Genomic DNA, 56,790 nt, shown 5'->3' on the forward strand with positions numbered 1-56,790 from the left:
CAAAGAAACAAGACTGCTTGCGTCCACTATGTGGTTCCCAAACAACAAACCCGTTGCTTGAGGAACAAAACCACAACCAAATAACAACACCACAGATGTTGTAACCACAGATTTCCCCCACCCCCGACACACGGGGCCGTGGCGGAGCAAGGGTTACGGCGGTCATAGCGTGGGGGAAACGCCCGGTCCCATCCCGAACCCGGAAGCTAAGACCCACAGCGCCGATGGTACTGCACCCGGGAGGGTGTGGGAGAGTAGGTCACCGCCGGAACACCATTCAGGTCGAGGACCCCAACCACCAGGTTGGGGTCCTCCCGCATTTAAACCCCCTTTAGGCCGCTTTCGAGTCCAGGCCTGAATCTGAAGTGGGGAAGAGGCCACAACCGCCGTCGAACACCAGCTGCCCGTCACCCAACTGCCCGCCAGCCGGAGGCCGCGGACACAAGTGCCGCAGGAGGTTGTGAGACTTCCCACCGCGGGCCCCGTTGGCGCGATGCCGTTAGCCGGGGGCGGGTTGCTCGCCTAGAATTGGGGGAGATGTACGGACTTCGAAGCGCTTGATTTCGGGTTGCGTAGGAAACGAAACACGGAACAGAGCGGCTGCGATTGCGCCAGTGGTCAGCTCGCAACAGGAGGATTCCAGCATGGCTGAGCACAATGATGGCAACCGCGGCGGCAAGGCCCACGGCAACTCTGGCGGACGCAGTTCCGGTGGAGCCCCTTTCCGCGGCACCAGCAACTCCGGCGGCGATCCCCGCGGATTCCGTTCCAGGGAAGACCGCGACCGTAAGCCGTACGGTGATCGTGCTCCGCGCGAAGGCGGGGATCAGCGCGGCTTCGGAAACAGCGAGCGTAAGCCCTACAGCGGTGGCGGTGAGCGTAAGCCCTATGGTGACCGTGCTCCCCGTGAGGGCGGTGGCCAGCGCAGCTTCGGTGGCGACAGCCGCCCGTCCTATGGCGACCGTAAGCCCTACAGCGGCGGTGGCGATCGGGACCGCAAGCCCTATGGTGACCGTGCCCCACGTGAAGGTGGAGAGCAGCGCGGCTTCGGCGGCGGCGAGCGTAAGCCGTATGCCGGCGGTGAGCGTAAGCCGCATGGTGACCGTGCCCCGCGTGAGAGCGGGGGCCAGCGCAGCTTCGGTGGCGATAGCCGCCCGTCCTATGGTGACCGCAAGCCGTACAGCGGTGGCGGTGACCGGAAGCCGTATGGTGATCGGGCTCCCCGTGCAGGCGGAGAGCAGCGCAGCTTCGGTGGCGACAGCCGTCCGTCCTATGGTGACCGTAAGCCGTACAGCGGTGGCGGTGACCGGAAGCCGTATGGTGATCGGGCTCCCCGTGAAGGTGGCGGCCAGCGCAGCTTCGGTGGCGGTGAACGTCCGTCCTATGGTGACCGTAAGCCGTACAGCGGCGGCGGCGACCGGGATCGTAAGCCCTATGGTGATCGTGCTCCGCGTGAGGGCGGGGGCCAGCGCAGCTTCGGTGGCGGCGGCGACCGTGACCGCAAGCCGTACGGCAGCGGCGAGAACCGCAAGCCCTTCGGCACCCGCGAGGATCGTCCCGCACGGGGCTTCGACCGTGGTGACTCAGGCCCGCGCCAGTACGGGCGCGACCGCCCCGAGGATCGTCCGGTTCGCGTGCCCAATGCCCGCGATCTCCGCAGCGCCAACCGCCCGGACCGGGAACGTTCACCCCAGATCGACGAGGACGTCACGGGCAAGGAACTTGACCGCGCCACGCAGCACCAGATCAAGACCCTCGAAGGCACCAGCGCCGAATGGGTGGCCCGCCACCTCGTCATGGCGGGTCGGCTCCTGGACGAGGAACCTGAGCTTGCCTTCCAGCATGCCCTGGCAGCCAGCCGCCGCGGCGGACGCCTCGCGTCCGTCCGCGAAGCTGTCGGCCTGACGGCCTACGCAGCCGGCCACTACGGTGAAGCGCTCCGGGAATTCCGGACCTACCGCCGGATCAGCGGCTCCAACATGCACCTGCCGGTGATGGCCGACTGCGAGCGGGGCCTTGGCCGCCCGGACCGTGCCCTGGACATGGCCCGGTCCGACGAAGCCAAGGATCTCGACGCCCCCGGCAAGGTGGAATTGGCTATCGTCGCAGCCGGGGCCCGCACCGACCTCGGGCAGCTCGACGCCGCGGTTTCCGAACTGGAAATCGCGCAGCTGGACATCAACCGGGCCTTTTCCTACAGCCCCAGGCTGTTCCGTGCCTACGCTGACGCACTCACGGCAGCCGGACGCGCAGCCGAAGCCGCCAAGTGGCAACGCCAGGCCACTGTGGCAGAAAACGCGCTGGGCCTTGGGGCTGACGAGGAACCCGACATCATCGATCTCGGCTGGGACGAGGAAGAAGAAGCCCGCGAGGAGGAACGGCAGCGCCGCCTCCGGGCGCAGGAGCATGCCGACACGCACGCCGGAACCGAAGAGCGCGCCCCGCGCGCCGCCGCTGCCGCGGCAGAAGCCACCGGCGCCGCAGCCGGAGTGGCCGGCTTGAACGCGGGCGATCAGCCCGCCAGCGACGACAATGCCGACGACGCCGAAGCCGACTACTTCGAGTCTGACGACGCCGAATCCGACCAGGACTCAGTGGAAACCGACGTGCTCGACGAAGCCGACGACGAGGCTGACGACGAAGCCGATGATGAAGCGGCCCTGGAACCGAACGCTGACGCGGACCAGGAACTCCTGGACGACTCAGAGCCTGCCCGGCATGAACGTGTGGAGGACTAGTCGCATGACGGGTACCGCCTTGATCTCCACCTTTGATGCCCTGCTCTCCGACCTCGACGGCGTTGTCTATGCCGGCCCCAACGCCATCCCCGGGGCCGTCGAGTCGCTGCGCCGGCTGGCAGGGGTCGGCGTCGGGCTGGGCTACGTCACCAACAACGCCTCCCGTTCTCCGGCGCAGGTGGCCCAACACCTGCGCGATCTCGGCGCCCCCGCCGAAGACCACCAGGTGGTGAGTTCCTCGCAGGCGGCGGCAGCGCTGCTGGCGTCGCTGCTGCCGGCCGGAGCGCACGTGCTGATCACGGGCAGTGTCGCACTGGCCCAGGAAATTGAACTGGTTGGCCTGGTCCCTGTCCGCGGCGCGGAGGATGACCCCGTCGCCGTCGTGCAGGGCTTCAGCCCGGAACTTGGGTGGAAAGACCTCGCCGAGGCGTCGTACGTCGTCGCCGGCGGCGCCCTCTGGGTGGCCACCAACACGGACTGGTCCATTCCCCAGGCGCGCGGAATCGCCCCCGGCAACGGGACGCTCGTCGCGGCCGTGGCGGCCGCGACCGGCAAGACCCCGGTCGTGGCAGGCAAACCCGAAGCCCCGCTGTTCCACACGGCCGCCAAGCGGCTGGCGGCGGACCGGCCGCTGGTCGTCGGTGACCGCCTGGACACCGACATCCTGGGCGGCAACAACGCCGGTTTCGCCACCGTCGCTGTGCTGACCGGAGTGGACACCAGGGAATCGATCCTCGCCGCACGGTCTGTGGAACGCCCCGATTTCCTCATCCATGACCTGACCGGCCTGTACGCGCCATACCCCGCCGTAGAGCACGACGCCGGGCGGTTCCGCAGCGGCACGGCCTCTGCGATCGTGCGGGGGCAGTCCGTCCACATCAGCGGCGACCCCGCCGACCTCGATTCGTGGCGTGCCGCCTGCTCGGCCTGGTGGGCCGCGAACCCCGAGACGACCAGCGCACTGGCTCCGGTCCTCGAGTGGTCCGATCACTAGGCTGGACACATGAGCGAGCTACACCCGGGACTAGACCAAGCCCCACACCAACAGCCGGCTGGGGCGCCGGCCCCTGCGTCCGACGTCGCGTGGCCTGAGCTGCCGTCCGAACAGTTCCCGGCGGACCTGCGCGGGCATGCGGCACCAGAACATGCGGCACCCGGACAACAAGCCGGAGAGCGGCAGGCAGCAGTCCTGGACCCGGCCGTCAACGCCGTGCTGGACCTCCTCGGGGCCGTGCGGCAGACGCCCGTGTCCGGGCACGGCGAAGTCTATGCCGGCATGCACGATGCCCTGCTGGAGGCCCTGAACGAAGACGTGGCCGGCCACGCCGGCGTCGCGCGCCGTATCCACGCCGCGGGGGACGGGGGATCGTGAGCAGGCTGGACCAGGCGCTCGTCAGCCGGGGGCTCGCCAGGTCCCGGACCCATGCCGCCCGGCTGATTTCCGAGGGCAAGGTGAGCTCCGGCGGCGAAGTCCTCGCCAAGGCGTCACTGCAGGTGGCGGATGACGCCGCGCTGGACGTCACGGCCTCGGCCGAGGACGGCTACGTCAGCCGCGCCGGGCACAAGCTGGCCGGCGCGCTGGATGCCTTTCCCGCCATCGACGTCGCAGGCAAACGGTGCCTCGACGCCGGTGCCTCCACCGGCGGGTTCACGGATGTGCTGCTTCGGCGCGGTGCCGCCCACGTGGTGGCCGTCGACGTGGGGCACGGCCAGCTGGTGCCGGAAATCCGGAATGACCCCAGGGTTTCCGTACACGAAGGACTCAACGTCCGTTACATGGCGCCCGCGGAAATCGGCGGGCCGGCTGCGCTGACGGTGGCTGACCTGTCCTTCATCTCGCTGACGCTCGTGGTGTCGCCACTCGCGGCCTGCACCGCACCCGGCGGCGACCTCGTCCTCATGGTCAAACCACAATTCGAAATCGGCAAGGACCGGCTGGGCCGGACCGGCGTGGTCACCTCGGAACGCGAACGCCGGCTCGCCGTGGGCAAAGTGGCTGCCGCTGCCGTGGACGCGGGCCTGGCCCTGTCAGGCCTCGCCCAAAGCCCGCTGCCGGGCCAGGACGGCAATGTCGAATACTTCCTGTGGATAAAACGCGCGATGTCGGAAGTCCCGCCTAAGATCGAGGAGCGGGACGCAGCCGTTGCTGCGTTGCTCGGAACAATCTGGCCGAACCACTAGTACCACCAGAAGGCGGAACCTGATGAGCAGGCGTGTCCTGATCCTGGCCCACACAGGGCGCGAGGAGTCCCTCAAGGCTGCCTGGGAAGCGTGTGCCCTGCTGCACGAATCCGGCCTGGTCCCCGTGCTGCAAGAGAACGAGCTTGGCGACATGGTCCGCTTCTTCGGCCGGCTCGACCACCCGGTCGAGGTCCTTCACGACCACGTGAAGCTGCCCGAGGTGGAACTGGTCATGGTGCTCGGCGGGGACGGCACCATCCTCCGGGCCGCCGAGCTGGTCCGCGAAGTCGACGTGCCGCTGCTCGGAGTGAACCTCGGCCACGTGGGGTTCCTGGCCGAGAGCGAACGGGCCGACCTCGCCCAGACCGTCGAGTGGATCGCCAGCCGTGACTACACGGTGGAGGAGCGCATGACGATCGACGTCCAGGTCTGGGTCCGCGGACAGAAGATCTGGCACACCTGGGCCCTGAACGAGGCCGCGATCGAAAAAGGCAACCGGGAACGGATGCTGGAGGTGGTCACCGAAGTCGACGAACGCCCCCTGACCTCATTCGGCTGCGACGGCGTGGTTTTGGCCACGCCAACCGGCTCCACGGCCTACGCGTTTTCCGCCGGCGGTCCCGTGGTGTGGCCCGAGGTCGAGGCCCTCCTGATCGTGCCGATCAGCGCCCATGCCCTCTTCGCGAAGCCGCTCGTGGTCTCGCCCCGGTCCAGGCTCGCGGTCGAGATCCTGAACCGCACCGATGCCCAGGGCGTCCTCTGGTGCGACGGCCGCCGCTCGGTGGATCTGCCGCCCGGCGCGCGCGTCGAAGTGACCCGCTCCGCGACGCCCGTCCGGCTGGCCAGGACACACCAGACCCCCTTCTCGGGCAGGCTCGTGCGCAAGTTCCAGCTCCCCATCCAGGGCTGGCGCGGCCCCGTGCCCCAAACCCGGGCCATCCACACCGGCCCCCTCCCGATCATCCGCACGCCCCGTCCCATGCCGCCGCTGCCCTCGCCGCGCCACGAGGGAACTGCTGACGGGCCCGACCCCTCGACTGCGAAGTGAACCATGCTTGAAGAACTGCGTATCCGCGACCTCGGCGTCATCACCGACGCCACCCTGCCGCTGGGCCCGGGCCTCAGCGTGGTGACCGGTGAAACCGGCGCCGGCAAGACCATGGTGGTCACCGCCGTCGGGCTGCTCCTCGGCGCCAGGTCCGACGCCGGCGCCGTCCGCAGCGGCGCGAAGAGCGCCTCGGCCGAGGCCGTGCTGAAGCTCGACGCGGGCCACGCTGCCGTCGCGCGGTCCCGGGAAGCCGGGGCCGAGGTGGAGGAGTTCGACGGCGGTGTGGAACTGCTGCTTGCCCGCAGCGTCGGAGCCGACGGCCGCAGCCGCGCCTATCTGGGCGGACGTGCCGCGCCGGTCGGGGTGCTGGCCGAAATTGGCGAAACCCTCGTGGTGGTGCACGGACAGTCAGACCAGATCCGGCTCAAAAGCCCAGTGGCGCAGCGCGGCGCCCTGGACAAGTTCGCGGGCGAGAGCCTTGCGGCCGCACTTGCCGCCTATCAGGACCTCCACACCCACTGGCATGCCAGCCAGGGCGAACTGGACTCCCTGCGCAGTGCCGCGCGTGAACGCCTCCGCGAGGCCGAGTCGCTGCAGGTTGCCCTGGCCGAGATCGACGCCGTGGACCCGCAGCCGGGGGAGGATGATGCCCTCAAGGCCGAGGCCGTGAAACTGGCCAACGTCGAGGAACTGCGGATCGCGGCCAGCACCGCCCACCAGGCGCTCATCGCCGAGGACTTCGGTGAAGAAGCCGACGCCACCACCCTCGTGGACGCTGCCAAACGCACCCTGGAGCACGTAGCCGAACACGACGAGGAGCTGGGCTCTGCCGCGGCACGGCTGGCCGAGGTCGGTTTCCTGCTCAACGACATTGCCGCGGAACTCGCCAGCTACCAGGCCGCCCTTGACACGGAGGGCCCGGAACGGCTCGCCGAAATCGAAGACCGCCGGGCCGCGTTGGCCAAGCTGGTCCGCAAGTACGCGCCGAGCATCGACGAAGTGCTGGTCTGGGCCGCGGAGGCCCGGGCCCGGCACGAGGAACTTCAGGACGACTCCACCCGGATCGAATCGCTGGACGCCGAGGTCGCCCGGGCCGAAACCGAGCTCCGCAAGAAGGCCGCCGCGATCAGCAAGGCCCGGACGAAGGCAGCCAAGGACCTCTCCGCGCGGGTCAGCGCCGAGCTCACGGCGCTGGCCATGGCAGATGCCACCCTGGTCATCAACGTGGAGCCCACAGGCCAGCTGGGACCGTTCGGGGCCGATGAGATCTCCTTCCTGCTGCAGCCGCACTCCGGCGCTCCGGCCCGGCCGCTGGGCAAAGGCGCCTCGGGCGGCGAACTCTCCCGCGTCATGCTCGCCATCGAGGTGGTGCTGGCCGCCGTCGACCCTGTCCCGACGTTTGTCTTCGACGAGGTCGACGCCGGCGTCGGCGGCCGTGCCGCCGTCGAGATCGGGCGCCGGCTGGCGATGCTGGCCCAGCACGTCCAGGTCCTCGTAGTGACCCACCTGCCGCAGGTGGCCGCGTTCGCGAACCAGCACATCAGGGTCACCAAGACCTCCGTGCGGGGCGCTGACGGCGCTACTGCCACCGGCTTCACCTCCAGCGACGTGCAGTTGCTGGACGAGGCCGAGCGCGTCCGCGAGTTGGCCCGCATGCTGGCCGGCCAAGAGGACTCCGAATCAGCACAGGCCCACGCCCAGGAGCTGCTGGACGACGCCAAACTCCTCCCGCAGAGCTAGGCGGCCCGGAGGGACCTCCGCAAGGAATCCCGCAAGGACCGCTGCTAGGACAACAATCACATCGGGATCCCGCCAAGGAACCCGTGGAAGGCCGAATTGATGATAAGCTCAAACCCCGTGGTGCAGCGATCAAACTCTCGTGTAAATTCCCGGTTTCCGGGCTCGTCCAAGACGACCAAACACATCTTCGTCACCGGTGGTGTAGCGTCCTCGCTCGGTAAGGGACTGACGGCTTCGAGCCTCGGCCACCTCCTGCGGGCACGCGGTTTGTCTGTAACAATGCAAAAGCTCGATCCCTATTTGAATGTGGATCCGGGCACGATGAACCCCTTCCAGCACGGCGAAGTCTTCGTCACTGACGACGGCGCCGAAACGGACCTGGACATCGGCCACTACGAGCGCTTCCTCGATGAAAACCTTGAAGGATCGGCCAACGTCACAACCGGCCAGGTCTACTCGACCGTCATCGCGAAGGAACGCCGCGGCGAATACCTCGGCGACACCGTCCAGGTCATCCCGCACATCACCGATGAGATCAAGCGGCGCATGCGGCTTCCCGCCGAGGGCAAGAACGCCCCCGACGTCATCATCACCGAAATCGGCGGCACGGTGGGCGACATCGAGTCCCAGCCGTTCCTCGAATCCGCCCGCCAGGTCCGCCAGGACATCGGCCGCGGAAATGTGTTCTTCCTCCACGTGTCCCTCGTGCCGTACATCGGCCCGTCGCAGGAGCTGAAGACCAAGCCGACGCAGCACTCCGTTGCCGCGCTGCGCTCCATCGGCATTCAGCCCGAGGCAATCGTGATCCGTTCGGACCGCGAGGTCCCGCAGCCGATGCGCGACAAGATCGGCCGCATGTGCGACGTCGACATCGACGCCGTGATCGGCTGCCCGGACGCACCGAGCATCTACGACATCCCGAAGACCCTGCACTCCCAGGGCCTGGATTCGTACATCGTCCGCGCCCTGGACCTGCCGTTCAAGGATGTGGACTGGACCAGCTGGGACAAGCTGCTCGACGCCGTCCACAACCCGAAGCACGAAGTTGAGATCGCGCTCGTGGGCAAGTACATCGACCTGCCGGACGCCTACCTGTCGGTCACGGAGGCCCTGCGTGCCGGCGGCTTCGCCAACGACACCAAGGTCAAGATCCGCTGGGTCCCCTCGGACGAATGCGAAACCCGCGAAGGCGCCGTGCAGTCCCTGGCCGGCGTCGACGCCATCTGCGTTCCGGGCGGCTTCGGCATCCGCGGCCTGGAAGGCAAACTGGGCGCCCTGAAGTACGCCCGCGAAACCAAGCTCCCCGTCCTCGGCCTGTGCCTGGGCCTGCAGTGCATGGTGATCGAGTACGCCCGCAACGTGGTCGGCCTCGAGGGAGCATCCTCGTCCGAGTTCGAGCCGGACTCCAAGTACCCCGTCATCGCCACGATGGAAGAGCAGCTGGACATCGTTGACGGCAAGGGCGACCTCGGCGGCACCATGCGCCTGGGCCTGTACGAAGCCAAGCTCGACGAAGGCTCCGTCGTCGCCGAGACCTACGGCGCCACGAAGGTCAGCGAACGGCACCGCCACCGCTACGAGGTCAACAACAAGTACCGCGACCAGATCGCCGCCAAGGGTCTGTCGTTCTCCGGAACGTCGCCCGATGGCAAGCTGGTCGAGTTCGTGGAACTTCCCCGCGACGTCCACCCGTACTACGTGGCCACGCAGGCGCACCCCGAGCTCAGCTCGCGGCCCACGCGCCCGCACCCGCTGTTCGCGGGCCTGATCGAGGCTGCCCTAGGGCACCAGCGGGCCGCCAACGGCGCGCCCGCTGCAAGCAGCAGCGCCAAGGCCGATGCCCCGGCACCCGCGCCCAAGCCTTCGTCGGCAGCAGTGTCCAAGTAATTTCCAACTGAATCAAAGGACGGCGCGATGCCCGGTATGTCTGAGACCCCCAATGCTGCACGGCAGGTTTCGGATGAGCCGAGCCCGCGCCGTCTTTTGTCATCCCGGAAGGTGTACGAAGGCAGGATCTGGGACGTCGTCAGCGACAGCTTCCAGCTCAACGACGACGGCGACACCCTGGTCCGGGACTACATCGACCATCCCGGCGCGGTGGCGGTTCTCCCGATGAACGACGACGGCGACGTGCTGCTGCTCCGGCAGTACCGGCACCCCGTCGGCATGGACCTCTGGGAGATCCCCGCCGGGCTGCTTGACGTCGAAGGGGAGGACTTCGTCGTCGGGGCCGCCCGCGAACTGGCCGAGGAAGCGGACCTCGTCGCGGACCGCTGGAACGTGCTGGCCGACTTCTTCAACTCCCCGGGCTCCTCCAGCGAGGCCATCCGCATCTACCTGGCCCGCGGCCTGAGCGAGGTGCCCGGACATGAGCGGCACGTCCGCACCGACGAGGAAGCCGAAATCGAACTGCACTGGACCCCGCTGGACGAGGCCGTGCAGGCGGTCCTTGACGGCCGCCTGCACAACCCGTCCGCCGTCGTCGGCGTCCTGGCCGCTGCCGCCGCCCGCGCGGGCAACTTCGAGAGCCTCCGCCCGGCCGACGCGCCCTGGCCCGCCCATCCCAGCCAGCGCCGCTAGTGGAACCGCTGATTGCCGAGCCGCCGGCTCCTGTTCACCATCCGGCCCCGGCGCAGGCAGCTGCCCCCGGGCGCCCGCCCGCCCGGCCGTTGACGGCGATCGACCGCGCAATCACTGATTACCTGCAGCACATGGGCGTGGAGCGGGGCCTCGCGGCCAACACCCTCTCCGCCTACCGGCGGGACCTGGCCCGCTACGCCAGGCATCTGGCCCACGCCGGCCGGGAACGCCCGGCCGAGATCACCCGGCACGACGTCACCGGCTTCGTTCAGGCGCTCTCCGACGGGTCCGACGGCGGCTCGGCCCTGGGCATCCGTTCGGCGGCCCGGACGGTGGTGGCCGTGCGCGGACTCCACAAGTTCTGGGCCCTCGAAGGCGTCACGTCCACCGACCCGGCCAACGACGTCCACCCGCCCATGCCCGGCAAGCGGCTGCCCAAGGCCATCAGCGTCGACGAGGTCACCCGGATCCTGGAGGCGGCCGGTACGGATACGGCAACCGGCCTGCGCGACCGCGCGCTGCTCGAGTTCCTTTATTCCACCGGTGCCCGCATCAGCGAAGCCGTGGGCCTGGATGTTGACGACATCTCCCTGCACACCGCCGGCGAGTCAGATGGAAGCGACGGGCCCGCGATCGTCAGGCTCTTCGGCAAAGGCTCCAAGGAACGCCTCGTCCCGCTTGGGTCCTATGGGGCACGCGCCCTGGACGCCTACCTCGTCCGCGGCCGGCCCCTGCTGGCCGCCAAAGGCAAGGGCACCCCTGCCCTGTTCCTCAACGCCCGCGGCGGCAGGATCAGCCGGCAAAGCGCCTGGACCATTTTGAAGGCGGCGGCGGACAAGGCCCACATCACCAAAGACGTTTCGCCGCACACGCTGCGGCACTCCTTCGCCACCCACCTGCTCGAAGGCGGCGCCGATGTCCGGGTGGTCCAGGAACTGCTGGGGCACGCCTCGGTGACCACCACGCAGGTCTACACCCAGGTGACGGCCGATACGCTGCGGGAGATCTACGCCGCCGCGCACCCGCGCGCCCTGGGCTAAGGGACAGTCCGCCGGTTCCGGCACAGTGCGCCGGCTCCTGCAAACTTTTTTGCCGGTCCGTGTAAGAAAACACCAATCACGGGACACTTACACATCAGGAAGAAGTCATCCGATGTCCGGGGGAACCACCATGTTGGCTGCCAAAGAGCAAGCATTCATTGATCTGCACACTCAGCACTCCGCGCGGGTATACCGCTACATTGCCTGCCGTATCAGTGACCGGCACCGCGCCGAGGAACTGGCTGCGGACGTCTTCAGAATTGCCTGGGAAAAGGAGCTCGCCGAACCGCCCGGCATTGGCTGGCTGTTGGCGACGGCCCGGAATGTGATCGGCAACGAATACAAGGGCCGCCGTCGCCGCCAGGAACTTATCGAACGGCTCAAAGATGAGGTCCGCCACCAAGTCCCCGAGCCGAACGATGAAGAACGGGCCGCCGTGGCAGAGGTGCTGGTTCAGCTCAGGGGAGCGGGACCGCGAGGTCCTCATGCTCAGCTACTGGGACGAGCTGACCATCGCTGAACTGGCGCAGACGCTGGGATGTTCTTCTTCCGCTGCAGCGGTTCGCCTGCACCGTGCACGCCGGGCGTTCGCGAAAACTGCCCCTTCACATCTGATGACCGAACGGAAGGACTAGCCATGGACCGCATCGAACAGCTCATGAAGGATGCGAAACCTCGGGTGGGAGCGCCGGGAGCAGAGCCCGGAAGCGACCCTGCCCGCTCGATCGTATTTTCCACGGATCCGAATATCGTCCGTTTGGCAGGGCGCACTCCGGCACGACGCAATGCCGTGCGGGCTGCGGCCGCGACTGTGCTGGCCGCTGCGGCCGTCGTTGGCGCGGTGGTTGTCGGCGGCAATCTGATGCCGCAGCCAGCACCCGGGCCGGCCCGGACGGGCATCCCGGCGCCGTCGGTCTCCGCCAGCCCGTCGCCGTCGTCCCCAACCCCGTCCACTGCCTCACCGGCCGCATCGTCCCCCACAGCCAGTGCCGCAGCCGGAGCCTTGAGCACCGGCGGCGTCGACTGCACCATGGCGAACGTCGACCAGCAGCGCAATGACCAGCAACGGGCAATCCAACCGATTCCCGCCGCAGAGCAGGCTTACTACACGGTGCTGGGCTGTGCCGATGGCTGGCTCGCGTATTCCATCTCGGATGAAGGGGTCCGGGCGCTCGGGCTCGACGGCGGCAATGCGTGGTATCAGATTGCCAAATTGCAGAACGGGCGTTTCCTCTGCGACTTCCGGCAGGAATGGTCCAGCGTTTTCACCTGGAAGTTCCAGGCTTTGAACAATGATGTCTCGCAAAACGGGCAGCAAATCACACCGCAGCAGGCCATGGACAAGGAATTCGCGGACAAGGGGATACCCGTCGAACTGAGGCCGCAGCTTGTCGGCGACGGTCCGGCCGCCGGATAGCGCCGGCAGCCTGCTCCAGCTATAGGGTTGAGCACATGAAGCTCACGCCAGTCACTCTCTGCTTCCCGCTCCGTGATGCTGGGACCGGCACCGAGGTGCTGCTGGGCCTGAAGAGGACCGGCTTCGGCATCGGCAAAATCGTGGGCATCGGCGGCCACGTGGAGCCGGGGGAGAGCGACGCCGAGGCAGTGGTCCGTGAGGTCTGGGAAGAGGCCGGCATCGTGGTGCTCCAAGAGGACCTGGCCCACGCCGGCATCGTCGAGTTCATCTTTCCCGCCAGACCCGACTGGAACATGTCGTGCCGGCTCTTCACCACCCGGCGGTGGGAAGGCGAACCCGCCGAGAGCCCGGAAATTACGCCCGAGTGGTTCGACGCAGCGTTCTTGCCACTCGAGCGGATGTGGCAGGATGCGGGGCACTGGCTGCCCCCGGCACTGGCAGGCGAAACGATCGACGTCGTCGTGGTCCTCAACGAGGACAACGAGACCGTCGCGTCGGTCCGGATCCCGCGGCGCTGAAGTCCGCGCGCAAACAGCACGGGCCGGCCACCTGTTGACAGGTGGCCGGCCCGTGCCGGCTGTCCGGTCCCGCGCGTCCCGCAGGAAGCCCTGCTAAGCCAGGTGCCGTTCCTCGACGCCGTTGTACTCGCTCAGCGGCCGGATCAGGGAGTTCGAATCCAGCTGCTCCATGATGTGCGCCGTCCAGCCCGTGATGCGGCTGGCGACGAACAGCGGAGTGAAGGTGGCGGTGTCGAAGCCCATGAGGTGGTACGTGGGTCCGGTCGGGTAGTCGAGGTTCGGTTTGATCCCCTTCGCCTCATCCATCGCCGTTTCGAGCCCGTTGTACAGGCCCAGCAGCTCCGGCCGGCCGTAGTGCGCGATCATCTTGTCCAGGGCGGCCTTCATGGTGGGCACCCGGGAGTCGCCGTGCTTGTAGACGCGGTGGCCGAAGCCCATGACCTTCTTCTTGTGGGCCAGGGCGTCCTCCATCCAGGCCTTGGCCCGGACGTGGGCGTCCTCCAGTGATTCCTCCGGCCGGATGCCGATCTCGTCAAAGGTGTGCATGACGGCCTCGTTGGCCCCGCCGTGCAGCGAGCCTTTGAGGGCGCCGATGGCGCCGGTCACGGCCGAGTGCAGGTCCGAGAGCGTGGACGTGATCACGCGGGCCGTGAAAGTGGAGGCATTGAAGGAGTGCTCGGCGTACAAGATCATGGAGACATTGAATGCGTCGACTACTTCGGGGACGGCTTCCTCACCAAACGTCATCCAGAGGAAGTTGGCGTCGTAACCCAGGTCATCGCGGGGTTCCACCACGGCCTGGCCGCGCCGGCGCCGCTGGTCGTAGGCCACCACGGCCGGCATTGCCGCGAACAGATCGATGGCCTTGGCCAGGTTGGCTTCGCGCGAGGCGTCCTCGGCGAGGGGGTGCCGGGCCCCCAACACCGAGGTGGCAGTCCGGCAGACATCCATGGGGTGCGCGGTGGTGGGCAGCGCGTCAATCACCTGTTTGACGACCGGATCCAGGGCACGCCCGGCGCGTTCGGCGGCGGTGAACTCCGCGAGCTGCTCCGCGTTGGGCAGCTCGCCGTTCCAGAGCAGGTACGCGACTTCCTCGAAGCTGCACTTGGCAGCCAGTTCCTGGACAGGGTAGCCGCGGTACAGCAGCGAGTTCGTGTCCGGGTTGACCTTGGAGACCGCGGTGTAGTCCACCACGACGCCGGCGAGGCCCTTTTTAATATCCTGTTCAGCCATGCTGAAACTCCTTTGTTCCTAACGCCTGTATACCGGCACGTGCCGGAGGTTCTGTGCGGGGCTTACTTGCCGGGGATCTGGAAATTAAAGACTCCGGTATCGAAACGGTTGTAAGCCTCGTAATCAACGAGATCGTACAAACGCGCACGGGTCAGCATGCTTCCAACCTGTGCCTCCTGGGTTCCGTCGGCCTTAATCGATTCCAGAGTACGCTCCGCAGCGCCCATGGCACTACGGAGCAGCGTCACGGGGTAAATGACCATATTGACGCCGACGCCGGCCAGCTCCTCCACGGTGAACAGGGCACTCTGGCCGAATTCGGTCATGTTGGCCAGGATCGGGACGTCGACGGCGTCGCGGATGGCCTGGAATTCGGCCAGGTCCTTCATCGCCTCGGGAAAGATCGCGTCCGCGCCGGCTTCCACGAGCGCTTTGGCGCGCTCCTGGGCGGCCTCGATCCCGTCCGTGGCGCGGATGTCGGTCCGGGCCATGATCAGGAAGTTCGGGTCGCGGCGGGCGTCGGCCGCGGCCCGGATCCGCTTGGTGGCGGTCTCCAGGTCCACGACGTTCTTCCCGTCGAGGTGGCCGCAGCGCTTGGGGTTGAACTGGTCCTCGATGTGGCAGCCGGCCAGGCCGGCGTTCTCGAGTTCCTGGACCGACCGGGCCACGTTCATAGGCTCGCCGAAGCCGGTGTCGGCGTCGACGATTGCCGGCAGGTCCGTCATCCGGGCGATTTGCCCGGCGCGGGTGGCCACCTCCGTCAGGGTGGTCAGCCCGATGTCCGGCAGGCCCAGGTCATTGGCGAGGACGGCGCCGGAAATGTACACCCCGGCGAAGCCCTTTTCCTCGATCAGCCGCGCAGAGAGCGGGTTGAACGCGCCGGGGAACTGGGCGATGGTGCCGGAGGCGAGGAGTTCGCGGAACCGGATCCGCTTCTGTTCCGGTGTGACCTTCGAATACAACATTTAGAAGAGTCCCTTCGGGGCGCCGGCGAGGTCGATCACGCCGTCGGCGGCCTGGATGTTCAGCTGGTCCAGCTCGCCGGCGGCGAGCTCGGGGAGCCGCGCGGCGGCGGCAAGGAAGCGCTCGATCTCCTCATCGGCCACCAGGCCGGCGGCGAGGGTGCGGAACTTGTTGACGTACTGCTCCCGGGCGAACGGCCGGGCGCCCAGCGGGTGGGCGTCGGCGACGGCGATCGACTCGGTGATGACCGTGCCGTCCTTGAGCGTGATCTCCACGGTGCCGCCGAAGGCCTTCTCGGCGATGTCCAGGGAGTGGTAGCGCCGGGTCCATTCCGGGTCCTCGACCGTGGTGACCTTGTGCCAGAGTTCCACGGTGTCGGGGCGGGCGGCGCGTTCCGGGGCGTAGGAGTCCACGTGGTGCCAGGTGCCGTCCTGCAGGGCGACGGTGAAAATGTACGGGATCGAGTGGTCCAGCGTCTCGCGGCTGGCCGTGGGATCGTACTTCTGCGGGTCGTTGGCGCCGGAGCCGATCACGTAGTGCGTGTGGTGGCTGGTCTTGATCAGCACGGACTCGACGTTGGCCGGGTCAGTGACCTCGGGGTGTTCGCCGTTGAGCTTGCGGGCGAGGTCGATCCACGCCTGGGCCTGGTATTCGGCCGAGTGCTCCTTGGTGTAGGTGTCCATGATGGCGCGCTTGGCCTCGCCGGGCGTCGGCAGCGGCACCATGTAGGAGGCATCCGGGCCGTCCAGCATCCAGGCGATGACGCCGTCTTCGCCCTCGTAGATCGGCACGGGGGAGGTCTGGCCGCGCATCGCCCGGTCCGCGGATTCGACGGCCATCTTGCCGGCGAACGCGGGGGCGTGCGCCTTCCAGGTGGAGATCTCGCCCTTGCGGGACTGCCGGGTGGCGGTGGTGGTGTGCAGCGCCTGGCCGACGGACTGGAAGATGGTCTCGACGTCGAGGCCCAGCAGTGTGCCGATGCCGGCGGCGGCGGACGGGCCGAGGTGGGCCACGTGGTCGATCTTGTGCTTGTGCAGGCAGATGGCCTTGACCAGGTTGACCTGGATCTCGTAGCCGGTGGCGATCCCGCGGACCAGGTCCCGGCCGCTGGAGCCGACGTGCTGGGCGACGGCCAGAATCGGAGGGATGTTGTCACCCGGGTGCGAGTAATCCGCGGCCAGGAAGGTGTCGTGGTAATCGAGTTCACGGACCGCGACGCCGTTGGCCCAGGCGGCCCATTCGGGGGAGACGCGTTCCTCGATGCCAAAGACCTTGGAGCCCTTGCCGCCGGTGCTGGGGCCGTGGGTGAGGGCCTGGGCGCGGGCCGCGACGATCGGGGCGCGGTTCAGCGACGCGATCGCCACCGACGCGTTGTCGATGATCCGGTTGATCACCATGTCGGTGACCTCATCGGTGACCTCCACGGGATCCGCGGCGACCTTGGCGATCTTGTAGGCGAGCTGGTCCTCGCGGCCCAGGTTTTCTTCGCTCTTGTAAACGCGGACGTGGTGTTCCTTAACCATGGTGCTCCCTTTGCTGAGGTGTATGGGTGGCTTTGACGTGCGAAAGACTGCGGTGCAGGTGAAGCGTGGTGGCGGCCTCGGCCAGGCGCGGGTTCCCGGCTGCGATCGCCTCGGCGATGGCCGCGTGCTCGGTGGCCGCGGCCGTGAGCCGGGCGGCATCGTCGGCGGCCAGGCGCCGGACGCGCACGAGGTGGACGCGGAGGCTGCGCATGGCCTGGACGAGGTAGGCGTTGGAGATGGCGGCGTCGATGGCCGCGTCCAGCCGTCCGACCAGCCCGTAGTAGTCGTGCAGGGCCGGATCCTGCCCGCCGATGAGTTCCGGCGCCTGGAGCAGTTCGCGCCGCAGCGCATCGAACGTTGCGGGGTCGCCGCGCTCGGCGGCCAGGGCGGCGGCCCTGCCTTCGAGGGTTTCGCGCAGTTCGAACAATTCGTCGATGTCGTCCAGGGAAATGTCGGTGACGACGACGCCGCGCCCGCCCGCCGTCGTCGTCAGCCCTTCGGCCGTGAGCCGGCTCAGGGCCTCCCGCAGCGGGGTGCGGGAGATGCCGAGGCGCGCCGACTGTTCCACCTCCGCGAGCACGGTTCCGGGCAGGAGGCGCCATTCGATGATGTCGTCGCGCAGGGCCGCGTAGGCCTTGTCGCTGGCGCGCATCCTGCCTCCTTCGGTGGTGGCTTTGTCGGGGTGGAACACCAATAGTGTATACACGCAACACTGCTTTGCCCAGTAATTTGCGGTTGCAGCGGAGAAATGGCTGAGTTCTGTATACATAAGCCTTGTTTCGCCGGTCTGCCCCGGTTTACCATGGCTGCATCACAACGTCGTGGACAGGATGTACGTCATGGTCACCAAGAGCTACCGGGCCGCCTACGAACGGAGCCTGGAACATCCCGCAGAGTTCTGGCTGGAGGCCGCGCGCGGGATCTCCTGGCAGACGCCTCCGCGGAAGGCCCTTGATGCTGGCCGGGCGCCGCTCTACGACTGGTTTCCGGACGGGGTCCTGAACACGTCGTACAACGCCCTCGACCGGCACGTCGCCCAGGGCCGGGGCGAGCAGGACGCCCTGGTCTACGACTCTGCGATGTTGGGCACCCGGCAGAGCTACACCTATGCGGAACTGACCGACCTCGTGGCCCGGTTCGCCGGTGTCCTGCGCCGCAGCGGCGTCGGCAAGGGCGACCGTGTGGTGATCTACATGCCGATGATCCCCGAGGCGGCGATCGCGATGCTCGCCACCGCCCGGCTCGGCGCCGTGCACTCGGTCGTCTTCGGCGGGTTCGCCCCCAAGGAACTCGCCGCCCGCATCCGCGACGCGGCCCCGGCGGCGGTGGTGACGGCGTCCGGCGGCATCGAGCCGTCGCGCCGGATTGAATACCTGCCCGCCGTCGCCGAGGCCCTCGGCATCGCCGGCGCCCCGGACACGCCCGTCCTGGTCAAGGCAAGGGAGGGCTTCGGTTCGTCTGTTTCCTCCATGGCGGCCGGGCACCCCGGGTGGCTCGACTGGGACGCCGAGATGGCTTCCGCCGTGGCGGCCGCGCCGGTGGACGTCGCGGCGACGGACCCGCTGTACATCCTCTACACCTCGGGCACCACCGGCTCGCCCAAGGGCGTGGTGCGGGACAACGGCGGCCACGCCGTGGCCCTGAAATGGACGATGGAAAACCTCTACGACGTCGGCCCCGGCGACGTCATGTGGACCGCCTCGGATGTCGGCTGGGTGGTGGGCCACTCCTACATTGTGTACGGGCCGCTGCTGGCCGGTGCCACCACCGTGCTGTACGAAGGCAAGCCGGTGGGCACGCCCGACGCCGGCGCCTTCTGGCGGGTCATCCAGGACCACAAGGTCAACGTGCTGTTCACGGCGCCGACCGCGCTGCGGGCCATCCGCAAGGCCGATCCGGAGGGCCGGCTCCTGGACAAGTACGATATTTCCAGCCTGCGCACCCTGTTCGCGGCCGGCGAGCGGCTGGACACCGACACGTTCCACTGGGCCTCCCGGGTGCTCGGAGTTCCGGTGGTCGATCACTGGTGGCAGACGGAGACGGGCTGGGCCATCTGCGCCAACCCCCGCGGCCTCGGCGGACTGCCGATCAAGGCCGGCTCGCCGAGTGTCCCGATGCCCGGCTTCCGGCTCAACATCGTCGACGGCGCGGGCGGGGACGTCGAGGCCGGCACGGAAGGCAACATCGTCCTGGGCCTGCCGCTGCCGCCCGGCACCCTCACCACGCTCTGGCGCAACGACGACCGCTACATTTCCTCCTACCTGCAGGCGTTTGAGGGCTACTACGCCACCGGCGACTCCGGTTACCGGGACGAGGACGGCTATGTCTTTGTCATGGGCCGCACCGACGACATCATCAACGTCGCCGGGCACCGGCTCTCCACCGGGGCCATGGAACAGGTGATCGGCCAGCACCCGGCGGTCGCCGAATGCGCGGTGATCGGCCTCGCCGACCCGCTCAAGGGCCAGCGTCCCAGCGGCTACGTGGTCCTCAAATCCGGCGTGGACGTTGAGGAGGACATCCTGGCCAAGGACCTGATCGCCCTGGTCCGGCGCGACATCGGGGCCGTGGCGGACTTCAAGCACGTCACCGTGGTGGACGCCCTGCCCAAGACCCGCTCGGGCAAGATTCTGCGCAAGACCATGCGCCAGATCGCCGACGGCGAGAACTACGTGGTGCCCTCCACGATCGAGGACGCCGGCGTGATCGAGGCGCTGCTCGAGACCCTGCGCCCTGCCGCCACCGAGTAGCGGGGGAGCCGAACGCTATGGCCGCGGCGCCGTTTCTACGGATTCCACGGCATAGGGTTTGGTCGCAGAGCGCTGCAGTGGATAACGCAGGCGCGTCTGGTAAGGGACATCCCGGAACGTGGCCCTGGGGTCCAACTGGATGACCAGGAGTGGTTCGTCGCGGACGGCGTCCACCCGCACCACCAAGCCGTCCCGCCGCCCGTCCACAAGCAGTGGGGTCGCCGGCTCCACCGCGGTCTGCTGAAGACGTTCCTGATGTTCAGGACGGGCCGCCAGAAAGAGGATCCCATGGGCGGCACCGACGACTGTAAGCGGGATGACCGCGTCAGGCGGCAGGGGGGCCGCGGTGGGCTGGGGTTGCAGGTGGTCTGCCTGCGCGGTCGTGGCCCTGGGTGCTTTGACGATCCGGTCGCATTTCTGGCACCGGGTCCGTGCCGTGACGTCGGCCAACAGGATGACGCGCAGTCCTCTGGGGGCGTGGTCCCATTTGTCGGCCACAACCTGGCACCACGCCGTGTGGTATTCCTTCCCATACTTCATCACGTAAACATGGCCATCGCCGAGAAGGGGCGCCCCCTCCCGCCCGGTGGCCGGCTGTAGCCGGCCGGGCCGTCTGGGATCTGCGCGGGCGGGATCGCTGGCCTTGAGGTACTTGCGGATCAGTGGACTGAGTTGCCGTTTTGGTCGCGGAATTGCGGGGCCTTCCTGTGCGGCGTGAGTGCGCTTCCCCCAATTACTCCCTGACTAGCTTGATGGCTTTTCCCGCAAGTTGCCAGTCGGGCTGCGAGACGGTCAGTGGGGATGCCAGCCTGCTGAAGATCTCGCCACCGGTGACGCTCCACAGCGATCATGCAGGCCAGCTACCCGCGGCCCCGATGGTCAGCCACTTACGTTTGCGGCCGGTTCCAGCGGTATTCGTTCTCCGGCCTGCCGGGGGTGCCGTAGCGGGCGGCGCGGGAGACTGTGCCGGCGTCGGCGAGGTACTCGAGGTAGCGCCGGGCGGTGACCCGGGACATGCCGAGCGACTCCATGACCTCGCTGGCCGACACCGCCCCGGCCTGGTGCTTGATGAAGTCCTTTACTGATTCCAGGGTGGAGACGGACAAACCCTTGGGCAGCGACACTTCGGAGGGGGCCCGCAGGCTCGCGAAGGCCTGGTCCACATCACTTTGGGAGGCCCCGGTCCCGGGCTTTCCCGTCTGGGGCGAGGCCAGTTGTTCGCGGAACTGCCGGTAGCTGGCGAGCTTGTCCGCGAACGTGGCGTAGGTGAACGGCTTGATCAGGTACTGGACCACGCCCGTGGCCACCGCGCTGCGGACGATGTTCAGCTCCCGCACGGCGGTGATGGCGATAATGTCCGCGAACAGTCCCGCCGCCCGCATCCGGCGTGCGATATCCAGCCCGTGCAGGTCCGGGAGGTTCATGTCCAGCAGGACCAGCTCCACTGGATTGCCCGCCGCAGAGAATTCGGTGAGCAGGCGCAGGGCGGACTGCCCGTCGGGCGCGGAACCGGCCAGGGTGAAACCATCCAGCCTCTCGATGTAGGCGGCGTGCGCCGCGGCAGCAATGGGCTCATCTTCGACGACGAGCACCCGGATCTCGCTCATGGCTGTCCCTCTGTTGTGACCGGCGGTGTTGTGACCGGCAGCGTGACGCGGAAGAGTGCTCCGGCCGGGCTGGTGATTGTCATGGTACCGCCCAACCGCTGCACGGACTGGCGGACCAAGGCCAGGCCGAGGCCGCGTCCGAACGGTCCCGGGGCCTTGGTACTGAAGCCGTGCCGGAAGACGTCCTCCACGGCCGCCGGGTCGATTCCGGGGCCGCTGTCCTCCACGGTGATCTCCAGGGCGGAGCCGGTGGTCTCGACGGTCAGTTCCACGAGCCTGGGTGCCGGCGCCTCGGCCGCGGCGTCGATGGCATTGTCCAGCAGGTTCCCCAGGATGGCCACGAGGTCCTGCACGGCCAGCCCCGTCACCGCCGTCGAACCGCCGGTATTCAGGGTCAGTTCGACGCCGCGTTCGTGTGCTTCGGCTGCCTTGCCCATGATCAGGGCCCCAAGCACCGGTTCCTCGATGGAACTCACCAGGTCATCGCTCAGGCGCTGGCTGAGTTCCAGGTCCTTGGTGGCGAAGTCCAGCGCCTCGGGGCCCCGGCCCAGTTCCATGAGCGAGACGATGGTGTGGAGCCGGTTGGCGTGCTCATGGGTCTGGGCGCGGAGCGCGTCCGAGAGCGTGCGCATGGTCTCGAGTTCACTGCCCAGGGATTCGATTTCGGTACGGTCCCGGATGGTGGCAACGGTTCCGTAGACAGGAGCGCCAGAGACGGCGGCGCCGGACACCGCTCCACGCTGGCGGGCGCCGGCAGGCTCGGGTCCCACCGCGGGGCCCTGGTTGACCACGAGGATCCGCGAGCCGGTCAGGTGGATCTCATCCAGGGCGGTCCGCCCCGATTCGAAGAGCTCCTTGAGGCTGGGGGCCAACGGTAACTCCGCGAGGGAGGGCGCTGCCCGGCGCCCGCCCCCCGCAGCGCCGGCGCCGTCCGCGCCGGGAGGGGGAACGCCGTCGGCGGACTGTTTCCTCAGTCCGAGCAGTTCGGCGGCCTGGTCGTTGTACATCACCACTTTGCCCTTGGGGTCGATGAGGATCACGCCCTCACGCACCGAATGCAGCACCGATTCGTAGTACGCGAAGAGCTGGCCCAGCTCTTCCGGGCCCCAGCCGCGGGTTACCCGGCGCAGGTACCGGCCCAGGAGCCAGGCCGCCGCCGAACCGCCGGCCAGCAGCGCCAGGCTGATGGCCAGCAGCGCCGGCAGCCGGCCGGAGAGTGCAACGTCCACCGTCCGGACCGTCACGCCCGCGGCCACGAGCGCCCTTACCTTGCCGTCGGCATCCTTGACCGGGGCGATGGTGCGCACCGACGGGCCGAGGGTGCCGGCCATGACTTCAGTGAACACCTGGCCATGGAGGGCCGCGTCGATGGAGCCGATATACGGTTTGCCCAGTTCCTCATCGCGCGGGTGGGTCCAGCGGGTACGGTCCGGGGCCATGATCGTGACGAAATCCGCGTCGGCGTCGTTCATGATCTTCAGGGCATACGGCTGCAGCAGGGCCGTGGGATTGGCCGTGTCCGCCGCGGCCAGGACGAAGGGGGCATCGGCGACGGTGGTGGCGATGCCGGCCATCCGGCGTCCGGCTTCCTCATAGGCGTGATCGCGCGCGTCGAGGAACACCGCCGTGCCAACGATGGCCGTCAGGGCGACCACGAACAGCAGATTGGCCGCAAACAGCCTGCGGGCGATGCTCCAGCGCCGGATCATCAACACCTTCCATGACCAATATGAACGCAAGGGTGATGCGCGTCACCTCCTCATCAATGATGGGGTTACACGCAAGAAGGACAAGAGCGGACCACAGCCAGGACCGCACCACGTCCAGCCTATCCAAGGAGAACACCATGGCCTCTCAACGAGGAGAGTCAGCAGCACCGGCCGCCGCTCCGGCCAAGAAGCGCAAGGGACTGGACAAGTCCCACTACCTCTACATCGCAGTCATCGTCGCCGTGATTGCGGGTGCCGTTATCGGTCTGCTGTTCCCCGAGGTCGGCAAATCACTCAAGCCGCTCGGCGACGGCTTCATCAAACTCATCAAGATGATGATCGCGCCCGTGATCTTCTGCACGATCGTGCTGGGCATCGGCTCCATCGCCAAGGCGGCCACGGTCGGCAAGGTCGGCGGCCTGGCGCTCGCCTACTTTGTGGTCATGTCCACGTTCGCCCTGGCGATCGGCCTCGTGGTCGGCAACCTGATCCACCCGGGCGAGGGCCTCAAGCTCGCCCCCTACGATCCGAACAAGAAGGCCGCAGCCGACAGCACCGTTGACTTCCTGCTGGGCATCATCCCGGGCGACATTCCCGTGTTGCCGACGCTCCTCGCCGCGATCCTGGTCGGCTTCGCGCTGCAGAAGATGGGCCCTCAGGGAGCCCCGATCCTCAAGGCCGTCGGTTACGGACAGGCCCTCGTGTTCCGCATCCTCATCATGATCATGTGGCTGGCCCCGGTCGGAGCCTTCGGCGCGATCGCCGCGGTGGTCGGTGCCACCGGCTTCCAGGCCATCATCAGCATGGCAACCCTGATGGGCGCCTTCTACATCACGTGCGCCCTGTTCATCGTCGTGATCCTCGGCGGTTTGCTCAAGGCGGTCGCGGGCGTCAGCATCTTCAAGCTCATGAAGTACCTCGGCCGCGAATACCTGCTGATCTTCTCCACGTCCTCCTCTGAAGCCGCGCTGCCCCGCCTGATCGCGAAGATGGAACACCTCGGAGTGTCCAAGCCGGTCGTGGGTGTCACGGTCCCCACCGGCTACTCGTTCAACCTGGACGGGACCGCCATCTACCTGACCATGGCCGCGCTGTTCGTCGCCAATGCCATGGGCACGCCGCTGGACCTGGGCGCCCAGGTTTCCCTGCTGGTCTTCATGATCATCGCTTCCAAGGGTGCCGCCGGCGTCACCGGCGCCGGGCTGGCCACGCTGGCCGCCGGGCTCCAGGCGCACGCACCCCAACTGCTGGGCGGTGTGGGCATGATCGTCGGCATCGACCGGTTCATGTCCGAGGCTCGCGCCCTGACCAACTTCACCGGCAACGCCGTCGCCACGGTGCTGATCGGCACCTGGGTCAAGGAGATCGACGGCGGACGCGTGGACCGTGTCCTCGCCGGTGCCGAGCCGTTCGACGAAGAGACGATGCTGGCCGGCCACTCCGGTGCACAGGACGCCGAACAGCCGGCACAACCGGCACAGCCGGCGCAACCGGTCCTGGCGCACGCCTGAACCCACGCCTGCACCTTCCTGGTCCCGGCCGCGATCCCCGGCCGCGACCTGACCCCACGCACTACCGCTCGATGACGCCCAAGCGCCCGGCAACCCAGCTGCCGGGCGCTTGGGCGTCCGGATCAGCCCTCGTCGGCGCCGAACGGGGTGACCACCGTGCGCCGGGGCGTGCCGTCGTCGTCGTAGTTCAGGGTGCTGACGCGGACGCCGTACAGCGCTGAAAGCTGCGCATCGGCGAGGAGCGGCCCGGCGGGCCCGGTCACCACACCCTCGGCGCCCATGAGGACCACCGAGTCTGCGAGGAACAGGGCGTGGTCCGGGTGATGGGTGCTCACGAGCAGCGACATCCCGGTCCGCACGAGTTCCCTCAGGAGCTGGAGGACCCGGACCTGGTTTTTTAGGTCCAGCCCGGTGGACGGCTCATCCAGGACGAGGAGCCGCGAACCGCCGGCGATGGCCCGCGCAATGAGGACCAGCTGCTGCTCGCCCCCGCTCAGGGTCGGAAACAGCCGGTCGGCCAGGGCGGCGATCCCCACCCGGTCCATGGCGTGGAGCGCGGCGGCCCTGTCCCGGCTGCCGGGGGTGCGGAAGACGCCGATGTGGCGGGCACGGCCCATGACCACCATGTCCAGGGCGGGGTAGCCGAACGTGCTGCCGCGCGCCTGGGGAACATAGCCGGCCGTCTCGGACCTGCGCACCGCACCCTCCCGTACGGCCAGCATGCCGGCCGCGCAGCGCACCAGGGTTGTCTTGCCGCTGCCGTTGGGCCCCAGGACCGCGGTCACGGTGCCCGGGGGCACCGAGAAGCTGAGATCCTTGAACACCCAGTTCTGCGGTGAATAGCCAAACCCTGCCCCGCGCAGCTCAAGCACCGTCCCAGATCCTTTCCCGGTTCCGGCGCAGCAGTACGAAGAAGACCGGTGCCCCGATCAGGGCGGTCAGGACGCCCAACGGGATTTCCCCGGCCGTGGCGGTGCGCGCAATGGTGTCGATGGCGATCAGGTAGGCCCCGCCCAGCAGGAATGAGACCGGCAGCAGCACGCGGTGGTCCGGGCCCACCCACATGCGTGCGAGGTGCGGGATGACCAGCCCCACCCAGCTGATGACGCCGCTGACGGCGACGGCGCCGGCAACCATGAGGGCCACGGCGGCGAGGACCACCCAGCGCAGGGGGCGCGGCCGGAGCCCCAGGGCGGTGGCGTCATCGTCCCCGAGCGAGAGCACATTGATCCGCCACCGCAAGGCCAGCAGGACGACGCCGCCGGCAGCGATCGGAATGAGGGCCACCAGCACCTTCGCCCACGTAGCGGTGGCGACACTGCCGAGTAACCAGAAGACGATTGCGGGCAGGGTGGTGAACGGGTCCGCCAGATACGTCACCAGGGCCACCAGAGCGGAGAAGAACGAGGCCGTGACGATTCCTCCGAGGACCACCATGAGGATGTGGGCGCCGCCCCGCCCGGACGTGATGAGGAAGACGATTCCCAGGGCCAGCAACCCGAAGCCGAACGACCCGCCCACGAGGGCGACGGGGCCCAGGCCCAGCAGCAGGGCCAGGGCACCGCCGAAGGAGGCTCCCGAGGAGACGCCGATGACTTCCGGGCTGACCAGGGGATTGCGGAACACGGCCTGCAGCGCTGCACCGCCGATTGCGAGGGCGCCACCGACCAGCAGGGCGAGCAAGACCCTGGGCAACCTGACCAGCAGCACCACGTTTTCCTCGGCCGCGGGAAGGTCCGGACCGAAGGGAACTATTCGGGAGGCCAGGATCTGCACGACGTGGTCGAGGGACACGTTGTAGCGGCCGCTGGCGAGGGCCAGCGCGGACACGGCTGCCAGGACGGCGCCTGCGAGCAGGCAGGGACCGATGACTCGGCGCAGCTTCGATCCCCGGCGGCCGCCAGGGTGTCCCGTGGTCAGAGGCTGGGCCTCACGAAGCATCGAACTGCCGGTAGTTGGCCGAGGTGCCATTGGCTTCGGTCCACAGGATCTTGTCCAGCTCCGACGCCGATGGCCGGTAGCGGTACAGGAAATCGAAGTAGTCGTTGGTCTCGTTCCTCAGCGCGGAGCGGTTGCCGGAGGGGAAACTGACATCGGTGAGCCAGCGCCACATCAGCGGTGACTCCTGGCCGGGGGGATCCCAGCGGTAGCCGCCCAGCGGGACCTTGTAGACGCGGCGGGAGCGCACGGCGGAGACGCTTTGCCACACCGGGTTGCCGTAGACGTCGGCGGGCATCGCGTCGTCGAAGTTCCCGAGCAGGATGATCTCCGGATCCCAGGCAAGGACCTGTTCGACGTCCACGCCCACCATGCCCTTGCCCTGGAGGCCCTGCGGGCCGGTGGCGGGGTTGTGTGCCCCGATGAGCTTGATGTAGAAGTCGTTGTAGCTGCCGTTCCCGGCCACCTTGAGTCCGCCGCTGAACCGGTTGAAGTAGATGATGCCCGGGCCGCCGGTGCCGCGGGCGGCGGCCTCGGCCTGGATGGCCTTCTGCTGCCCGTCGCTGCGCGCCTTCATCTGCACAGCCCGGTCCGGGCGCCCCAGCATCGTTGCGAAGAGCGCGGTCCACGTGTCCACGTCCTGCTGCGTGCCGGTGTTCGTAATGCCCAGGACCTTCATCCCGGCCTGTTCCAGCGGTGCCGTCAGTTGCGCATCGCTCCACTGGACCACGACGTCGGGGTTCAGCGCCCGGATGCTTTCGACATTGGGCGTGAAGTCGGTCGTGGCGATGTCGTGCGGGATATTCAGGGCCTCCGGGTACATGGCGCCCATGGCGCCGTCGCGCATCGCCACCCAGGAGGCGTTGTGCATTCCGGCGAGATGGCCGGCGCCCTGGTCGACGGCGGCCAGCAGGGAGGCGGCCGGCATGGGGATGGTCACCACCCGGGTGACCGGGCGGTCGAAACTCAAGACGGTCCCGCGCTGGTCCGTGACCTGGATCCCGGCAGCGCCGGAGGCGGAACCTGGCGCAGTACCTGCAGTGCCTGCTGGCGGCGTTGACTGTGGCGCGGACTGCGGCGATGTGCCGGCCGGGGCGCAGGAAGCGAGGAACAGCGCCCCTCCGCCGTAGAGGGCCGCTGCCAGTACAGATCGTCGGTTGGCTTCGGGGATGCTCATCGGCCTACCTCCCGGGAAGGACCGCGCGCAACGGCCATTCGCTCCGCGCCGGCCACAGCAAGGATCCCGGTGCGGCATTTCCTCACAGCATCCGCCGAATGCGCAGGGGTGTCAATGCCGGCAACGCGGGCATTGTTCGCCGAGGGGCGCCGGTGCTAGCCTCGCTGATATCCCCTGTGAAACGAGGCCACGGGATGGAAATCAACGGCGCCCAACTGTTTGTCCGCTACGCGTATCCGCCGAATTCGCGGGGCAGTTGCGGGCCGCCTGACAGCGACGCGCTGCTGCACTACGGCCAGTCCGGGGTGACCGACGCCGGCCTGCGCGAACTTGCCAAGGGGTTCGCCGGCGCCTGGCCGTACCTGGAGCTCATCGCCGGTGCCACCGGCAACCCGGACCCGCTGGACTACGCAGTGGTGGAGGCCTACTGGGTGGGAAACACGCTGCTGGACACCGTGGGTGTGCGCAGCATCGGCAATTCCATGGAGGACCGCTTCCGCGCACGGACCGGGCATCAGTTCCCGCACCTGATGGAAGGGGTCCTTGCCGGCGGCGTCCCGCACCACAGCTTCCACGTCCTGGAAATCTATCCGTGGACCGGACTCTTGCGCGATGACCGGCGCTCCTCCACGGCCCTGAATGTCCTTGACCAATGCCGCATCCGGTGGGGCGAGGTGGTGGCCGTCGAAGGGGACAGCGCCCTCGTGCGCTCGCGGCCCCTTGCGTGGGACGGGATGGAGCTGTCGCTGGGGGAACCGGTGATCGAGACGGCCAAGTATGCCGTGGCCGGGTCCGGCTTCATCGCTGACCTCACGCCCGGGGACATGGTGTCCCTCCACTGGGACTGGGTGTGCGACCGGCTCTCGGCCGCCCAGCTCCACCGGCTCCGGCACTACTTTGCGCGCCACCTCAAGATCGCCAACTCCGGGGTGGAGCACCGCGGCGCCGCGATCGCCCTCGAATAGCGGGCGCCTGCAGTTCCGCCAGTGGGGGCGGTTAGTGGGGAGCGAAGGCTACGGGACCGTGTCGGTGGGGTCCGGGCCCCGTCCCATGAGCTCAAGTCCCGACATCGCACGGTCGGCACCATCCTGATCCACGCGCTCCAGGGCGAAGCCCATGTGGATCAGGACCCACGTGCCGCTCGCCAAAGGGCCGTCGTCCAGGAGGCCAATGTTGATTTTGCGCTCCACTCCGGCCACATCCACCAGGGCGAGCTGTCCGTTGTAGCCGTCGATCACTTCGATGATCCGGCCCGGTATTCCCAAACACATCCGTGGTTCCTCCTCAGCCAGCTTCATCCGGAGCCGCGCTCGCGGGCGCTGCGTCTGCGTTCGTGATCCGGGCTGTGACCAGGGTGCGGACTGCTTCCACGGCCGCCGGGACGGCACGGGACACGTCCTCGGACAGTCCCATGCCCTCGTCCGTTCGCGCCGCGATGCAGCCGACCAGATAGGTCTCCGGCAGCGATCCGCCCAAAACACGGAGACGGCGGAGGACAGCCAGCGGATCCATGCCATGCGGATCGAAAGCCGGATTGACCCGAAGGCCGGCCGGCGTCAGCGGTCCGCCGCTTTCCAGGTCCTCCGTCCGGATCTTCAGGATCCGGAGCGTTCCGGCGCTTGTGCTCCCGTCCGCCGGGGCCGGGAGCACGTCCACGAGCACCAGCGCATCCACCCCGTCCAGGAGATCGTAGGCGAGGTGCAGCCCGCGGATCCCATAGTCCCGCACCTGGACCTCCTCCGGCGCCCAGCCGGGCAGGCCGGAAACCTCCTCGGCCAGTTGGCGGGCGACGGCCGGTCCAAATCCGTCGTCGCGAAGGAACACGTTCCCCACGCCCGCGACGAGAACCCCGCTCACACCGGGCCTCACATGCTCCGCATGCGCACGTAGCGTTTGATGTCCGGAATTGAACGCAGGCCGACGACGGCTGCCGCCAGGCCCGCGGCCAGCAGGAGCACGACTGTCATGATGCCCAGAGCTTTCATGGTGATGGTTCCTTTCCGTTGTCCGGGGCCGGCGCCGCGTCGAGCGGCACGAGTTCCTCGGGGGCGAAATACAGATACCGGCCGTACCACTCCTGCAGTTCGGCGGCGGGGTCGGCCTCGAGGACCACCGCGACGTGCGTTCCGCCGTCGACGTCGAAGTGGACTCCGGTGACACGCCCCGACTTACCGGCGAAGAAGAGGTCCTGGGCGTCGGCACGGCGCAGCGGAACAACCCGCACCCGGCTGCCGCGTGAGATCGGGACGCCGTCGATGAAGACGGTGTCCGATTCCGGATCCACGGCGGCGTCCCGGGCGGGATCCCACCACGGCGTGCCGGCGTCGGTGCCCGCGTCGGTACCTGATTCGGCGTCGCCGGGAACTGAAAACCCGGGAACGGAGAACTCGGGAACGGAAAATTCCGGATAGTCCGGGACTGCGGGGCCGGGGAAGCCGCCGGCTCCGATCCTGCCGGGTCCGCGCGGCTCCGCCAGTTGCACGGCATCGTGCGGATTCCGCAGGATGCCGTGCAGCTGCTGGAGTTCCTCTGCGGTCATGTTTTCGCAGCGTTCGATGATTGCCGCGGCCCGGGCGTCGGTTGACCGGGCCTCCGCCTTTTCCTCATCGGTCAGGGTGAGCACCCGCAAGGTCAGGATTTCATCGATCTCCGTCGCATCGAACAGTTCCACGGTGCTTTCCGGTGCCACCGCCGGATGGTCATAAAGGATGATCGGGGACAGGAGCAGGACATCGCGCTGCCCCTCGGGGCCGGCGAGCACGGGCCAGCAGCGGTGCTGGCTGCACGAAGCCGCCGCCGCCGCTGCCCATCCCGGCGGATCGATCACCGACAGGAAATCGGCGTCGTGGACGGCGAGCAGGACATGGGCTCCGATGAACGAGTACTCGATCGCGGAACGCTTATCGGCGGTCGCTGCCGCCGCGTTCTCCACCGTGACCCTGAGCCGCCACAGCGGACCGCGGGCCGGCTCGGCCGCGGCATCGGCTTCGGCGGCCCGCCCCGGCGCCGCCACTTGCGTCGCCATCAGGCGCACCTCGCCACGAAGTTCCCGGCGCCGGCGCACGAGCCTGCCGGCGGTGGTGCCGGCGGTGTCCAGTACGGGCTCGATGTCCTCGTTCGCCGGCACCTTGACCGGCGCACACACGCCCGCGGCCAGCTGGCCGAGACTGTACGGCCCGAGCGTGATCTCCTGATCCGTTGCCTCGTCCCAGCTGAGCCACCGGGAAGCGCCGACGGTGAGTTCGTCGACGGGCGTGAAGCCGCCTTCATCCGCGCGTTCGGCGGTCCGTCTCTGGAGGTGCAGGAAGCGCAGATGCACGTCGACCCGGGCGGCGGGTCCTGGCTGGAGGAGGCAGTCCGCTGCCATGTCCGGTTCTTCGCCGGCACCGGATGCTGCCGCGCCCGGCGGCCCGAGCACGCCGAACTGCCAGCGGGCCTGGTTCTTGGCGGAGGAGGCGCGGTAGGGGTACAGGAGGTACCCCTCGTAAAGGACGGCGTCGGCGACGGCGCGTGCCAGGCTGAGCCCGGTGTTCACGGTACCGGGTCACCCGCCCCGGCCAGCAGCCCCTCGATTGCGGCTTCCCAGGAAATCAGGCCGTGGACCGCCTTGTACCTGGCCAGGGCCGCGAGGACGTCGCGGTCCAGACGGATCCATCCCTGGTTCGGGAAGAATGCGTCCATCAGCGAGCGCCAGGCCGCCACGGGCAGGTCGTACCTCGATTCCCGGTCCCAGGGAACCTGCTCGACGCCGAAGCCCGCCGCGCCCCGCGTGAAAACCGTCCCGGAGAAGAGGAACTCGAGCGGCACCGTCCCGTCCCGCAGGGAGTTCAGGTATTTTGCTGCGGCGACCTCGAAGTCGAACGTGCAGGGCAGCGGCAGGTCAACGTCGACGCTCTCCGCAAATCCCTGGACCAGGACGCCGCTGTGCATCCAAATGAAGGGCTTGAGCGTGGTGGGCCACCGTCCGCGGCTGCCAAAGAGTTCCAGCAGGCCGGCTTCCTCGTCAGCGTCGTAGCCGCGGCGCTGGGCCAGGATCCGCACCTGGCACCGCAGGGCCATGGCATGGACGGCGGCGCCGCTTTTCTCCTGGATCCGCAGGCGTGCGGTCAGCTGGGGCGCGGCCGCATAGGGCTCCGGGGCGATGTCCAGCACGCTGAATTCGAGTTCAACCATGGCGTCCCTCCGGCTCTGCCGCGGCGGGGGCGGGCCTGCTGCGGCTGCTGATCCGGTCGAAGAATCCCGCGAGCTCCTGGCGGGACTCCTGGCCGCCGTCGAAGCCCTTCCACACCCGCCGCAGGCGGCCCACCAGCTCGTAGCACGCATCGATGGGGACCAGATGGCAGTCCGCCCGTTCCCGGTCGGGGCCGGGGGAGCGGATCAGCAGGGCCTCCGTGTCAGGGGCGAGCACGCTGATGGCCGGGTTGGTCGCCTGGACCGAGGCCCAGGCGGCCAGGGAAAGTTCCGACTCCGTGGCTCCGGCAGGGCTCGGATAGAAGGCGGCAGTCCGGCCAAGGGCCGAGTTGAAGAAGAAGAAGGCCAGCCCCACCGGGATTTCCAGCTCGTCCCACTGGGCCTGGCCGAGCTCGAAGGGCTCGAACGAGAGGTAGCGGTCGGGGACGGAACGGTAGCGCAGATGGGCCGACGAGTCCGTGAACAGCAGATAGCAGGGCCGGCACGTGCACAGCAGGGAGCGGCTCTCCAGATCCACCACGTGCTGGTGAGCGTCCGGGATGGGCTCCGCGCACATCTCGCAGCGCTCGCCGGCAGCCTGGGCCGGGCGGGTGGAAGCTATCCGGCGGAGCACGGCGAGCGCCGATGCGCTGTTTCCGGCGCTGTTGTTTCCGGCACTGTTGACTCCGGCGCTGCCGGCCGGCTGGCTCCCGGTTCCCGTTGGCGCCGTCATGCCTGGCTCCGTTCCCGTGGCACGGCGTTCATGTTCCGGCATCTCACCGCGGGTCCGCGGTGGTGGGGACGGCCACCGAGGGAACCCCGTCGCGGAGCAGCAACGGGAGGGGATCCAGATGCAGCCCCTTGTCCTCCAGGCAGGCCCCGGCCTTCCGGACGTCGAAGTGGCTGCGGCAGTGCGGGCAGCGCAACAGCCCCCCGCCCACCGGGGCCGCCAGCGCCCGCTGCAGGGAGGCGCCAGGCATGGAGTGGGTGCACCGCGGGCAGCGGTCCACAAACGCGTAGACGTCCGGGCCGATCCGGCACGTGAGCACCTCCACGCCTGCCACCAGGAATCCCGCCACGGCTCCGGACTCCAGCTCAGCGAGGGCCGGGACCGCCTGCCACGTGCCTGAGGCCGGCGTTCCGGCGTCGGGGACCGCCCAGTCCGGCGCGGCACCGCGAGTGCCGGCGTCGGGTGGACCGCCCAGCCCGTCCAGCCGCGAGCGCAGGGCGCCGACCGGGATGAGGGCGGGAACGGCGGCCGGAGCCGCCTCCTCCACTTCGATGCCGGTCACCTCGGGCGCCGCGGATTCGATCGCGTCCTCGACGGCGAGCTTGAGCGTCACTGACGACGACGGACAGCCCTGGCAGCTGCCCAGCAGCCTCAGCCGGACGACGCCTTCTTCGCTGATGCCGAGCAGTTCAACATCCCCGCCGTGCGAGCCGAGGTAGGGCCGGACGGAGTCGAGGGCCCCGGCGACCCTGCCGGGCAGGTCAACGGGGTGCAGCCCGTGGATCAGCAGCAGGCCGGACACCAGCGGGTCGGACGTGAGGGCGGAGACTGTTCCGGGCCCGAGCACACCCTGCGAATCGAGCACGTGCAGGATTCGTTCCAGCCCGGCGCCGTACAGCTCCGTCACCTGCCGGACCAGTTCCTCCGCCCGCTCCCGGGCCACCGGACCGCCGGCACCCAGCGCGTCCAGGAGGGAACTGATCCGTTCGCCTGCCGAGCCCAACAGATTCTCCCGGTCCATGGCCGGCTACTCACCGGTGAGGGACTGCGTAGGGGAGTGCAGCAAGTCCAGCGTCTGCCCGTCGCCGAGGTACATGTGGACGCCGCACGGCAGGCAGGGGTCGAAGCTGCGGACGGTGCGCATGATGTCGATGCCCTTGAAATGATCGCGGTCGTTCTCCTCGAAGATGGGCTGGCCCTGCACCGCGTCCTCATACGGGCCCGGTGTTCCCTCGGAGTCGCGCGGGCTGGCGTTCCAGGGCGTCGGCGGATAGGGATGGTAGTTGGCGATCTTGCCGTCGCGGATCACCATATGGTGCGAGAGCACGCCGCGGACAGCTTCGGTGAACCCGCAGCTGATGGCTTCCTCCGGCACCTCAAAGGACTCCCACGTCTTGGTGCGGCCGGCCCGGATCTCCTCGAGGGCCTTTTCGGCGAAGTGCAGTGCGGCGGCGGCCGCGTAGGCCTGGAAATAGGTCCGGGCGCGGTTCCGCTCCAGCGTGTTGCTCCACTGCGGGATCTTCCATTCCAGGGTCACCGGGCCCTTCAGCGCAGTCTTGGGGAGCTCGATCTGGACGCTGCTGCCCGTTGACTTGAGGTAGCCGGTGTCGACGAACCCGGCAAGGGCGGTCGACCAGAGCCGGGCGAGCGGGCCGCCGCCGGTATCCAGCGCCAGGTTGCTTTCGCCGTCATTCCACCGCGGCGACATCACCCAGCTGTACTTGTCCTCGAGGTCGCGCTTCTGCGGCCGCGGGTTGGTGTGCTGATTCCAGGGATGCCGGCGGTCCACCGGGTTGCCCAGCGGATCGCGGGTGACGAACATTTCCTGGTCGCCCCAGTCCTCGTAGTAGGACGAGCCCAGCATGATCCGGATCCCCAGGTTGATCCGCACCAGGTCCGTGGTCACGAGTTTGCCGTCCACCACGACGCCTGGGGTGACAAACATCTTCCGGCCCCACTCCGTCATGTCCTTGTAGGCGAAATTGCAGAACTCCGGATCCTGGAAAGACCCCCAGCAGCCCAGCAGGGTCCGCCGCAGCCCCACCTGCTCGTACCCGGGCAGCGCAGCATAGAAGAAGTCGAAGAGGTCATCGTGCATCGGCACGACCTTCTTCATGAACTCCACATACCGCATGAGCCTGGTGATGTAGTCCGTCATCAGCTGGATCGTCGCCACGGTGCCCACGCCGCCGGGGTAAAGCGTGGAGGGATGGACATGCCGGCCCTCCATCAGGCAAAACATTTCCCGGGTCATCCGGCTCACTTGCAGCGCCTCGCGGTAGAACTCCCCGGTAAACGGGTTCAGCGAGCGCATGATGTCCGCGATGCTGCGGTAGCCGTGCTCGGCGGCGTGCGGGGCCGGCGTGTTCTCGGCTTTGGCCAGCACCGACGGGTTGGTTTCGGAGACCATCTTCTCGCAGTAGTCCACGCCGACCAGGTTCTCCTGGAAGATGTTGTGGTCGAACATGTACTCGGCAGCCTCGCCCAGGTTGACGATCCATTCGCCGAGGTGGGGCGGCTTCACCCCGTAGGCCATGTTCTGCGCGTAACAGGAACAGGTGGCGTGGTTGTCGCCACAGATTCCGCAGATCCGGCTCGTGATGAAATGGGCGTCCCGGGGGTCCTTGCCGCGCATGAAGATGGAATAGCCGCGGAAAATCGAGGACGTGCTGTGGCATTCCACCACTTGGTTGTTCTTGAAATCGACCTTGGTGTAGATGCCGAGGCTGCCGACGATCCTCGTGATCGGGTCCCAGGCCATCTCCACCAGGTTCTCGCCCGCGGTACCGTCCGCCGAGGGCATCGGAATCGTCGAAGTCATTGCATTGCCTCTCTGCCTAGGGTTCCTACCAGGTCCGCTTGGCGCCGGTCAGCAGATCATTACCGGGTTTGCGCCAGCGGGGTTCCTGGTCCAGCGTGTGCTTCGTGATGTTCCGCAGTGTCCTGATGGTCTTGCCGTACGGCATGACCGACGCGGTCGACAGCTTGCCGCCGGGAGGTTCGTCCATGAACGGCATGAATTTGTCCGGGAATCCCGGCATCGTGCAGCCGATGCAGATGCCGCCCACGTTGGGGCACCCGCCGATTCCGTTCATCCAGCCCCGCTTGGGCACGTTGCACTTGACCACAGGTCCCCAGCAGCCGAGCTTGACGATGCACTTCGGGGACCCGTATTCGGTGGCGAAGTCACCCTGTTCGTAGTAGCCCGCGCGGTCGCATCCCTCGTGCACCGTCTGGCCAAACAGCCAGGTCGGCCGGAGCGCCTCATCGAGGGGGATCATGGGGGCCTGTCCGGTGGCCTGGTACAGCAGATACGTCATGGTTTCGGACAGGTTGTCCGGCTGGATGGGGCAGCCCGGGACGCACACGATCGGGATCCCGGCCTTGGACCGCCAGTCATACCCGAGATAGTCGGGCACCCCCATGGCCCCGGTGGGGTTCCCGGCCATGGCATGGATACCGCCGTAGGTCGCACAGGTCCCTGCGGCGATGATCGCCGTCGCCTTGGGCGCCAGCCGGTCCAGCCACTCGCTGGTGGTGATCGGCTGCCCGGTGTCGAGGTTGTTGCCGAAGGCCGCCCAGTAGCCGCCCGCGGCGTGCAGCTTCTCATTCGGGATGGACCCCTCCACCACCAGCACGAACGGCTCCAGCTCGCCGCGGTCCGCCTTGCGGAACCACTCGAGGAAGTCGTCGGCGCCTTGCTGCGGGCCGCATTCGAAGTCGATCAGCGGCCAGTGCATGGCAATCTTGGGAAGTCCGGGGAGCGCCCCAAGGGCTATCTCCTCGACGCTTGGCTGGGTTGCCGCCGTCAGGGCCACGGAGTCACCGTCGCAACTGAGTCCGGCATTGATCCACAGGACGTGGATCAAGGTTTCTTCCGCTTTCAATGCAGTAGCTGTAGGCATCGTTGCCTCCTTCGGAGCCCGCCCTGTGGCCGCGGCTCGAATGTTGCGTCAGCAGGTCAAACGCGTAGTCCGCCAGAACGCGGCGCGCTCCCGGCGGCAGCCGTCGCCAGGTGGGGATTCTTCCGGATCCACTCCAGCCAGCCGTCCATGCCGTCGCCGGTGGTAGCTGACAGGGTCAGGACGTCGACGCCGGGATTCAGCAGGCGCGCCTGGCGCACGCAACGCTCGACGTCGAACTCCACGTAGGGGAGCAGGTCTGCTTTGTTGATGATCACCAGGTCGGCAGCCAGGAACATGTGGGGGTATTTCTGCGGTTTGTCATCGCCCTCCGTAACTGAGATCACGACGACCCGGGCCGATTCGCCGAGGTCGAACAATGCCGGGCACACCAGGTTGCCCACGTTTTCGATGAAGAGTGTCGATCCGGGGACCGGGTCCAGTGCACCCAGTGCCCGCTGCAGCATTCCGGCGTCCAGGTGGCAGCCTGCTCCGGTGTTGATTTGGATCACCGGCCGCCCGGTGGACCGGATCCGGTCGGCGTCCAGCGAGGTCTCCTGGTCACCTTCAATGACACCGATCTCCAGTTCGCCGGCCAGTTCCCTGATGGTCCGGACCAGGAGCGTGGTCTTGCCGGCCCCGGGGGAACTCATGACATTGAAGGCCTGGACGCCGCGTCCTTCCAGCCAGCCCCGGTTCCGTGCAGCCAGGAGGTCGTTCTTGGCGAGAAGGTTCTCCTCAAGGGAGATGAGTGTCCGTCCGTCCGCCGCGGGGCTGGGCCCGGCGTCGGCTGTCCCGGGGGACTGCGGATGCTGATGGCCGTGATCGTGATCGTGCGGATGACCGTGATCGTGCTCGTGATCGTGGGGATGCGGATGTTCGTGCGGGGCTGCAGCAGCGTGCCCGGTGTCGTGCACAACTTCATGCACAATTTCGTGCACAGTTCCGTCGAGGTCCGAAATTCTGGTGCCGGCGTCGTCGCCGCATCCGCACGTCGCACACATGTCTACGCAACCTCCACCGAGGTGACCAGGAGTTCCCGGCCACTGACGACTTCGACATCGGCACTGCCGCAGGGGCAGAGCGGAAACATGTCCTCAAGGACGAACTCGTCGTGGCAGCTGCGGCACCTGGCCCGGCCCTCGGATTCATCGATCGTCAGGGTTGCCCCGGCCAGCGGCGTGTCAGCTGAAACGACGTCGAAGCAAAAGCGCACGGCGTCCGGGAGGACGCCGCTCAAGGGTCCGATCCGCAGGTTGACGCCCGTCACGGAGCGGCCGCCGGTCCGGTCCAGAACCGCCTCCACAAGACTTTGCGTGATCGAAAGTTCGTGCATGAGCCGCTGCCACCTCGTCGTTTCAATGTAGGCCTGCGGGGTACAAACTTCAATATGTTCGGGGCCGCCGGAGCGCGCGCCCGCCTGCCTGCCTCAGCTGCTCGCTGGGTGTCTCCCGGCGTGCCTCACGGCGTGCCTGCCGGCACGCTCAGGCCGCCGGGCCCGCCCCGAGACAACCTTCGACTTCAACCCGAACGTCAAGGCACAGCCTCCGGCGCAGTGTCAAGGTCCGGCGAATACCGTGTCGGGCGCTGTAACCTTGGGAGGAACGCGCTGGGCTCTGGGAGTCTGGAGGCAGCACAATGAAGCACGACAATCACCGTCATCGAAAGTGTGGATAGATACGTGAGCAGCGAACAGGGTTCAGCAACTCTGGAAGGCACCGAACTCGATCTGGAAGACGCCGTCATGGGCCCCACCGGGCGGCCCCAACGCGACTTTCCGGAGCCCGCGCCGCTGTCCTCCCACGGTCCCGCGCGGGTCATCGCCATGGTGAACCAGAAGGGCGGGGTGGGCAAGACCACGTCCACCATCAACCTCGCCGCCGCCCTGGCCGAATACGGCCGCCGCGTGCTCCTGGTCGACTTCGATCCGCAAGGCGCCCTGTCCGCCGGCCTGGGCACCAACCCGCACGAGCTCGACCTCACCGTGTACAACGTGCTGATGGACCGCAAAGTGGACATCCGCGATGCCATCCAGAAGACCGGCGTGGAAAACGTGGACCTGCTCCCGGCCAACATCGACCTCTCCGCCGCCGAGGTGCAGCTGGTCAACGAAGTGGCCCGCGAACAGGTCCTGGACCGGGCATTGAAGAAGGTCGAGGACGACTACGACGTCGTCCTGATCGATTGCCAGCCCTCACTGGGCCTGCTCACCGTCAACGCGCTCACCGCCGCCCACGGCGTCATCATCCCGCTGATCTGTGAGTTCTTCGCCCTGCGCGCCGTGGCGCTGCTCGTGGAAACCATCGACAAGGTCCAGGACCGCCTCAATCCGCGCCTGCAGGTCGACGGCGTGCTCGCCACGATGTACGACGCCCGGACCCTGCACGGCCGCGAGGTGATCGCCCGCCTGGTGGAGGCTTTCGGCGACAAGGTCTTCGAAACGGTCATCAAGCGCTCGATCAAATTTGCCGACGCCACGGTCGCGGCCGAGCCCATCACAACCTACGCGGGCAACCACGTCGGTGCCGACGCCTACCGCCGCCTGGCCAAAGAGCTGATCTCGCGCGGCGGCGCGCCCTAGCCAGGATCGTGGCAGGCGCCTTTTCTCCGCCAACGAATCTCGATGTGCCGGCGGAGCTCGACACGCGTGCGGACTCCGCGCTATCCGCGGGCCCGGGCGTCACTGCAGCGCCGGCCGTCACCGCAGCACCGGGTGTCAGTGCAGAACCGCCCGGGAAAAAGCCCGGATTCGAAGTGAGGCTGGCCAACTTCACCGGCCCGTTCGACCTCCTGCTCGGCCTGATCTCCAAGCATCAGCTGGACATCACCGAAGTGGCGCTGTCCACGGTCACTGACGAATTCATCAAGTACATCAGGGGCCTGCAGCAGCTGGGGGAGGAGTGGGCCCTGGATGAGGCCAGCGAATTCCTCGTGATTGCTGCCACCCTCCTGGACCTCAAAGCGGCCCGGCTGCTGCCCGCGGGCGAGGTCGAGGACGATGAGGACATCGCCCTGCTGGAGGCCCGGGACCTGCTGTTCGCCCGGCTGCTGCAGTACAAGGCCTTCAAACAGGTGGCCGGCATGATCGGCTCCACGCTCGAGCTCGAGGCCCGGCGGTATCCCCGGCAGGTCGCCCTGGAGGGACACTTCGCTGCCCTGCTTCCGGAACTTCTGTGGCGGCACACCCCGGCGCAGTTCGCTTCCCTGGCCGAGGCGGCCCTCAAACCCAAGGAGGCAGCCCCCACCGAAGTGGGCCTCGCGCACCTGCACGGCGCGCCCGTCAGCGTCAAGGAACAGGCCGAGCTGCTGGGGAACCGGTTACGGCTGGGCACGCCGCTGAGCTTCCGGGCGCTGATCGCCGACGCCGAATCCACGCTGGTGGTGGTGGCGCGGTTCCTGGCGCTGCTGGAGCTGTTCCGCGACCGCGCGGTGGGCTTTGACCAGCTGCTGCCGCTGGGCGAACTGACGGTGCGCTGGACCGCCGATACCCAGGGGTGGAGCAGCGAAAACCTGAGCGAAGAATACGAGGACCAACCGTGAACGAACGATTCCCTGACGCTGCCCGCGAGGCCGGGGCGGAAGCCGGGACAGACGCCGGTCCGGACGTCGCGAGCCTGCCAGGGGGCGCCCGGGCGGCCCTCGAGGCGGTCCTGATGGTGATCGACGAACCGGCCACCGCCCCGGCCCTGGCAGCCGGACTGAACTTGACGGTCGACGTCGTCGAGACCCTGCTGGCTGAACTGCAGCGGGAGTATAACGGCTATACTGTTAATGCCCCGGATGCGGATGTCGCCAGCCACAGCAGTATTAGTGTCGGCAACAATGCCGCCCCCCGGGGTTTTGAATTGCGGAATATCGCCGGAGGCTGGCGGATCTATTCCCGCGCGGAGTTCGCCGAGATCGTTGGCGGATTCGTGCTGGAAGGCCAAACAGCCAGGCTGACGCAGGCGGCGCTCGAAACGCTCGCCGTCATCGCATACCGCCAGCCCGTATCAAGGGCGCGGGTGTCTGCAATTCGAGGAGTCAACGTTGACTCTGTCGTGCGGACGCTGACGCAGCGGGGGCTGATTGAGGATTCGGGAACCGATCCCGAGTCCGGAGCAATCCTGTACCGCACGACATCGTATTTCCTTGAGCGGATGGGAATCGGCTCCGTGGCTGAATTGCCACAGCTTTCCCCCCACCTTCCTGGACTGGAAGGCATCGAGGATTTTTACGATGCAGCAAGAATGTAGGCAGTACTTCAGCAGAATCTGTGCAGGCACAACGTCTGCACGAGAGTATCCACCGGGCAGAACAATTTGCCCGGCCGGCGGGTGTTGTCGGGAGACAGCGGCCGCAGGCCACCAACGTAAGGACGGGTCATGACACAGGCGGGACGCCAGGGTTCACCACGTAACAGTTCGGGACGCAACAGTGCCGGACAAAGCTATTCCGGCCAAAAGCCGGCCCAAGGCGGTTCAGGCCGCGGCGCACAGGGCGGTTCAGGCCGCAGCTCCCAGGCCGGCGCCGGCCGCAGCGGCGGAGCCGGCTACAAGGGCGGCGGAGACCGCCCCTTCAAGCACCCCAAGCCTCGCGAAGAGGCCTTCATCGATCCGGACCTGCAGGGTCCGGACAGCGCGCCGTCGGCTGCCCGTCCGGCTTCTGCTGACTGGAAGTCGAAAGCGCCTTCCGGCAAGGAAGCAGCCCGCAAGGCAGCCGCCCGCAAGCCCGGCTTCGGCAAGGCCCCCGGCACCCCCGGGGCCCTCAAGCCCAAGCCGCGCACCGGCGCCGCCAAGTTCGCCGGTCCCCGCGCCTTCGGCAGCGAACGCTTCGGCCAGAACCTCGGACCGGTGCGCAAACCCGCCCGCAACCGCGGACCGCGCCGCGAGGTGCCGCAGTCTGAGCTGCACGACGCCGACGGCACCCGCCTCCAGAAGGTCATGGCCTCCGCCGGCGTCGCCTCACGGCGCGTCTGCGAGGAAATGATCGCCGAGGGCCGCGTCGAGGTCGACGGCCAGGTAGTCACCGAGCTCGGCGTGCGCGTCGACCCGAAGACGGCAGTGATCCACGTCGACGGACTGCGCATCCAGCTGGACGAGAACATGGTCTACATGGTCTTCAACAAGCCCAAGGGCGTTGTCTCCACCATGGAGGACCCGGACGGCCGCCCGTGCATCAGCGACTTTGTCCGCAACCACCACGGCGAACGTCTCTTCCACGTGGGCAGGCTCGACGTCGCCACGGAAGGGCTGCTGCTCCTGACCAACGACGGCGAGCTCGCCAACCGCCTGACGCACCCGTCCTACGAAGTGCCCAAGACCTACCTCGTGCAGGTCCGCGGGCCGTTCCCGCAGGGCGTGGGGGCCGAACTCAAAGGCGGCGTCGAACTCGAGGACGGCATCGCCTCGGTGGACTCCTTCAAGCTCGTCGACTCGACTCCCGGCCACGTGCTGATCGAGGTCGTGCTGCACTCGGGCAAGAACCGGATCGTCCGGCGCATGTTCGACGCCGTCGGCTTCCCCGTGCTGCGCCTGGTGCGCGTCAAGGTCGGCCCCATCGGGCTCGGCGACCAGCGCCAGGGCAGCATCCGCAACCTCGGCAAGCAGGAAGTCGGCCACCTGCTGGCCTCCGTGGGGCTGTAAGCATGTCCGCCTTCCGCACGCACGGCCGCGGCCACCTGAACGGCCCGGTGCTCGTCCTGGGCTCCGGGCTTCTGGGCACCAGCATCGGGCTGGGGCTGCGGGGGCGGGGTGTGGCTGTATTCCTCTCAGACCCCTCTCCGACCAACCAGGCCGTCGCCGTCGACATCGGCGCCGGCCTGCCGCTGGCGCGTCTCGAGGGGGAGGCGCCCGAGCTCGTCGTCGTGGCCGCACCGCCGGATGTCACGGCGGACGTCGTTGCCAAGGCGCTCCAGGACTACCCGGACGCCGTAGTGGTGGACATCGCGAGCGTGAAGGCAGAGATCCTGGCCGATCTCCGCAGCCGCGGAGCTGACCTGGGCCGCTACGTGGGCACCCACCCTATGGCCGGGCGCGAGAAATCCGGCCCGGTCGCGGCCCGCGGCGAGCTGTTCACGTCCATGCCGTGGGTCGTGTGCCCGGCGGAGGAGACTCTGCCGGAGTCGCTGCGGGTGGCGCGTGCGCTGGCCGGCGATCTCGGCGCCGTCGTGTCCGAATTCGCCGCCGACGAGCACGACGCAGCCGTGGCGCTCGTCTCACACCTGCCGCAGGTGATGTCCTCGCTCGTGGCCAGCCGCCTGCAGGGCACGCCCCTGCACGCCCTGTCCCTGGCCGGCAACGGGCTGCGGGATGTCACCCGGATCGCCGCGAGCGATCCCACGCTCTGGGTCCAGATCCTGGGCGCGAACGCGGAAAAGGTGGTGGAGATCCTGCACGGCGTCCGCGAGGACCTCAACCGGCTGATCGGCACCCTGGAGGCACCGACCGCTCCCGGCGCCAGGCTGGACCTTGCCCAGCTGATCAGCGAAGGCAACGCTGGCCAGTCCCGGATCCCGGGCAAGCACGGCGGACCCCCGCAGGCATACTCGTGGCTGACGGTGCTGGTGGATGACACTCCCGGACAGATCGCCAAGCTGCTGACCGAGATCGGCGAGATCGGCGTCAACGTCGAAGACCTCCGCCTCGACCACTCTTCGGGGCAGAATGTGGGCATGGTGGAAATTTCCGTCCTGCCGAACAAGCACGACCTTTTGATAGAAGCCCTCAACGACCGTGGATGGCGGGTACTCCAGTAATGACCCAGGAACTCATCGAGACAGTGGACGTGCTCCGTCCCGGAAAAAGCCTTGTGGTTGCCATCGATGGCCCCTCCGGCTCCGGCAAATCCAGCGTGAGCAAGGAGGTGGCCCGGCGGCTGAAACTGGCCTACCTCGACACCGGCGCGATGTACCGCGCCCTGACGTGGTTCTGCCTGCAGAGCGGCACGGACCTGGACGACGGGGCCGCCGTCGAGACAGCCGCCGAGACGCTGCCGCTGGAAATCAGCACGAGCCCGCAGGAAGAGTACGTCCGCGTCGGCGGCCACGATGTCACCCTGGCCATCCGTGAACCCGCTATTTCCGCGGCTGTCAGCGCCGTCGCCACCACCCTGGGCGCGCGGACGGAACTGATCCGCCGGCAGCGCGAGCTGATCGAAAAGCACCACCGCCGCATGGTGGTGGAGGGCCGGGACATCACCACCGTCGTCGCGCCTCACGCCGAGGTGCGGATGCTGCTGACCGCCAGCGAGGAAGCCCGGCTGCGCCGCCGCGGCATCCAGTTGGGCGGCAGCCAGAACGCCGAGCAGCTGGCAGCCCAGGTCACGCACCGCGATGCTAAGGACTCCACCGTAGTGAACTTCACCACGGCCGCCGACGGCGTCGTGACCCTGGACTCCTCCGAACTGGACTTTGACGGGACGGTCCAGGCCGCCCTCGACATCGTGGACACTGTGGTCAACCACTCTCCTGTTCCGCTCCGGGCCGTCCACGGTGACTGAGGGGCGTGCCGGACTGCCGGAGACAGCGCCCGACTCCGTGCCCGACTCCGTGCCCGGCCAGTGGTCGACGGCGTGGAGCCGGCCCGTGGGCTGGATCCTGGACCACCTCGTCTACCGCACCTCGGTCACCGGACGCTCCAACGTCCCGGCGGCCGGTCCCGTGATCTTCGCGGGAAACCACATCAGCTTCCTGGACGGGCCCGTCATGTTCGGCGCCTCGCCCCGGCCCATGCATATCCTCGTCAAGCAGGAGATGTTCACCGGGCTTCTCGGCCGCGTCCTGGCGGCGTCGGGCCAGCTGCCCGTCGACCGCCGCGGCGGCCGTGCGGCGCTGGCCACGGCCCGGAGCCTGCTCGACGCCGGACGGTGCGTCGGGATTCTTCCCGAAGGCACGCGGGGGAGCGGTGAGGCCGCGGCGATCAACAACGGCGTCGCCTGGCTGGCGCTCAACACCCGCGCCACGGTGGTGCCCGTGGCCATCCTGGGCACACGAATCGGCGGCGAACACCTGGACACGGTGCCCGCACCGCGCCGGCGGCTGCATGTCAGCTTCGGCGGGGCCATCAACGTCAGCCGCAGGCCCGGCGAGACCGGGCGTGTTTCAATGGACAGGGCGGGAACCGAAATCCGGGCCGCATTAGCGCGCCATGTCCAGGACTCAGTACTAAGAACCGGGCAGCCCCTGCCCCACGCGGAATCCCCGCATGAACGTCATGAAGCAGTAGCCGGGACGCCGGCAGATCACCACCTAAGGAAAGTGCAATGAGCGATACGACTCAAACCTCCGGCAATTTTGGCGCCGGCGAAGACGAATACACGCCCACCGGCACCGACCAGGTGGCTGAAAACCTTGCCGCCCTGGACGATGACGAAGCGGAACTCCGCGCGGCCTCGCTGCGTGCCGGCCTGGACGACTACGAGCTCGACGAAGACGACGCCGCCCTGCTGAGCGGCCACTTCGACGACGAGGACTTTGACGGCCCGGTCAAACTGGACCCGGTCCTGGCCATCATCGGCCGGCCCAACGTGGGCAAGTCCACCCTGGTCAACAGGATCCTGGGCCGCCGCGAGGCAGTGGTCGAGGACACCCCCGGCGTCACCCGCGACCGTGTCATGTACTCGGCAAACTGGAACGGCCGCAACTTCACCGTGGTGGACACCGGCGGGTGGGAGCACGATGCCCGCGGCATCCATGCCCGCGTGGCGGAGCAGGCCGAGATGGCCGTGGAACTTGCCGACGCCGTCCTGTTCGTCGTCGACTCCGCCGTGGGCGCAACCGCGACCGACGAGGGCGTCATGAAGATGCTGCGCAAGTCGAAGAAGCCGGTAATCATGGTGGCCAACAAAGTGGACGACTTCGCCCAGGAAGCCGACTCCGCCACCCTGTGGGGCCTGGGCTTCGGCGAACCGTACCCGGTCTCGGCCCTGCACGGCCGCGGCGTGGCCGACCTCCTGGACCACGTCATGGACACCCTCCCGGAGTACTCCCTGATTGAAGGCCTCGAACGCTCCGGCGGACCCCGCCGTATCGCCCTGATCGGCCGCCCGAACGTCGGGAAGTCCTCGCTGCTGAACAAGCTCGCCGGTTCCGAGCGTGTGGTGGTCGACAACACCGCCGGCACCACCCGCGATCCGGTCGACGAATTCATCGAACTCGGCGGACGCACGTGGCGCTTCGTGGACACCGCCGGCATCCGGCGCCGCCAGCACATGGCCCAGGGCGCGGACTTCTACGCCTCCCTGCGGACGCAGAGCGCACTCGAAAAGGCCGAGGTCGCCGTCGTGCTCCTGGCCGTGGACGAAGTGCTCAGCGAGCAGGATGTCCGCATCCTGCAGCTCGCCGTTGAATCCGGCCGCGCCCTGGTGCTCGCCTTCAACAAGTGGGACCTCCTCGACGACGAGCGCCGCCGCTACCTGGAACGCGAAATCGAGCAGGACCTGGCCCACGTGGCCTGGGCCCCGCGCGTGAACATCTCGGCCAAGACCGGCTGGCACAAGGACCGGCTCGTTCCGGCCCTGGACGTAGCCCTGGAAAGCTGGGACAAGCGCATCCCCACCGGACGCCTCAACGCGTTCCTGGGCGAACTCGTCGCAGCGCACCCGCACCCGGTCCGCGGCGGCAAGCAGCCGCGCATCCTGTTCGGCACCCAGGCCTCGAGCCGGCCGCCGAAGTTCGTGCTGTTCACCACCGGATTCCTGGATCCGGGATACCGCCGCTTCATCACCCGACGCCTCCGGGAGACCTTCGGCTTCGAGGGCACGCCCATCGAGGTCAACATGCGTGTGCGCGAAAAGCGTGGCAAGAAACGTTAATTCCGACACACCTTGCCGTGACAGCCTGAAATTGTCACAGGCACCCTCCCGGATCGTGTAAGCTTTTGGAGGTGGTTCGGCCGGACTGCTTGGAAGAAAACCTGGAGCGAATCCAGGAGGACTTCCGGGCGGAGAACGGTGGAACCAGCGGGCTGTAGCGCAGCTTGGTAGCGCACTTGACTGGGGGTCAAGGGGTCGCAGGTTCAAATCCTGTCAGCCCGACCAACAGCTGAAACCCCGCCATTCCTGATGAAGGAATGGCGGGGTTTTCTGTTTCCCGGACATGTGGGCTGCGCGGTGTTCGGCTTCAGGAAACTGCGCGGTGTTCCGCTATTTCAGGAAGCGGGAGGTCCGGCGGTCGGCCAGGATCTTTCCCTTCGTCTGGCACGTCGGGCAGTACTGCAGGGCGGAATCGGCAAAGGAAACCTCCCGGACCGTGTCCCCGCACACCGGACACGGTTCGCCGGTCCGGCCGTGGACCCGCATGTGGCTCCGCTTGGCGTCCTTGAGCTCGTTGGGCGGCTTGCCCTTGGCTTCCGCCACCGCCGTACCCAGAATGGTGTGGATGGCGTCGTAAAGGCGCTCCACGTCCGTCCGGTCCAGGGACTTGGCGATCGCGAACGGCGAGGTCCTGGCGGCGTGCAGGATCTCGTCACTGTACGCATTCCCAATCCCGGCGATGATGCCCTGGCTCCGCAGGACGCCCTTGATCTGCTGGGAACTGGAACCGAGTATCCCGGCGAAGGCATCGACGTCGAAGTCCGGACTGAACGGATCCGGTCCGAGCGCCGCGATGCCGGGTACGTCGTGCGGATCGCGGACCACGTAGACCGCCAGGCTCTTTTTCGTGCCCGCCTCGGTCAGGTCCATGCCCATCGGGCCGGAACCGCCCGAGAACGTCAGCCGCAGCGCGATGTGGCCCTTGCCCATTTTCAGCTGTGCGTCTGTGGGGGAGTCAGTGAAGCGGACCCAGCCGGCCCGCGCCAAGTGGAAGACAAAATGCAGCCCGTCCGCTTCCATGCTGACGAACTTGCCGAACCTTCGCACCGCGGTGACGGCGTTGCCCTGGAGGTCGGAGTACGGAGGGTCCGCCGTCTTGAGCACGGCGAAGGAGACGGGCTGGATCTTCGTCACCACTGCTCCGCGCAGGTGCCCGTCCAAAAAGTCCGCCAGGGCCGCAACCTCCGGAAGCTCAGGCATGGGCTAGCCCTGGCGTGCCCGGACGGTCCCGGCGCCCCGGTTGTTCACATTCCCGACCTTCAGCGGCGCATGTTCTGCCATCGCACCATCTTCTCAGACGCCTCCCCGGCCGCTGCCCGATATGCCTATACTTTCAGCGGCGGCTAGAACAAACGACTGCCGCCGCCCAGGTGATTGACCCGATGAAAGGCCCGTCATGAGCATCATTCCCGAAGACCTGTCCTACACCGCAGAACACGAATGGGTTTCGGCCCCCAATGCCGACGGGGTTGTGCGCGTGGGCATCACCGATTTCGCCCAGGACGCCCTCGGGGATGTGGTCTACGCCCAGATGCCCGAGGTCGGAACCACCATCAAGGCCAACGACGTCGTCGGAGAGGTCGAATCCACCAAGAGCGTCAGCGACATTTACGCCCCGGTGACAGGCGAGGTGGTGGCCCGGAACGAGTCGCTGGACACCGATTCTGCGCTGATCAACTCCGATCCGTACGGTGAGGGCTGGCTGATCGAAATCAAGCTCGCGGAAGCCGACGCCATCGAGTCCCTGCTCAGTGCATCCGAGTATGAACAACAGGTAGGCTAAAGACAGAGGTCATTCGGGCCGGGGCCGCCGGCGAGTGTTGTTGGGATAACAAAACAAAGCCGCGCCCCGCCGAAGGGCCTCATTACCGGGACTGCGAGGCTTTCCCGGACGGCATGCGTTGTTTGCAGGGGGGACACCTGCAACGAATGAGGAGGACTCAATGTTTGGGCACGAACGGAACGACACCGGTGACGGTTACGGCACGGGTGGAGTGAAGGCTTCGGAGACCACGTCGATCAACCTCACTCCGGTGCGCGACGAACCCAATTTCACGCCGAAGCTCTCGACCGAGGAACGGGCAGCGGTCGAGGCCCTTCCCTCCGGATCGGCCCTGCTTGTGGCGCACAGCGGCCCCAACGCCGGTGCGCGGTTCCTGCTGGACTCCGACGTCACGACGGCGGGCCGCCACCCGGACGCCGACATCTTCCTCGACGACGTCACCGTCTCCCGCAGGCACGTTGAATTCCGCCGCACGGCGCGCAGCTTTGAGGTCGTGGACACCGGGAGCCTGAACGGCACCTACGTCAACCATGACCGCGTGGACTCGGTGGAACTGAAGTCCGGCAACGAGGTCCAGATCGGCAAATTCCGCCTCACCTTCTACCTCAGCCCTGCCCGCGCAGCAGGCAACGTCTGATTCCGGGGTAGTTGCCTGTGGCCACGGCACATGCGGATCGGCGCGGACCCCAGGTTCTGAACATCGGGGAAGTCCTGGCTCAATTGAGCGACGACTTCCCCAGCATGACTGCGTCAAAAATCCGGTTCCTTGAGGAAAAGGGACTCATCAACCCGCAGCGGACCCCTGCCGGCTACCGTCAGTATTCCGAGAACGACGTCGAACGGCTGCGCTTCGTCCTCTCACTCCAGCGTGACCAGTACCTGCCGCTGAAGGTCATCAAGGACTACCTTGATGCGATCGACCGGGGCGAACGGCCGGAGAACCTGCCGGCAGGCGTCACGTTGTCCCCGCGGATTGTCTCCGAGGAGCTCGCCTCCGAGCTGCAGAGCCGGGCGCGCCGGCTCAGCGAGGAGCAGCTCCGCGCCGAATCCGGGGCGAGCGTCCCGCTGCTCGAATCCCTCCTGAGCTACGGCCTGATCGGGCACGTCAACGGCAAGTTCGACGAACACGCGCTGCAGGTCGCGCGGGCCTGCGTCCAGCTGGAGAGCCACGGCCTGGAACCCCGCCACCTGCGGCCGTTCCAGGCGGCTGCCGACCGCGAATTCGGGCTCGTGGAGCGCGCGGTGGCCACCCTGACCTCCCGCAAGGACGCAGCCTCCCACGCCCGGGCCGCCGAGGCGGCCCGGGAAATCAGCGACCTCTGCCTGTCCTTGCACCAGGCGCTGGTCCACGACCGCATCTCAAGGATGGACATCTGATGATTGAGGTGGAGATTGTCGGCGTGCGGATTGAGTTGCCGTCCAACCAGCCGCTTGTCCTGCTCAAGGAAATCCATGGGGAGCGCCACGTCCCCATCTGGATCGGAACCCCGGAGGCCAGTGCCATCGCCCTGGCCCAGCAGGGAGTCATCCCGCCCCGGCCGATGACCCACGACCTCCTGGTGGACGTTGTCGAGGCCCTTGGCCACACGATCGTCAGCGTCAACATCGTGGCGGTGGAGGACAATATTTTCTACGGGCAGCTGCAGTTCGAGAACGGAACCACCGTGAGCTCCAGGGCCTCTGATGGCCTGGCGCTTGCCCTGCGCGCCAAGTGTCGGATCTGGTGCGCCGACGCCGTTATGGATGAGGCCGGCGTCCGGATCACCGAACACGACGAGGGCGAGGACACGCACCCCGGACCCGCCGTCGACGAAGAAGGCGAACTGCGGCGCTTCCGCGAGTTCCTCGACGACGTCGAACCCGAAGACTTCGGCGGCTGATCCCGCCCAGGCAACCGGGCCAGGGAAGCTGCCAGGATTGCGGGCGTGCCTGTGACTGGTGAGGTTTCTGAAACGTGCGTGACAGCTGTGGCGGCACCGAACGTTAAAGTCGAGGATGAAACTTTCGACACGCCCGCCGAATAGCCCCAACGTCTTTGACCTTGGGCCCCGGCAGGCCTAACGTCGGAGGTACAAGTTCCCATTGCATACGGTAGCCGCGCAAGTCACACTGGAAAGTGCAGCCCCGGCTGAATTACACGGATGAAATATTCATCCTGTGTCATGCAGCTGTCCACATCTATTGCTGCCGATGCAACTTACCCAGGGGAACCCACGACAAGGAGGGTCCACGTGAGTCCGAAAGGCGAAGCAGGCGAGCTGAAGCAAGCCGCAACGGCCGGCGTTGCTGTGCCCGCCAGCGGTGCCCAAGGCCTGCTGTTCACCGAGGATCTTCCCGTTCTGGACGAGGACGCGGGCTACCGCGGACCCACCGCCTGCAAAGCGGCCGGCATCACCTACCGACAACTCGACTACTGGGCCCGCACCGGACTCGTTGAGCCCGCCGTCCGCGGCGCGGCCGGCTCCGGCTCGCAGCGGCTCTACGGCTTCCGCGACATCCTGGTCCTCAAGGTGGTCAAGCGGCTCCTGGACACGGGCGTGTCCCTGCAACAGATCCGCACCGCCGTGGAGCACCTGCGGGAGCGCGGCGTCGAAGACCTCGCCCAGATCACGCTCATGAGCGACGGTGCGAGCGTCTACGAGTGCACATCGGCCGATGAAGTCATCGATCTCGTCCAGGGCGGCCAGGGGGTGTTCGGCATCGCCGTCGGCCGCGTATGGCGCGAAGTTGAAGGAAGCCTCGCAGCCCTTCCCAGCGAACACGCCGCGGACCAGTCCTTTCCCGACGACGAACTGAGCAAACGCCGGGCGGCCCGCAAGATCGGCTAGCGCTCCCCGGCAAGACTGAGTACCGACAAGACCTGAGTACAGACACGACTGAGGCCGCCTCCCGGACAGGGAAGGCGGCCTCAGTCTGTTGGGCTGTATGCGGCAGGCCCTGGCTACCGCAGGCTGCGGTCGCGGACAGTGCCGGCCGGGGCCACACCGCCCTGATTCAGCAGGTTCTGCAGCAGGGCATCGAAGAGCCCGGCTGCATTCTTGGCCGAGTCTCCGGGCCAGTGGTGGATGGAGTGGGCCGCGCCCTGGATCTGCTGCCAGTTGGCCTGCTCCGGGATGTGCGGGCTCAGCAGCAACTGGCCGAACATGGACTCCATCTCCGCAAGCCGGAACGTGTGCTCGGCCGAACTGCTGCGCACCCGGTTGGCCACAATGCCGGCGGGGGACAGCTTGGGGGCGAATTCCTGCCGGAACAGCTGGATGGCGCGCATGGTGCGTTCCGTGCCGGCCACCGAGAAGAGCCCGGGCTCGGCCACCAGGGCCACCTTGTCGCTCGCGGACCACGCCATCCGGGTCAGGCCGTTCAATGACGGTGGGCAATCGACCAGGACGAGTTCATAGTTCCCGGCACCGGCCAGGACAGCAGAGAGCCGGCGGAGGTCGCGCCGGCCCAGGTCGGGCCGGTCGTAGATGCCGGTGTAGGCAGAGCCGACGGCCACGTCCAGGACAGAGGTTGCCGCGCCAGGCTGTTTCCTGCCGTTGGCGCTGCCGCGGCCGTTGAGCCGGGCATGCTCCACCCAGCCGCTGGGAACCACGTTGTCCGCCAGATGTGCCCGCCGCGGCGACTTCAGCATCCTGCCGATATCGAGCTGGTCGTCCGGACTCACGCCCAGGGCGGTGCTGGCGTCAGCGTGCGGGTCAAGGTCGACGACGAGGGTGGGGATGCCGGCGGCCAACGCCGCCGACGCCAGTCCGGTGGTCACGGATGTCTTGCCGACACCGCCTTTGAGGCTGCTGATGCTCACTACTTGCACTTGAAAAACCAATACCTAACGCCGGTTGCCGAGACGGGGTCGTGCCGGCTCCTGCGTTCTTCGGAGCCGGGGCGTGCATGCGCCACCCACCCACTCATCATATGTTGATGCTCCGGCGAAACCCGTTTCATCCGGCGTGGGGCGCCGGAACCCCGCCAATCCGGCCGGCGGGGAGAGCTCCAACGCCGGGGCCCTGCCCATCGGGCCGTCCGTGACGGATAATGCTGTGACGGTCGCCACAATGATTTGTGTTTGCCCGCACAGGTCTTAGACACTGTGAGCACTTACCGATACGCCCGCGATGAAGCAGGAGAAGTATGTTTTCTAAGATTCTGGTGGCCAACCGCGGCGAAATCGCGATTCGCGCTTTCCGCGCGAGCTACGAGCTGGGTGCCAAGACTGTCGCTGTGTTTCCGCACGAGGACCGCAACTCCATTCACCGCCAGAAGGCCGACGAGGCGTATCTGATCGGCGAGGAGGGACATCCGGTCCGGGCGTACCTGGACGTTGATGAGGTGGTGCGCGTCGCCAAGGAGTCCGGGGCGGACGCCATTTACCCCGGTTACGGTTTCCTCTCCGAGAACCCGCGCCTGGCACGGGCCGCGAAGGAGGCCGGCATCACCTTCGTCGGCCCGCCGGCGGAGGTCCTGGAACTCGCGGGCAATAAGGTTGCCGCCCTCGAGGCCGCGCGCAAGGCCGGCGTCCCGGTGCTCAAGTCCAGCCAGCCGTCGAAGGACCTGGACGAACTGATCGCCGCCGCCGATGAAATCGGCTTCCCCATCTTCGCCAAGGCCGTCGCCGGCGGCGGCGGGCGCGGCATGCGCCGCGTGGACACCCGCGAGGCGCTCCCGGAGGCCCTGCAGGCCGCCATGCGCGAAGCCGACGCCGCGTTCGGCGACCCCACCATGTTCCTGGAACAGGCCGTCCTGCGCCCGCGCCACATCGAGGTCCAGATCCTGGCCGACGCCCAGGGCAACATCATGCACCTCTTCGAGCGTGACTGCTCCATCCAGCGCCGCCACCAGAAAGTGGTGGAAATCGCCCCGGCCCCGAACCTCGACGAAGGCATCCGGCAGGCCCTGTACCGCGACGCCGTGAAGTTCGCCAAGGCGCTGAACTACGTCAACGCCGGTACCGTCGAATTCCTTGTCGACACGGTGGGGGAGCGCGCCGGCCAGCACGTGTTCATCGAAATGAACCCGCGCATCCAGGTCGAGCACACTGTGACCGAGGAAGTCACCGACGTCGACCTCGTCCAGGCGCAGCTGCGCATCGCCGCCGGTGAGAGTCTCGCGGACCTGGGCCTGTCCCAGGAGAGCGTCCAGCTCAAGGGCGCCGCCCTGCAGTGCCGTATCACCACGGAGGATCCGGCCAACGGATTCCGGCCCGACGTCGGCAAGATCACCGGCTACCGCTCGGCCGGCGGCGCCGGCGTCCGGCTCGACGGCGGCACCGTCTACTCGGGTGCGGAGATCAGTCCGCACTTTGACTCCATGCTGGTCAAGCTGACCTGCCGCGGGCGCAACTACCCCGCCGCCGTCGCCCGGGCCCGCCGCGCCCTCGCCGAATTCCGCATCCGCGGCGTGTCCACCAACATCTCCTTCCTGCAGGCCGTCCTGGACGATCCCGACTTCGTCGCCGGGGACGTGGCCACCTCGTTCATTGACGAACGGCCCCAGCTGCTGAAGGCACGGGTCTCGGCAGACCGCGGCACCAAGTTGCTGACCTGGCTCGCCGACGTCACGGTCAACAAGCCCAACGGCGAACTCAAGGTCCACACGGACCCGGCGGACAAGCTTCCGGCCCTGGATGACGCCGCGGCCCGGCCGGGATCCCGCCAGCGGCTCCTGGAACTCGGCCCGGAAGGTTTTGCCCGCGCCCTGCGCGCGCAGGACGCCGTGGCCGTCACGGACACCACCTTCCGCGACGCGCACCAGTCCCTGCTCGCCACCCGGGTACGCACCCGCGACCTCGTGGCGGCCGGTCCGGCGGAGTCCAAGCTGCTCCCGGAGCTGCTCTCGGTCGAGGCCTGGGGCGGGGCGACCTACGACGTCGCCCTGCGCTTCCTCGGCGAAGACCCCTGGGACCGGCTCGCCGCCCTGCGCAAGGCCATGCCGAACCTGTGCCTGCAAATGCTGCTCCGCGGCCGCAACACCGTCGGGTACACGCCCTACCCGGAAGAGGTCACGGTCGCGTTCGTCAACGAGGCCGCCGCCACGGGCATCGACATCTTCCGGATCTTCGACGCCCTCAACGACGTCAACCAGATGGCCCCGGCCATCCGGGCCGTCCGCGAGACCGGCACCGCCGTTGCCGAGGTTGCGCTCTGCTACACCGCGGACATGCTGGATCCGGAGGAAACGCTCTACACCCTGGATTACTACCTGGAGCTGGCGCAGAAAATCGTCGACGCCGGGGCGCACATCCTCGCGATCAAGGACATGGCCGGACTGCTGCGTCCGGCTGCCGCGGCGCGCCTGGTTTCGGCGCTGCGGGAGCGGTTTGACCTTCCCGTCCACCTGCACACCCACGACACCGCAGGCGGCCAGCTGGCCACGCTCCTCGCGGCCGTGGATGCCGGCGTGGACGCCGTGGACGTGGCCTCGGCCTCCCTGGCCGGAACCACCAGCCAGCCTTCGGCCTCGGCCCTCGTCGCCGCACTGGCGCACACGCCGCGCGACACCGGCCTCAGCCTCGCGAACGTCTGTGCCCTCGAGCCCTACTGGGAGGCCGTCCGCCGGGTCTACGCGCCGTTCGAGTCCGGACTGCCGGGGCCCACGGGCCGGGTTTACCAGCACGAAATTCCGGGCGGCCAGCTGTCCAACCTGCGCCAGCAGGCGATGGCGCTGGGCCTGGGCGAGCGGTTCGAGGCGATCGAGGACATGTACACCGCGGCGGACCGGATCCTCGGCCGCCTGGTGAAGGTGACCCCGTCGTCCAAGGTGGTGGGCGATCTCGCCCTGCACCTGGTGGGCCTCAACGCCGACCCGGAAGACTTCAACGAGAACCCGCAAAAGTACGACGTCCCGGATTCCGTGATCGGTTTCCTCTCCGGCGAACTCGGTGACCCGCCCGGCGGCTGGCCCGAGCCCTTCCGGACCAAGGCACTGCAGGGCCGCACCGTCAAGGTCCGCGACGTCGAGATCAGCGCCGAGGACAGCGCCGCGCTCAACAGCGATTCCAAGGCCCGGCGGGGCACCCTCAACCGCCTGCTCTTCGCCGGACCCACCAAGGACTACCTGAAGAGCGTGGAGTCCTACGGCAACCTTTCGGTGCTGGATACGCGCGACTACCTCTTCGGGCTGCAGCGCGGCGCGGAGCACGAGATCGAGCTTGAGAAGGGCGTCCGCCTGATCGCCTCCCTCGAGGCCGTCTCCGAGCCGGACGAGAAGGGCATGCGCACGGTGATGTGCACGCTCAACGGCCAGTCCCGGCCCGTGGTGGTCCGCGACCGTTCAGTGGTGAGCAACGTCAAGGCCGCCGAACGCGCCGACACCTCCCAGCCGGGCCAGGTTGCCTCGCCGTTCGCCGGTGCCGTCACGCTGACCGTCAAGGCCGGGGACACCGTGAAAGCTGGCGACACGGTGGCCACGATCGAGGCCATGAAGATGGAGGCGTCCATCACGACGCCTGTGGCCGGCACCGTCGCGCGGCTCGCCGTCGCCGGGATCGAACAGGTCCAGGGCGGGGATCTGCTGCTCGTCGTCGAATAGCAACGAAAGCAACGCGGGGTCAGATACGGCCCATCCGGGGGCGCCGGATGGGCCGTATCTGACCCCGCGTTGCTCTGGTGCGGGGCGGTTGCGGTTGCAGCCTAGGCGAGGGTGGGACGCTTAGCGCTGTACATTTCCTCGATCACGTTCTCGAAGTCCTTGAGCACCTGGGCCCGCTTGACCTTCATGGAGGGCGTCAGGTGGCCGGAGGCCTCGGTGAAGTCAGCCGGCACGATCCGGAAAGACTTGATGGCCTCGGCCTGGGACACGGACTGGTTCGCGTGGTTGATGAGCTCCTGGACCGCGGCCGTGACTGTGGGGTTGACGGCAGCCTCGGCGAGCGAGGTCGAGGCCGGGAGCCCGTGGCGGCCCAGCCAGCCGGGCAGGGCTTCTTCATCCAGGGTCACCAGGGCACCAATGAACGGGCGGTTGTCACCGACCACGAGCACCTGCGAGACGAGCGCGTCCGCCCGGATCTGGTCCTCCAGCAGGGCCGGGACGACGTTCTTGCCCCCGGCAGTGACGATGATTTCCTTCTTCCGCCCCGTGATGGTCAGGAACCCCGCCTCGTCCAGCTGGCCGATGTCGCCGGTGCGGAACCAGCCGTCCTCGAAGGTCGCGGCGGACAGGTCATCACGCTTGTAGTAGCCGCGCATGACGCAGACGCCCTTGGCGAGGATCTCGCCGTCGTCCGCGATCCTGACGGAGTTGCCCGGAATCGGGGCGCCGACGGTGCCGATCTTGATCAGGTCCGGGGTGTTTACGGTAACCGGCGCCGTGGTTTCGGTCAGCCCGTACCCTTCCAGGATCTGCATGCCGATGCCCTGGAAGAAGTGGCCCAGCCGTTCACCGAGCGGTCCGCCGCCGGAAACGGCATGCGAGACGTTCCCGCCCATGGCGGCCCGGAGCTTGCTGTACACGAGCTTGTCGAAGACGGCGTGCTTGAGCTTCAGCACGAGCCCGACCTTGCCGGCCTGCCGGGCCCGGGAGAATTCGATGGCGGTGTCCGCGGCGCGGTGGAAGATGGCGCCCTTGCCGCCGTCCTCGGCCTTGGTCAGGGCGGAGTTGTAGACCTTTTCGAAAACGCGCGGGACAGCGAGGATGAAGGTCGGTTTGTAGCTCTGCAGGTCCGGCAGCAGGTTCTTGATATCCGGTGTGTGTGCCACCGTGACGCCGGCGGCGACTGCCAGCACGGAGATGAAGCGGGCAAAGACGT

The 56,790-nt window shown here is 67.7% G+C and carries 54 protein-coding genes, 1 tRNA gene and 1 rRNA gene (1 of these 56 only partly in view); 32 read left to right on the plus strand and 24 right to left on the minus strand.

Going from position 1 to position 56,790, the window contains the following annotated elements:
* The first annotated feature begins 154 nt into the window (after positions 1-154).
* From rrf to C560_RS0114545, 14 genes are all read left to right on the plus strand, one after another.
* Positions 155-271 (plus strand): 5S ribosomal RNA (rrf, locus tag C560_RS0114485).
* Positions 272-644: 373 nt separating this feature from the next.
* Positions 645-2,738, plus strand: a complete 2,094-nt coding sequence (locus C560_RS23880) for a hypothetical protein (protein ID WP_043423208.1) — start codon at positions 645-647, stop codon at positions 2,736-2,738.
* Between the two features lie 4 nt (positions 2,739-2,742).
* Complete coding sequence (locus tag C560_RS0114495; protein ID WP_026538751.1) at positions 2,743-3,732, plus strand: HAD-IIA family hydrolase; 990 nt, start codon at positions 2,743-2,745, stop codon at positions 3,730-3,732.
* Positions 3,733-3,741: 9 nt separating this feature from the next.
* The gene (locus tag C560_RS23375) at positions 3,742-4,110 is read left to right on the plus strand and encodes a hypothetical protein (protein WP_155855791.1); all 369 of its coding nucleotides are present in this window, start codon (positions 3,742-3,744) and stop codon (positions 4,108-4,110) included.
* A complete protein-coding gene (locus C560_RS0114505) occupies positions 4,107-4,919 on the plus strand; it encodes a TlyA family RNA methyltransferase (protein WP_026538752.1) in 813 nt (270 codons plus the stop codon). The genes C560_RS23375 and C560_RS0114505 overlap by 4 nt, the downstream gene beginning before the upstream one ends.
* Positions 4,920-4,941: 22 nt before the next feature.
* Positions 4,942-5,967, plus strand: a complete 1,026-nt coding sequence (locus C560_RS0114510; RefSeq protein WP_026538753.1) for an NAD kinase — start codon at positions 4,942-4,944, stop codon at positions 5,965-5,967.
* A gap of 3 nt (positions 5,968-5,970) precedes the next feature.
* A complete protein-coding gene (gene recN / locus C560_RS0114515; protein WP_026538754.1) occupies positions 5,971-7,707 on the plus strand; it encodes a DNA repair protein RecN in 1,737 nt (578 codons plus the stop codon).
* A gap of 99 nt (positions 7,708-7,806) precedes the next feature.
* Positions 7,807-9,594 (plus strand): CTP synthase, encoded by a 1,788-nt coding sequence (locus C560_RS22000; RefSeq protein WP_043423199.1) that lies wholly within the window; start codon positions 7,807-7,809, stop codon positions 9,592-9,594.
* Between the two features lie 27 nt (positions 9,595-9,621).
* Entirely contained in the window at positions 9,622-10,287 is a 666-nt protein-coding gene (locus C560_RS0114525) for an NUDIX domain-containing protein (RefSeq protein ID WP_026266230.1), read from the plus strand.
* An 8-nt stretch (positions 10,288-10,295) separates the two neighbouring features.
* Entirely contained in the window at positions 10,296-11,327 is a 1,032-nt protein-coding gene (gene xerD, locus C560_RS0114530) for a site-specific tyrosine recombinase XerD (RefSeq protein WP_442853165.1), read from the plus strand.
* A gap of 130 nt (positions 11,328-11,457) precedes the next feature.
* Complete coding sequence (locus C560_RS22005; protein WP_231494360.1) at positions 11,458-11,847, plus strand: RNA polymerase sigma factor; 390 nt, start codon at positions 11,458-11,460, stop codon at positions 11,845-11,847.
* Positions 11,813-11,962, plus strand: coding sequence for a sigma factor-like helix-turn-helix DNA-binding protein (locus tag C560_RS23885; RefSeq protein WP_231494361.1), 150 nt, complete (start codon positions 11,813-11,815; stop codon positions 11,960-11,962). The genes C560_RS22005 and C560_RS23885 overlap by 35 nt, the downstream gene beginning before the upstream one ends.
* Before the next feature lie 2 nt (positions 11,963-11,964).
* Positions 11,965-12,744 carry a hypothetical protein gene (locus C560_RS0114540; RefSeq protein ID WP_026538756.1) on the plus strand — a complete coding sequence of 260 codons (780 nt, stop codon included), beginning with the start codon at positions 11,965-11,967 and terminating at the stop codon, positions 12,742-12,744.
* Between the two features lie 35 nt (positions 12,745-12,779).
* A complete protein-coding gene (locus C560_RS0114545) occupies positions 12,780-13,262 on the plus strand; it encodes an 8-oxo-dGTP diphosphatase (protein WP_026538757.1) in 483 nt (160 codons plus the stop codon).
* Between the two features lie 93 nt (positions 13,263-13,355).
* Here C560_RS0114545 and C560_RS0114550 read toward each other — a convergent pair whose 3' ends face one another.
* The 4 genes from C560_RS0114550 to C560_RS0114565 form a co-directional block, all read right to left on the minus strand.
* A complete protein-coding gene (locus C560_RS0114550) occupies positions 13,356-14,495 on the minus strand; it encodes a bifunctional 2-methylcitrate synthase/citrate synthase (RefSeq protein WP_026538758.1) in 1,140 nt (379 codons plus the stop codon).
* Positions 14,496-14,557: 62 nt separating this feature from the next.
* Positions 14,558-15,460, minus strand: coding sequence for a methylisocitrate lyase (gene prpB, locus C560_RS0114555; protein WP_026538759.1), 903 nt, complete (start codon positions 15,458-15,460; stop codon positions 14,558-14,560).
* Complete coding sequence (locus C560_RS0114560; RefSeq protein WP_026538760.1) at positions 15,461-16,981, minus strand: MmgE/PrpD family protein; 1,521 nt, start codon at positions 16,979-16,981, stop codon at positions 15,461-15,463. It lies immediately after the preceding gene.
* Positions 16,974-17,633: a GntR family transcriptional regulator gene (locus C560_RS0114565; protein ID WP_026538761.1), complete on the minus strand. Its 660-nt coding sequence runs from the start codon at positions 17,631-17,633 to the stop codon at positions 16,974-16,976. The genes C560_RS0114560 and C560_RS0114565 overlap by 8 nt, the downstream gene beginning before the upstream one ends.
* Positions 17,634-17,820: 187 nt before the next feature.
* Between C560_RS0114565 and C560_RS0114570 the strand changes: the two genes are divergently transcribed.
* Entirely contained in the window at positions 17,821-19,731 is a 1,911-nt protein-coding gene (locus C560_RS0114570) for an AMP-binding protein (protein ID WP_026538762.1), read from the plus strand.
* Positions 19,732-19,746: 15 nt separating this feature from the next.
* Here C560_RS0114570 and C560_RS0114575 read toward each other — a convergent pair whose 3' ends face one another.
* The 3 genes from C560_RS0114575 to C560_RS0114585 all read right to left on the minus strand — a co-directional run bounded on the left by C560_RS0114575 (position 19,747) and on the right by C560_RS0114585 (position 23,047).
* On the minus strand, positions 19,747-20,271 hold the full coding sequence (locus C560_RS0114575) for a hypothetical protein (protein ID WP_155855793.1): 525 nt from the start codon (positions 20,269-20,271) through the stop codon (positions 19,747-19,749).
* Between the two features lie 347 nt (positions 20,272-20,618).
* On the minus strand, positions 20,619-21,338 hold the full coding sequence (locus tag C560_RS0114580) for a response regulator (protein WP_026538764.1): 720 nt from the start codon (positions 21,336-21,338) through the stop codon (positions 20,619-20,621).
* Positions 21,335-23,047 (minus strand): sensor histidine kinase, encoded by a 1,713-nt coding sequence (locus tag C560_RS0114585; RefSeq protein WP_026538765.1) that lies wholly within the window; start codon positions 23,045-23,047, stop codon positions 21,335-21,337. Before C560_RS0114585 ends, C560_RS0114580 begins: the two co-directional genes overlap by 4 nt.
* A gap of 137 nt (positions 23,048-23,184) precedes the next feature.
* Between C560_RS0114585 and C560_RS0114590 the strand changes: the two genes are divergently transcribed.
* Positions 23,185-24,558, plus strand: a complete 1,374-nt coding sequence (locus C560_RS0114590) for a cation:dicarboxylate symporter family transporter (protein WP_026538766.1) — start codon at positions 23,185-23,187, stop codon at positions 24,556-24,558.
* A 122-nt stretch (positions 24,559-24,680) separates the two neighbouring features.
* Here C560_RS0114590 and C560_RS0114595 read toward each other — a convergent pair whose 3' ends face one another.
* From C560_RS0114595 to C560_RS0114605, 3 genes are read right to left on the minus strand one after another with little or no spacing between them, the layout of a single operon-like run.
* Positions 24,681-25,430, minus strand: coding sequence for an ABC transporter ATP-binding protein (locus C560_RS0114595; RefSeq protein WP_026538767.1), 750 nt, complete (start codon positions 25,428-25,430; stop codon positions 24,681-24,683).
* Entirely contained in the window at positions 25,423-26,529 is a 1,107-nt protein-coding gene (locus tag C560_RS0114600; protein ID WP_231494362.1) for a FecCD family ABC transporter permease, read from the minus strand. Before C560_RS0114600 ends, C560_RS0114595 begins: the two co-directional genes overlap by 8 nt.
* Complete coding sequence (locus C560_RS0114605; protein ID WP_231494363.1) at positions 26,489-27,673, minus strand: ABC transporter substrate-binding protein; 1,185 nt, start codon at positions 27,671-27,673, stop codon at positions 26,489-26,491. The genes C560_RS0114600 and C560_RS0114605 overlap by 41 nt, the downstream gene beginning before the upstream one ends.
* 194 nt (positions 27,674-27,867) lie before the next feature.
* On the opposite strand from C560_RS0114605, the gene C560_RS22010 reads away from it, so the two are divergent.
* Complete coding sequence (locus C560_RS22010; protein ID WP_043423202.1) at positions 27,868-28,638, plus strand: DUF6390 family protein; 771 nt, start codon at positions 27,868-27,870, stop codon at positions 28,636-28,638.
* 48 nt (positions 28,639-28,686) lie between these two features.
* On the opposite strand, the gene C560_RS0114615 is transcribed toward C560_RS22010, so the two are convergent.
* From C560_RS0114615 to C560_RS0114665, 11 genes are all read right to left on the minus strand, one after another.
* Positions 28,687-28,944 (minus strand): HypC/HybG/HupF family hydrogenase formation chaperone, encoded by a 258-nt coding sequence (locus tag C560_RS0114615; RefSeq protein WP_026538770.1) that lies wholly within the window; start codon positions 28,942-28,944, stop codon positions 28,687-28,689.
* A gap of 13 nt (positions 28,945-28,957) precedes the next feature.
* Positions 28,958-29,530 (minus strand): hydrogenase maturation protease, encoded by a 573-nt coding sequence (locus C560_RS0114620; RefSeq protein ID WP_026538771.1) that lies wholly within the window; start codon positions 29,528-29,530, stop codon positions 28,958-28,960.
* Between the two features lie 8 nt (positions 29,531-29,538).
* Entirely contained in the window at positions 29,539-29,658 is a 120-nt protein-coding gene (locus C560_RS24105) for a DUF6893 family small protein (protein WP_018772298.1), read from the minus strand.
* Positions 29,655-31,208: a phage tail assembly protein gene (locus C560_RS0114630; protein WP_026538772.1), complete on the minus strand. Its 1,554-nt coding sequence runs from the start codon at positions 31,206-31,208 to the stop codon at positions 29,655-29,657. The genes C560_RS24105 and C560_RS0114630 overlap by 4 nt, the downstream gene beginning before the upstream one ends.
* Positions 31,205-31,846 carry a DUF6084 family protein gene (locus tag C560_RS0114635; protein ID WP_026538773.1) on the minus strand — a complete coding sequence of 214 codons (642 nt, stop codon included), beginning with the start codon at positions 31,844-31,846 and terminating at the stop codon, positions 31,205-31,207. Before C560_RS0114635 ends, C560_RS0114630 begins: the two co-directional genes overlap by 4 nt.
* Entirely contained in the window at positions 31,839-32,576 is a 738-nt protein-coding gene (locus tag C560_RS22015) for a DUF5947 family protein (protein ID WP_026538774.1), read from the minus strand. The genes C560_RS0114635 and C560_RS22015 overlap by 8 nt, the downstream gene beginning before the upstream one ends.
* A 43-nt stretch (positions 32,577-32,619) precedes the next feature.
* Positions 32,620-33,594, minus strand: a complete 975-nt coding sequence (locus tag C560_RS0114645; protein WP_026538775.1) for a NifU family protein — start codon at positions 33,592-33,594, stop codon at positions 32,620-32,622.
* Positions 33,595-33,600: 6 nt separating this feature from the next.
* Positions 33,601-35,394 carry a nickel-dependent hydrogenase large subunit gene (locus C560_RS0114650; RefSeq protein ID WP_026538776.1) on the minus strand — a complete coding sequence of 598 codons (1,794 nt, stop codon included), beginning with the start codon at positions 35,392-35,394 and terminating at the stop codon, positions 33,601-33,603.
* Positions 35,395-35,419: 25 nt separating this feature from the next.
* A complete protein-coding gene (locus C560_RS0114655; RefSeq protein WP_026538777.1) occupies positions 35,420-36,478 on the minus strand; it encodes a hydrogenase expression protein HypE in 1,059 nt (352 codons plus the stop codon).
* A 56-nt stretch (positions 36,479-36,534) separates the two neighbouring features.
* Positions 36,535-37,416, minus strand: coding sequence for a hydrogenase nickel incorporation protein HypB (gene hypB / locus C560_RS0114660; protein ID WP_231494364.1), 882 nt, complete (start codon positions 37,414-37,416; stop codon positions 36,535-36,537).
* A 65-nt stretch (positions 37,417-37,481) separates the two neighbouring features.
* Entirely contained in the window at positions 37,482-37,811 is a 330-nt protein-coding gene (locus C560_RS0114665) for a hydrogenase maturation nickel metallochaperone HypA/HybF (protein WP_026538779.1), read from the minus strand.
* A 345-nt stretch (positions 37,812-38,156) separates the two neighbouring features.
* On the opposite strand from C560_RS0114665, the gene C560_RS0114670 reads away from it, so the two are divergent.
* From C560_RS0114670 to C560_RS0114710, 9 genes are all read left to right on the plus strand, one after another.
* On the plus strand, positions 38,157-39,056 hold the full coding sequence (locus C560_RS0114670) for a ParA family protein (protein ID WP_018772307.1): 900 nt from the start codon (positions 38,157-38,159) through the stop codon (positions 39,054-39,056).
* A gap of 44 nt (positions 39,057-39,100) precedes the next feature.
* A complete protein-coding gene (locus C560_RS0114675) occupies positions 39,101-40,015 on the plus strand; it encodes a segregation and condensation protein A (RefSeq protein ID WP_026538780.1) in 915 nt (304 codons plus the stop codon).
* 113 nt (positions 40,016-40,128) lie between these two features.
* Positions 40,129-40,710: an SMC-Scp complex subunit ScpB gene (gene scpB / locus C560_RS0114680; RefSeq protein ID WP_231494366.1), complete on the plus strand. Its 582-nt coding sequence runs from the start codon at positions 40,129-40,131 to the stop codon at positions 40,708-40,710.
* Positions 40,711-40,839: 129 nt separating this feature from the next.
* A complete protein-coding gene (locus C560_RS0114685) occupies positions 40,840-42,099 on the plus strand; it encodes a pseudouridine synthase (protein WP_026538782.1) in 1,260 nt (419 codons plus the stop codon).
* 2 nt (positions 42,100-42,101) lie between these two features.
* Positions 42,102-43,211 (plus strand): prephenate dehydrogenase, encoded by a 1,110-nt coding sequence (locus tag C560_RS0114690; protein ID WP_026538783.1) that lies wholly within the window; start codon positions 42,102-42,104, stop codon positions 43,209-43,211.
* A complete protein-coding gene (gene cmk / locus C560_RS22020; protein ID WP_043423204.1) occupies positions 43,211-43,954 on the plus strand; it encodes a (d)CMP kinase in 744 nt (247 codons plus the stop codon). Before C560_RS0114690 ends, cmk begins: the two co-directional genes overlap by 1 nt.
* Positions 43,955-44,039: 85 nt before the next feature.
* Positions 44,040-44,720, plus strand: coding sequence for a lysophospholipid acyltransferase family protein (locus C560_RS0114700; RefSeq protein ID WP_018772313.1), 681 nt, complete (start codon positions 44,040-44,042; stop codon positions 44,718-44,720).
* Positions 44,717-46,267: a ribosome biogenesis GTPase Der gene (gene der, locus C560_RS0114705; protein WP_018772314.1), complete on the plus strand. Its 1,551-nt coding sequence runs from the start codon at positions 44,717-44,719 to the stop codon at positions 46,265-46,267. The genes C560_RS0114700 and der overlap by 4 nt, the downstream gene beginning before the upstream one ends.
* 148 nt (positions 46,268-46,415) lie before the next feature.
* Positions 46,416-46,492: transfer RNA gene (locus C560_RS0114710), tRNA-Pro, on the plus strand.
* Positions 46,493-46,597: 105 nt separating this feature from the next.
* On the opposite strand, the gene C560_RS0114715 is transcribed toward C560_RS0114710, so the two are convergent.
* Positions 46,598-47,467, minus strand: coding sequence for an Fpg/Nei family DNA glycosylase (locus C560_RS0114715; RefSeq protein WP_026538784.1), 870 nt, complete (start codon positions 47,465-47,467; stop codon positions 46,598-46,600).
* 196 nt (positions 47,468-47,663) lie between these two features.
* Here C560_RS0114715 and gcvH point away from each other — a divergent pair, with 196 nt between their 5' ends.
* From gcvH to C560_RS0114745, 5 genes are all read left to right on the plus strand, one after another.
* Positions 47,664-48,050: a glycine cleavage system protein GcvH gene (gene gcvH, locus C560_RS0114720; RefSeq protein ID WP_018772316.1), complete on the plus strand. Its 387-nt coding sequence runs from the start codon at positions 47,664-47,666 to the stop codon at positions 48,048-48,050.
* A 160-nt stretch (positions 48,051-48,210) separates the two neighbouring features.
* Positions 48,211-48,687, plus strand: a complete 477-nt coding sequence (locus tag C560_RS22025; protein ID WP_018772317.1) for an FHA domain-containing protein — start codon at positions 48,211-48,213, stop codon at positions 48,685-48,687.
* A gap of 17 nt (positions 48,688-48,704) precedes the next feature.
* A complete protein-coding gene (gene ftsR, locus C560_RS0114735) occupies positions 48,705-49,427 on the plus strand; it encodes a transcriptional regulator FtsR (protein WP_026266235.1) in 723 nt (240 codons plus the stop codon).
* Entirely contained in the window at positions 49,427-49,930 is a 504-nt protein-coding gene (locus tag C560_RS0114740; protein ID WP_018772319.1) for a bifunctional nuclease family protein, read from the plus strand. Before ftsR ends, C560_RS0114740 begins: the two co-directional genes overlap by 1 nt.
* Positions 49,931-50,281: 351 nt before the next feature.
* Entirely contained in the window at positions 50,282-50,878 is a 597-nt protein-coding gene (locus C560_RS0114745; protein WP_018772320.1) for a MerR family transcriptional regulator, read from the plus strand.
* A gap of 113 nt (positions 50,879-50,991) precedes the next feature.
* On the opposite strand, the gene C560_RS0114750 is transcribed toward C560_RS0114745, so the two are convergent.
* Positions 50,992-51,861, minus strand: coding sequence for a ParA family protein (locus C560_RS0114750; RefSeq protein ID WP_026538785.1), 870 nt, complete (start codon positions 51,859-51,861; stop codon positions 50,992-50,994).
* Between the two features lie 317 nt (positions 51,862-52,178).
* Between C560_RS0114750 and C560_RS0114755 the strand changes: the two genes are divergently transcribed.
* Positions 52,179-55,574 carry a pyruvate carboxylase gene (locus C560_RS0114755; protein ID WP_026538786.1) on the plus strand — a complete coding sequence of 1,132 codons (3,396 nt, stop codon included), beginning with the start codon at positions 52,179-52,181 and terminating at the stop codon, positions 55,572-55,574.
* A 101-nt stretch (positions 55,575-55,675) separates the two neighbouring features.
* Here C560_RS0114755 and C560_RS0114760 read toward each other — a convergent pair whose 3' ends face one another.
* Positions 55,676-56,790, minus strand: partial view of an AMP-dependent synthetase/ligase gene (locus tag C560_RS0114760; protein WP_026538787.1) — the 3' portion only. Its footprint extends 706 nt past the window's final position; only the last 1,115 of its 1,821 coding nucleotides appear in the window; the start codon falls outside the window, past its right edge — the gene reads right to left on this strand; the stop codon is at positions 55,676-55,678.

This window comes from Arthrobacter sp. 9MFCol3.1, from assembly GCF_000620385.1.
GTDB lineage: Bacteria > Actinomycetota > Actinomycetes > Actinomycetales > Micrococcaceae > Arthrobacter.

Coding starts and splice junctions, on each gene's coding strand:
- gcvH (WP_018772316.1), top strand. CDS start 47,664: ATGAGCATCATTCCCGAAGACCTGTCCTACACCGCAGAACACGAATGG.
- C560_RS0114650 (WP_026538776.1), bottom strand. CDS start 35,394: ATGACTTCGACGATTCCGATGCCCTCGGCGGACGGTACCGCGGGCGAG.
- C560_RS23885 (WP_231494361.1), top strand. CDS start 11,813: ATGCTCAGCTACTGGGACGAGCTGACCATCGCTGAACTGGCGCAGACG.
- C560_RS0114510 (WP_026538753.1), top strand. CDS start 4,942: ATGAGCAGGCGTGTCCTGATCCTGGCCCACACAGGGCGCGAGGAGTCC.
- C560_RS0114665 (WP_026538779.1), bottom strand. CDS start 37,811: ATGCACGAACTTTCGATCACGCAAAGTCTTGTGGAGGCGGTTCTGGAC.
- C560_RS22010 (WP_043423202.1), top strand. CDS start 27,868: ATGGAAATCAACGGCGCCCAACTGTTTGTCCGCTACGCGTATCCGCCG.
- C560_RS0114570 (WP_026538762.1), top strand. CDS start 17,821: ATGGTCACCAAGAGCTACCGGGCCGCCTACGAACGGAGCCTGGAACAT.
- C560_RS0114655 (WP_026538777.1), bottom strand. CDS start 36,478: ATGCCTACAGCTACTGCATTGAAAGCGGAAGAAACCTTGATCCACGTC.
- recN (WP_026538754.1), top strand. CDS start 5,971: ATGCTTGAAGAACTGCGTATCCGCGACCTCGGCGTCATCACCGACGCC.
- C560_RS0114600 (WP_231494362.1), bottom strand. CDS start 26,529: ATGGCACCTCGGCCAACTACCGGCAGTTCGATGCTTCGTGAGGCCCAG.
- C560_RS0114590 (WP_026538766.1), top strand. CDS start 23,185: ATGGCCTCTCAACGAGGAGAGTCAGCAGCACCGGCCGCCGCTCCGGCC.
- C560_RS23880 (WP_043423208.1), top strand. CDS start 645: ATGGCTGAGCACAATGATGGCAACCGCGGCGGCAAGGCCCACGGCAAC.
- C560_RS0114605 (WP_231494363.1), bottom strand. CDS start 27,673: ATGAGCATCCCCGAAGCCAACCGACGATCTGTACTGGCAGCGGCCCTC.
- C560_RS0114715 (WP_026538784.1), bottom strand. CDS start 47,467: ATGCCTGAGCTTCCGGAGGTTGCGGCCCTGGCGGACTTTTTGGACGGG.
- C560_RS0114755 (WP_026538786.1), top strand. CDS start 52,179: ATGTTTTCTAAGATTCTGGTGGCCAACCGCGGCGAAATCGCGATTCGC.
- C560_RS0114545 (WP_026538757.1), top strand. CDS start 12,780: ATGAAGCTCACGCCAGTCACTCTCTGCTTCCCGCTCCGTGATGCTGGG.
- C560_RS0114685 (WP_026538782.1), top strand. CDS start 40,840: ATGACACAGGCGGGACGCCAGGGTTCACCACGTAACAGTTCGGGACGC.
- scpB (WP_231494366.1), top strand. CDS start 40,129: ATGGTGATCGACGAACCGGCCACCGCCCCGGCCCTGGCAGCCGGACTG.
- C560_RS22025 (WP_018772317.1), top strand. CDS start 48,211: ATGTTTGGGCACGAACGGAACGACACCGGTGACGGTTACGGCACGGGT.
- C560_RS0114565 (WP_026538761.1), bottom strand. CDS start 17,633: ATGCGCGCCAGCGACAAGGCCTACGCGGCCCTGCGCGACGACATCATC.
- C560_RS0114550 (WP_026538758.1), bottom strand. CDS start 14,495: ATGGCTGAACAGGATATTAAAAAGGGCCTCGCCGGCGTCGTGGTGGAC.
- C560_RS24105 (WP_018772298.1), bottom strand. CDS start 29,658: ATGAAAGCTCTGGGCATCATGACAGTCGTGCTCCTGCTGGCCGCGGGC.
- C560_RS0114560 (WP_026538760.1), bottom strand. CDS start 16,981: ATGGTTAAGGAACACCACGTCCGCGTTTACAAGAGCGAAGAAAACCTG.
- C560_RS0114645 (WP_026538775.1), bottom strand. CDS start 33,594: ATGGACCGGGAGAATCTGTTGGGCTCGGCAGGCGAACGGATCAGTTCC.
- C560_RS23375 (WP_155855791.1), top strand. CDS start 3,742: ATGAGCGAGCTACACCCGGGACTAGACCAAGCCCCACACCAACAGCCG.
- C560_RS0114585 (WP_026538765.1), bottom strand. CDS start 23,047: ATGATCCGGCGCTGGAGCATCGCCCGCAGGCTGTTTGCGGCCAATCTG.
- cmk (WP_043423204.1), top strand. CDS start 43,211: ATGACCCAGGAACTCATCGAGACAGTGGACGTGCTCCGTCCCGGAAAA.
- C560_RS0114525 (WP_026266230.1), top strand. CDS start 9,622: ATGCCCGGTATGTCTGAGACCCCCAATGCTGCACGGCAGGTTTCGGAT.
- C560_RS22000 (WP_043423199.1), top strand. CDS start 7,807: ATGATAAGCTCAAACCCCGTGGTGCAGCGATCAAACTCTCGTGTAAAT.
- C560_RS22015 (WP_026538774.1), bottom strand. CDS start 32,576: ATGACGGCGCCAACGGGAACCGGGAGCCAGCCGGCCGGCAGCGCCGGA.
- der (WP_018772314.1), top strand. CDS start 44,717: ATGAGCGATACGACTCAAACCTCCGGCAATTTTGGCGCCGGCGAAGAC.
- C560_RS0114580 (WP_026538764.1), bottom strand. CDS start 21,338: ATGAGCGAGATCCGGGTGCTCGTCGTCGAAGATGAGCCCATTGCTGCC.
- C560_RS0114575 (WP_155855793.1), bottom strand. CDS start 20,271: ATGAAGTATGGGAAGGAATACCACACGGCGTGGTGCCAGGTTGTGGCC.
- C560_RS0114740 (WP_018772319.1), top strand. CDS start 49,427: ATGATTGAGGTGGAGATTGTCGGCGTGCGGATTGAGTTGCCGTCCAAC.
- prpB (WP_026538759.1), bottom strand. CDS start 15,460: ATGTTGTATTCGAAGGTCACACCGGAACAGAAGCGGATCCGGTTCCGC.
- C560_RS0114635 (WP_026538773.1), bottom strand. CDS start 31,846: ATGGTTGAACTCGAATTCAGCGTGCTGGACATCGCCCCGGAGCCCTAT.
- C560_RS0114690 (WP_026538783.1), top strand. CDS start 42,102: ATGTCCGCCTTCCGCACGCACGGCCGCGGCCACCTGAACGGCCCGGTG.
- C560_RS0114495 (WP_026538751.1), top strand. CDS start 2,743: ATGACGGGTACCGCCTTGATCTCCACCTTTGATGCCCTGCTCTCCGAC.
- C560_RS0114540 (WP_026538756.1), top strand. CDS start 11,965: ATGGACCGCATCGAACAGCTCATGAAGGATGCGAAACCTCGGGTGGGA.
- C560_RS0114615 (WP_026538770.1), bottom strand. CDS start 28,944: ATGTGTTTGGGAATACCGGGCCGGATCATCGAAGTGATCGACGGCTAC.
- C560_RS22005 (WP_231494360.1), top strand. CDS start 11,458: ATGTTGGCTGCCAAAGAGCAAGCATTCATTGATCTGCACACTCAGCAC.